At 35.7% G+C, this 57,671-nt stretch carries 60 protein-coding genes and 1 pseudogene (2 of these 61 cut by a window edge); 44 read left to right on the top strand and 17 right to left on the bottom strand.

Annotation, left to right across the window (positions count from 1 at the left end; translation table 11 throughout):
* From QOL71_RS01955 to QOL71_RS01800, 32 genes are all read left to right on the top strand, one after another.
* On the top strand, positions 1-610 hold the 3' portion of the coding sequence (locus QOL71_RS01955) for a Crp/Fnr family transcriptional regulator (protein WP_283415304.1). It extends 32 nt beyond the left edge of the window; 610 of the gene's 642 nt are visible here — the last part of the coding sequence; its start codon lies off the left edge, out of view; it ends in the stop codon at positions 608-610.
* 278 nt (positions 611-888) lie between these two features.
* Complete coding sequence (locus tag QOL71_RS01950; protein ID WP_283415303.1) at positions 889-1,944, top strand: MFS transporter; 1,056 nt, start codon at positions 889-891, stop codon at positions 1,942-1,944.
* A gap of 13 nt (positions 1,945-1,957) precedes the next feature.
* Positions 1,958-4,189: a molybdopterin oxidoreductase family protein gene (locus tag QOL71_RS01945; RefSeq protein ID WP_283415302.1), complete on the top strand. Its 2,232-nt coding sequence runs from the start codon at positions 1,958-1,960 to the stop codon at positions 4,187-4,189.
* A gap of 13 nt (positions 4,190-4,202) precedes the next feature.
* Positions 4,203-4,778: a 4Fe-4S dicluster domain-containing protein gene (locus QOL71_RS01940; RefSeq protein WP_002978625.1), complete on the top strand. Its 576-nt coding sequence runs from the start codon at positions 4,203-4,205 to the stop codon at positions 4,776-4,778.
* Positions 4,779-4,788: 10 nt separating this feature from the next.
* The gene (locus QOL71_RS01935) at positions 4,789-5,316 is read left to right on the top strand and encodes a QcrA and Rieske domain-containing protein (protein WP_002978627.1); all 528 of its coding nucleotides are present in this window, start codon (positions 4,789-4,791) and stop codon (positions 5,314-5,316) included.
* Between the two features lie 165 nt (positions 5,317-5,481).
* Entirely contained in the window at positions 5,482-5,766 is a 285-nt protein-coding gene (locus QOL71_RS01930) for a DUF6755 family protein (protein ID WP_029292694.1), read from the top strand.
* The gene (gene moaA, locus QOL71_RS01925) at positions 5,750-6,748 is read left to right on the top strand and encodes a GTP 3',8-cyclase MoaA (protein WP_273077452.1); all 999 of its coding nucleotides are present in this window, start codon (positions 5,750-5,752) and stop codon (positions 6,746-6,748) included. Before QOL71_RS01930 ends, moaA begins: the two co-directional genes overlap by 17 nt.
* Before the next feature lie 70 nt (positions 6,749-6,818).
* Positions 6,819-7,427: a molybdopterin-dependent oxidoreductase gene (locus QOL71_RS01920; RefSeq protein WP_273077450.1), complete on the top strand. Its 609-nt coding sequence runs from the start codon at positions 6,819-6,821 to the stop codon at positions 7,425-7,427.
* A gap of 71 nt (positions 7,428-7,498) precedes the next feature.
* On the top strand, positions 7,499-8,695 hold the full coding sequence (locus tag QOL71_RS01915) for a molybdopterin molybdotransferase MoeA (protein ID WP_076781659.1): 1,197 nt from the start codon (positions 7,499-7,501) through the stop codon (positions 8,693-8,695).
* A complete protein-coding gene (locus QOL71_RS01910) occupies positions 8,683-9,009 on the top strand; it encodes a winged helix-turn-helix domain-containing protein (protein WP_076781657.1) in 327 nt (108 codons plus the stop codon). Before QOL71_RS01915 ends, QOL71_RS01910 begins: the two co-directional genes overlap by 13 nt.
* 30 nt (positions 9,010-9,039) lie before the next feature.
* Entirely contained in the window at positions 9,040-9,606 is a 567-nt protein-coding gene (locus tag QOL71_RS01905) for a molybdenum cofactor guanylyltransferase (protein WP_076781655.1), read from the top strand.
* The gene (locus tag QOL71_RS01900) at positions 9,603-9,836 is read left to right on the top strand and encodes a MoaD/ThiS family protein (protein ID WP_273077446.1); all 234 of its coding nucleotides are present in this window, start codon (positions 9,603-9,605) and stop codon (positions 9,834-9,836) included. Before QOL71_RS01905 ends, QOL71_RS01900 begins: the two co-directional genes overlap by 4 nt.
* Before the next feature lie 11 nt (positions 9,837-9,847).
* Entirely contained in the window at positions 9,848-10,936 is a 1,089-nt protein-coding gene (locus QOL71_RS01895; protein ID WP_283415301.1) for a HesA/MoeB/ThiF family protein, read from the top strand.
* Positions 10,933-11,373: a molybdenum cofactor biosynthesis protein MoaE gene (locus tag QOL71_RS01890; protein WP_076781651.1), complete on the top strand. Its 441-nt coding sequence runs from the start codon at positions 10,933-10,935 to the stop codon at positions 11,371-11,373. Before QOL71_RS01895 ends, QOL71_RS01890 begins: the two co-directional genes overlap by 4 nt.
* A gap of 4 nt (positions 11,374-11,377) precedes the next feature.
* Positions 11,378-12,283: a bifunctional molybdenum cofactor biosynthesis protein MoaC/MoaB gene (gene moaCB / locus QOL71_RS01885; protein ID WP_002978652.1), complete on the top strand. Its 906-nt coding sequence runs from the start codon at positions 11,378-11,380 to the stop codon at positions 12,281-12,283.
* Positions 12,284-12,451: 168 nt separating this feature from the next.
* Entirely contained in the window at positions 12,452-13,408 is a 957-nt protein-coding gene (locus QOL71_RS01880; RefSeq protein ID WP_273077441.1) for a DUF438 domain-containing protein, read from the top strand.
* Positions 13,409-13,487: 79 nt separating this feature from the next.
* Positions 13,488-13,919 carry an RrF2 family transcriptional regulator gene (locus tag QOL71_RS01875; RefSeq protein WP_273077439.1) on the top strand — a complete coding sequence of 144 codons (432 nt, stop codon included), beginning with the start codon at positions 13,488-13,490 and terminating at the stop codon, positions 13,917-13,919.
* 83 nt (positions 13,920-14,002) lie between these two features.
* Complete coding sequence (gene nirK / locus QOL71_RS01870; protein WP_336717002.1) at positions 14,003-15,040, top strand: copper-containing nitrite reductase; 1,038 nt, start codon at positions 14,003-14,005, stop codon at positions 15,038-15,040.
* A gap of 40 nt (positions 15,041-15,080) precedes the next feature.
* The gene (locus QOL71_RS01865; protein ID WP_273077437.1) at positions 15,081-15,917 is read left to right on the top strand and encodes a formylglycine-generating enzyme family protein; all 837 of its coding nucleotides are present in this window, start codon (positions 15,081-15,083) and stop codon (positions 15,915-15,917) included.
* A 5-nt stretch (positions 15,918-15,922) separates the two neighbouring features.
* Positions 15,923-16,486: an SCO family protein gene (locus tag QOL71_RS01860; protein ID WP_273077435.1), complete on the top strand. Its 564-nt coding sequence runs from the start codon at positions 15,923-15,925 to the stop codon at positions 16,484-16,486.
* 11 nt (positions 16,487-16,497) lie between these two features.
* Positions 16,498-16,923, top strand: coding sequence for a c-type cytochrome (locus QOL71_RS01855; protein ID WP_273077434.1), 426 nt, complete (start codon positions 16,498-16,500; stop codon positions 16,921-16,923).
* Positions 16,924-17,137: 214 nt separating this feature from the next.
* Positions 17,138-17,863, top strand: coding sequence for an iron-sulfur cluster repair di-iron protein (gene ric, locus QOL71_RS01850; RefSeq protein WP_283415300.1), 726 nt, complete (start codon positions 17,138-17,140; stop codon positions 17,861-17,863).
* Between the two features lie 18 nt (positions 17,864-17,881).
* On the top strand, positions 17,882-20,131 hold the full coding sequence (locus QOL71_RS01845) for a nitric-oxide reductase large subunit (RefSeq protein ID WP_002978665.1): 2,250 nt from the start codon (positions 17,882-17,884) through the stop codon (positions 20,129-20,131).
* A gap of 89 nt (positions 20,132-20,220) precedes the next feature.
* Positions 20,221-20,673, top strand: a complete 453-nt coding sequence (locus tag QOL71_RS01840) for a hemerythrin domain-containing protein (protein WP_273076193.1) — start codon at positions 20,221-20,223, stop codon at positions 20,671-20,673.
* A 24-nt stretch (positions 20,674-20,697) separates the two neighbouring features.
* A complete protein-coding gene (locus QOL71_RS01835) occupies positions 20,698-21,066 on the top strand; it encodes a DUF488 domain-containing protein (protein ID WP_002978667.1) in 369 nt (122 codons plus the stop codon).
* A 51-nt stretch (positions 21,067-21,117) separates the two neighbouring features.
* Complete coding sequence (locus QOL71_RS01830; protein ID WP_002978668.1) at positions 21,118-21,330, top strand: hypothetical protein; 213 nt, start codon at positions 21,118-21,120, stop codon at positions 21,328-21,330.
* 156 nt (positions 21,331-21,486) lie between these two features.
* Complete coding sequence (modA, locus tag QOL71_RS01825; RefSeq protein WP_273076187.1) at positions 21,487-22,236, top strand: molybdate ABC transporter substrate-binding protein; 750 nt, start codon at positions 21,487-21,489, stop codon at positions 22,234-22,236.
* Positions 22,237-22,920, top strand: a complete 684-nt coding sequence (modB, locus tag QOL71_RS01820) for a molybdate ABC transporter permease subunit (RefSeq protein ID WP_273076185.1) — start codon at positions 22,237-22,239, stop codon at positions 22,918-22,920. It abuts the gene before it with no gap.
* Entirely contained in the window at positions 22,917-23,540 is a 624-nt protein-coding gene (locus QOL71_RS01815) for an ATP-binding cassette domain-containing protein (RefSeq protein ID WP_283415299.1), read from the top strand. Before modB ends, QOL71_RS01815 begins: the two co-directional genes overlap by 4 nt.
* A gap of 169 nt (positions 23,541-23,709) precedes the next feature.
* On the top strand, positions 23,710-23,976 hold the full coding sequence (locus tag QOL71_RS01810) for a hypothetical protein (protein ID WP_273076180.1): 267 nt from the start codon (positions 23,710-23,712) through the stop codon (positions 23,974-23,976).
* 3 nt (positions 23,977-23,979) lie between these two features.
* Positions 23,980-25,185, top strand: a complete 1,206-nt coding sequence (locus tag QOL71_RS01805; protein ID WP_273076178.1) for a hypothetical protein — start codon at positions 23,980-23,982, stop codon at positions 25,183-25,185.
* A gap of 260 nt (positions 25,186-25,445) precedes the next feature.
* The gene (locus QOL71_RS01800; RefSeq protein WP_273076176.1) at positions 25,446-27,248 is read left to right on the top strand and encodes a hypothetical protein; all 1,803 of its coding nucleotides are present in this window, start codon (positions 25,446-25,448) and stop codon (positions 27,246-27,248) included.
* Between the two features lie 9 nt (positions 27,249-27,257).
* Here QOL71_RS01800 and QOL71_RS01795 read toward each other — a convergent pair whose 3' ends face one another.
* From QOL71_RS01795 to QOL71_RS01775, 5 genes are all read right to left on the bottom strand, one after another.
* Entirely contained in the window at positions 27,258-27,695 is a 438-nt protein-coding gene (locus tag QOL71_RS01795) for an RrF2 family transcriptional regulator (RefSeq protein WP_002978675.1), read from the bottom strand.
* 298 nt (positions 27,696-27,993) lie between these two features.
* On the bottom strand, positions 27,994-29,280 hold the full coding sequence (locus QOL71_RS01790) for an alginate export family protein (protein ID WP_283415298.1): 1,287 nt from the start codon (positions 29,278-29,280) through the stop codon (positions 27,994-27,996).
* Between the two features lie 7 nt (positions 29,281-29,287).
* A complete protein-coding gene (locus tag QOL71_RS01785; RefSeq protein ID WP_273076170.1) occupies positions 29,288-29,752 on the bottom strand; it encodes a hypothetical protein in 465 nt (154 codons plus the stop codon).
* 39 nt (positions 29,753-29,791) lie between these two features.
* On the bottom strand, positions 29,792-31,123 hold the full coding sequence (locus tag QOL71_RS01780; protein WP_002978678.1) for an MFS transporter: 1,332 nt from the start codon (positions 31,121-31,123) through the stop codon (positions 29,792-29,794).
* 29 nt (positions 31,124-31,152) lie between these two features.
* Complete coding sequence (locus tag QOL71_RS01775; RefSeq protein ID WP_047096974.1) at positions 31,153-32,640, bottom strand: MFS transporter; 1,488 nt, start codon at positions 32,638-32,640, stop codon at positions 31,153-31,155.
* A 181-nt stretch (positions 32,641-32,821) separates the two neighbouring features.
* Here QOL71_RS01775 and QOL71_RS01770 point away from each other — a divergent pair, with 181 nt between their 5' ends.
* A complete protein-coding gene (locus QOL71_RS01770; RefSeq protein WP_283415297.1) occupies positions 32,822-33,505 on the top strand; it encodes an SMODS-associated NUDIX domain-containing protein in 684 nt (227 codons plus the stop codon).
* A 497-nt stretch (positions 33,506-34,002) separates the two neighbouring features.
* Here the strand turns inward: QOL71_RS01770 and QOL71_RS01765 are convergent, their stop codons facing one another.
* Both QOL71_RS01765 and QOL71_RS01760 read right to left on the bottom strand, forming a co-directional pair.
* Positions 34,003-34,284, bottom strand: a complete 282-nt coding sequence (locus QOL71_RS01765) for a MerR family transcriptional regulator (RefSeq protein WP_063969500.1) — start codon at positions 34,282-34,284, stop codon at positions 34,003-34,005.
* 199 nt (positions 34,285-34,483) lie between these two features.
* Positions 34,484-35,731, bottom strand: a complete 1,248-nt coding sequence (locus tag QOL71_RS01760) for a tyrosine-type recombinase/integrase (RefSeq protein ID WP_273076156.1) — start codon at positions 35,729-35,731, stop codon at positions 34,484-34,486.
* Positions 35,732-36,505: 774 nt separating this feature from the next.
* On the opposite strand from QOL71_RS01760, the gene QOL71_RS01755 reads away from it, so the two are divergent.
* From QOL71_RS01755 to QOL71_RS01725, 7 genes are all read left to right on the top strand, one after another.
* On the top strand, positions 36,506-37,102 hold the full coding sequence (locus tag QOL71_RS01755; RefSeq protein WP_283415296.1) for a Crp/Fnr family transcriptional regulator: 597 nt from the start codon (positions 36,506-36,508) through the stop codon (positions 37,100-37,102).
* Between the two features lie 225 nt (positions 37,103-37,327).
* Positions 37,328-38,794 carry a sensor histidine kinase gene (locus QOL71_RS01750; RefSeq protein WP_283415295.1) on the top strand — a complete coding sequence of 489 codons (1,467 nt, stop codon included), beginning with the start codon at positions 37,328-37,330 and terminating at the stop codon, positions 38,792-38,794.
* An 8-nt stretch (positions 38,795-38,802) separates the two neighbouring features.
* The gene (locus tag QOL71_RS01745; RefSeq protein WP_283415294.1) at positions 38,803-42,390 is read left to right on the top strand and encodes a response regulator; all 3,588 of its coding nucleotides are present in this window, start codon (positions 38,803-38,805) and stop codon (positions 42,388-42,390) included.
* Positions 42,391-42,395: 5 nt separating this feature from the next.
* Positions 42,396-42,761, top strand: a complete 366-nt coding sequence (locus QOL71_RS01740) for a response regulator (protein WP_283415293.1) — start codon at positions 42,396-42,398, stop codon at positions 42,759-42,761.
* Positions 42,762-43,592, top strand: coding sequence for a CheR family methyltransferase (locus QOL71_RS01735; RefSeq protein ID WP_283415292.1), 831 nt, complete (start codon positions 42,762-42,764; stop codon positions 43,590-43,592).
* A gap of 5 nt (positions 43,593-43,597) precedes the next feature.
* Positions 43,598-44,176 carry a chemotaxis protein CheB gene (locus tag QOL71_RS01730; RefSeq protein WP_283415291.1) on the top strand — a complete coding sequence of 193 codons (579 nt, stop codon included), beginning with the start codon at positions 43,598-43,600 and terminating at the stop codon, positions 44,174-44,176.
* Between the two features lie 22 nt (positions 44,177-44,198).
* Complete coding sequence (locus QOL71_RS01725) at positions 44,199-44,564, top strand: response regulator (protein ID WP_283415290.1); 366 nt, start codon at positions 44,199-44,201, stop codon at positions 44,562-44,564.
* Positions 44,565-44,624: 60 nt separating this feature from the next.
* On the opposite strand, the gene QOL71_RS01720 is transcribed toward QOL71_RS01725, so the two are convergent.
* The 7 genes and pseudogenes from QOL71_RS01720 to QOL71_RS01690 form a co-directional block, all read right to left on the bottom strand.
* Positions 44,625-45,014 (bottom strand): lycopene cyclase domain-containing protein, encoded by a 390-nt coding sequence (locus QOL71_RS01720; RefSeq protein ID WP_283415526.1) that lies wholly within the window; start codon positions 45,012-45,014, stop codon positions 44,625-44,627.
* Between the two features lie 27 nt (positions 45,015-45,041).
* A pseudogene (locus tag QOL71_RS01715) lies at positions 45,042-45,314 on the bottom strand (lycopene cyclase domain-containing protein); the annotation flags it as partial.
* Between the two features lie 2 nt (positions 45,315-45,316).
* Positions 45,317-45,739, bottom strand: a complete 423-nt coding sequence (locus QOL71_RS01710) for a sterol desaturase family protein (protein ID WP_346772087.1) — start codon at positions 45,737-45,739, stop codon at positions 45,317-45,319.
* A 32-nt stretch (positions 45,740-45,771) separates the two neighbouring features.
* Positions 45,772-46,245, bottom strand: coding sequence for an SRPBCC family protein (locus QOL71_RS01705; protein ID WP_283415288.1), 474 nt, complete (start codon positions 46,243-46,245; stop codon positions 45,772-45,774).
* A gap of 72 nt (positions 46,246-46,317) precedes the next feature.
* Complete coding sequence (locus QOL71_RS01700) at positions 46,318-47,151, bottom strand: phytoene/squalene synthase family protein (protein ID WP_283415287.1); 834 nt, start codon at positions 47,149-47,151, stop codon at positions 46,318-46,320.
* A gap of 1 nt (position 47,152) precedes the next feature.
* Positions 47,153-48,625 carry a phytoene desaturase family protein gene (locus QOL71_RS01695; protein ID WP_283415286.1) on the bottom strand — a complete coding sequence of 491 codons (1,473 nt, stop codon included), beginning with the start codon at positions 48,623-48,625 and terminating at the stop codon, positions 47,153-47,155.
* Positions 48,622-49,302, bottom strand: coding sequence for a MarR family winged helix-turn-helix transcriptional regulator (locus tag QOL71_RS01690; protein ID WP_283415285.1), 681 nt, complete (start codon positions 49,300-49,302; stop codon positions 48,622-48,624). The genes QOL71_RS01695 and QOL71_RS01690 overlap by 4 nt, the downstream gene beginning before the upstream one ends.
* Positions 49,303-49,523: 221 nt before the next feature.
* On the opposite strand from QOL71_RS01690, the gene QOL71_RS01685 reads away from it, so the two are divergent.
* Positions 49,524-50,087, top strand: coding sequence for a tetratricopeptide repeat protein (locus QOL71_RS01685; protein ID WP_283415284.1), 564 nt, complete (start codon positions 49,524-49,526; stop codon positions 50,085-50,087).
* Between the two features lie 75 nt (positions 50,088-50,162).
* Here the strand turns inward: QOL71_RS01685 and QOL71_RS01680 are convergent, their stop codons facing one another.
* From QOL71_RS01680 to QOL71_RS01670, 3 genes are all read right to left on the bottom strand, one after another.
* Complete coding sequence (locus QOL71_RS01680) at positions 50,163-51,062, bottom strand: DUF4349 domain-containing protein (protein ID WP_283415283.1); 900 nt, start codon at positions 51,060-51,062, stop codon at positions 50,163-50,165.
* A 187-nt stretch (positions 51,063-51,249) separates the two neighbouring features.
* A complete protein-coding gene (locus tag QOL71_RS01675) occupies positions 51,250-52,842 on the bottom strand; it encodes a peptide chain release factor 3 (RefSeq protein WP_283415282.1) in 1,593 nt (530 codons plus the stop codon).
* Between the two features lie 569 nt (positions 52,843-53,411).
* Entirely contained in the window at positions 53,412-54,596 is a 1,185-nt protein-coding gene (locus tag QOL71_RS01670; protein ID WP_283415281.1) for an MFS transporter, read from the bottom strand.
* 142 nt (positions 54,597-54,738) lie between these two features.
* Between QOL71_RS01670 and aspA the strand changes: the two genes are divergently transcribed.
* The 3 genes in view from aspA to QOL71_RS01655 are tightly spaced (each overlapping or abutting the next) and all read left to right on the top strand, a layout consistent with a single transcriptional unit that may run on beyond the window.
* Complete coding sequence (aspA, locus tag QOL71_RS01665; RefSeq protein WP_283415280.1) at positions 54,739-56,148, top strand: aspartate ammonia-lyase; 1,410 nt, start codon at positions 54,739-54,741, stop codon at positions 56,146-56,148.
* A complete protein-coding gene (locus QOL71_RS01660) occupies positions 56,148-56,948 on the top strand; it encodes a class I SAM-dependent methyltransferase (protein WP_283415279.1) in 801 nt (266 codons plus the stop codon). The genes aspA and QOL71_RS01660 overlap by 1 nt, the downstream gene beginning before the upstream one ends.
* Positions 56,949-57,671, top strand: partial view of a glycosyltransferase family 2 protein gene (locus tag QOL71_RS01655; protein ID WP_283415278.1) — the 5' portion only. Its footprint extends 189 nt past the window's final position; the window shows 723 of its 912 coding nt (coding positions 1-723); its start codon is at positions 56,949-56,951; the stop codon falls past the right edge of the window.

The following is a 57,671-nucleotide window of genomic DNA, read 5'->3' as shown; positions in this document are numbered from 1 at the left end:
GATGATTGACCTAAAAAGGTTTTTGATCAAGGTTAAAAAGGGGCAAAAATTCATAGAGGAAGGGAATGAGATGTCAGGAGTTTACTTTATACAGGATGGTTTTGTAAAAGTTCATAAGCATTGGGGAGAGCGTGAAATGATTGTGAGATTTGGTAAAAAAGGCGATATAGTCGGACACCGCGGAATTTCAAGGGCTAATTCACTTTCTCCAATTTCTGCCACGGCAATGATAGATTCTGTTCTCTGCTTTGTAGAACTGGATTTTTTTAAAACCTTGTTGAAAACCAATAATACTTTTGCTTATGAATTGATGATGTTTTACGCAGAGGAACTGCACTGGTCTGAACAAAAGATGGGAAGTTTATTTCAGTTGTCTGTAAAGGAACGTTTTATCGTTAACCTTTTATATTTTATCGATCATTTAGGGCTTGATAAAGACAATGTTTTAAAAGCTGAACTAACCAAGACAGATTTGGCGGCATATATAGGAACAACCTATGAAACTATGCATCGGGTAATTTCAGAAATGGAAAACGAAAATATCCTCATATTTTCAGGAAAACGAATAAAGATTGCAGATTTAGAGAAATTGAAGTTAGATTTTGTTTAACTTTTATATTATCATCATTTAACACCTTTTTTGAGGTGTTTTTTTTATAGGTACTAGATTAAAAGGGAAATTTCAACTTATTTTTATAATATGATGTAAATCATATTAAATACAAGTTATTGTTAATCAATTAGGTATTTTATATTATTTGCATCATTTATTTTGAATGATTTTAAATAAGACATTTGTATCTTATTTAAAAATTGGTTATTGTATCTTTGTTTAAGAAAAAAAAGTGGTTCTTGATTGTAAATGAGTTATCATTTAAAACTTTGCACATGTTCAGTATTTTTACAAATATAAATAAGAAAGCATTTTTCAATGCTATTATTGCAACGTTCGTTGTAATTGCTATCACAGTGATAGGCTCTCTGAATTTACAGAATTTTGACGCAGCCTTGATCATATACTTTTTCGGAACAATAAGTATGACCTTTGGCGTAGTTTACCATCATTCTGTTTGGAAGCAGCGTCCTGCTACACAAAAGTATTGGAAACGCACCTGGGAATTTATCCTCAGTAAAGATTATCCAATCTATATGAAAGAGGTGATTCGTCTTTCTGTACGCAACATTCTCTTTCAAAGGTTTATTATGCCAAGAGGAAGAATGCGATGGCTAGGTCACTTTCTTTTAGCAACGGGATGTTTAATTTCTTTCGGAGTTACTTTCGGGCTCACCTTTGGCTGGATGCACTTTACGTTAAAAGCTGGAACAACGGATATGTATGAAACCCATATGATGGGGATTACAGTAATGACTTTTCCACTTAATACTGTGATGGCACTTATCCTTTTCCATATTTTGGTTTGGACTGCTATTATGGTGATAATAGGTTGCTTAATTATGATGCACAGAAGATTTGTAGACGAGGGATTAATCGCAACACAATGGTTCGAAAGAGATTGGCTTCCATTGATTTTACTCGTTGCAGTTTCCGTCACTGGTTTGGGAATTTGGTTTGATTACTCTTATCTCGAAGGAAAAATGAGCCAGTTTATGGCAATCACACACGCAATTACGGTTGCAATGTTTCTGATGTGGATTCCGTTCGGGAAGTTTTTTCACATTTTTCAAAGACCGGCACAAGTTGGTGCAAATATCTATAAAATAGAAGGAAAGCGCCGTGGAATGCAAACTTGTCCACACACAGGCGACGAATACACAACTTCAATGCACATCGAAGATTTAAAAGAAATAACCCAGGAAATGGGATTCGATTTAGAAAATGAAGAGGGGAAAAGTTATTTAGATTTCAGCCCGGAAGGAAAACGGGCAATGCTTGCAAAAGCACATCTAAAAGCACGACAAGAATCTGGAACTTATTTTGGTTAAAATTTAAAATAAAATGGCAAAATTACCTGTAACAGCCGACGAAATCATCAATGTTTTCGGACCGCACAAACATTATCCAAACAAAGGCACAGTGAGATCTAATCCTCAAAATCCTGATGCTTTGGTAAAAACGCATTGCTGTTTTTGTGGTTTGCAATGTGGCATTCAATTAAAAGTAAAAGACAAAAAAGTCGTAGGTTTTGAACCTTGGAACGATTTCCCTTTTAATGAGGGTAGACTTTGTCCAAAAGGTGTTCAGCGCTATATGCAGGATAATCATCCGGACCGTTTGCTTTCGCCATACAAAAGAGTAGAAGGTAAAGGTTTTGTGCCGATAGAATGGGATGAAGCGTACGATGTTGTGATTAATGAAATTAAAAGAATACAGGAAAAATACGGAAAAAATTCTTTCGCAATGTTGTCCGGCGTTTCTCTTACCAATGAGAAAAGTTATATGGTCGGGAAATTTGCCCGAGTTGCTTTGAAAACCGCAAACCTCGATTACAACGGTCGTCTTTGTATGGTGAGTGCAGGTGCAGGAAACAAAAAAGCCTTTGGAATGGACAGGTCTTCCAACAGTTGGGCAGATTTGGCGCACGCAGAAGTCATCATCATTACCGGAGCAAATGTGAGCGAATGTTTCCCAGTTTTAACCCATAAAATCTGGGAAGCTCGTGATAACGGAGCCAAATTGATTGTCATCGACCCACGTCAGATTCCGATTGCCAGAACTGCCGATATTCATCTGCCATTGAGACCCGGAACCGATTCTGCATTGACGAATACAATGTTGAAAGTTTTAATTGATAACAATTGGCTGGATAACGATTTTATTTATAATTATACTTCAGGATTTGAAGAAACTGCCGAAGCTGTAAAAGATTGCACTTTGGAATGGGGAGAAGAAGTTACAGGAATTCCAAAAGAATTGATTTTCAAAGCCGCAGAAATGTGGGGTAAAGCCAAAACAAGTTTTCTGATGCACGCTCGTGGAATCGAACATCATTCTAAAGGCGTTCAAAATGTTTCAAGCTGTATCAATTTAGTTTTAGCAACCGGTAGAATCGGGAAACCTTATTGCGGTTACGGGACGATTACAGGGCAAGGGAACGGACAAGGCGGTCGTGAACACGGTCACAAATGCGACCAACTTCCAGGAAACAGAGACATCGAAAATCCCGAACATCGAAAATTTGTTGCCAATGTCTGGGGAATCAAAGAAGAAGATATGCCCGGAAAAGGTTTAAGTGCTTATGAAATTATTGAAGCTATCAACAGAGGCGAGATTAAAGGTTTACTTTCAATTTGTTTTAATCCTTTGGTTTCTTTGCCAAATAACAGTAACGTTCGTGCAGCATTAGAAAAATTAGAGTTTTACGCCGGAATTGATTTCTTTTTATCAGAAACTTTGCGCCACGCCAACATTATTCTCGCTGGTTCATTGCAGGAAGAGGAAGAAGGAACAACAACTTCTGCAGAAGGTCGCGTTATCAGAATCCGTGCAGTAGTTGACCCACCCGGAAAAGCAAAACGGGACAGCGAAATTTTAATGGAACTCGCCAGAAGATTAGGCGAAGGAGATAAATTTAATTATAAAAACAGCGAAGAAACTTTTAATGAATTAAGAGTTGCATCCAGGGGAAGCGCTGCAGATTATTACGGAATTACTTACGAAAGAGTAGAAAAAAATCTCGGAATTTTCTGGCCTTGTCCTACCGAAGATCATCCCGGAACACCGAGACTTTGGGAAGACAAAGTTTTCAATACCAATGATAAAAAAGCGCATTTCAATCCAACGCCTTATAAAAAACCAACTGAGGAACCTGACGAAGATTATCCGATTGTGTTGACAACGGGTAGAGTTGTAAGCCAGTATTTAAGCGGTTCTCAGACAAGAAGAATTGGGAAATTAGTTGATTTGTATCCAGAACCGTTATTGGAAATTCATCCAAAACTGGCAGCGAAATATGGCATCGAAGAAAATGATTTAATTAAAGTTTCTACAAGACGAGCAAGCGCATTATTTCCTGCAAATGTGGTGGAGACCATCAGACAAGACACTGTTTTCATCCCTTATCATTGGGGCGGAGTCAATTCTGCAAACCAATTAACGATCGATGCTTTGGACCCGGTTTCAAAAATTCCAGAGTTTAAAGTTTGTGCCTGCAAAGTGGAAAAAACAGGACGAAAAAAAGGTGAAAATTCAAAAGAATTTGCCAACCAAAGTAGAGATATTCAATATTAAATTTTAAAAAATTATGGCGGAGCAATTTGAAAAATTTAATGATATGGAATTTTTCGTGGATATGCAGCGTTGCATCGGCTGTCACTCGTGCGAAATGGCTTGTGCGGAGTGTGAAACCAACGGAGAAACCTCGATGATTCATATTCATTATGTTGACAGAGCAGAGACGATTCAGACCACAGTTCAGGTTTGTATGCACTGCGAAGACCCGATTTGCGCAAACGTTTGTCCGGCAGACGCAATCACAAAAGACGAATATGGAATCGTACACACGGCAGATACTTCCAAATGCATCGGTTGTGCCAATTGTGTCATCGGTTGTCCGTTCGGAGTTCCACAGATTCCGGACCAAAGCGCAATGCTGATGATGAAATGCAACATGTGCTACGACAGAACAAGTACTGGACTCAAGCCAATGTGTGCAACAGTTTGTCCGAGTGGCGCATTAACCTTTGATACCAGAGAAAATGTTGCGAAGAAAAGACCAAACAGTTCCCCAGTCAACCGCTTTATTTTCGGGAAAGAAGTCGTGAATACCAAAGTGAATATAATGATGCCGAAAGGCAGCGAAGAATTAAAAGTTTTTTAATCATAGTACTATGTCAGAAGATAATAAAAAAATCCCCGCCTGGAAAGCCGATTTCCCCATCAAAAAACGAGAGGCAGCTTACGTTTCCCGCAAAGAATTCATCAAACTCATTACCTTTTTTTCTGGGACTTTAGCATTAGCAAATGTGGCGATTCCGGTGTTTAATTATTTCAAAAAAGAAGAAAAACTCGGCGAATATTTCGTGGGATTGACCACCGACCTTAATATTGGAGGAATGCGGACTTTCTACATCAACGAAGATCACAGAAATCCTTACATGCTTATCAGATTAGCCGAAGACAAATGGAAGGTTTTCGAGCAAAAATGCACGCATCTTTCGTGTTCCGTTCTATACAATCACGATGAAAAAGTAATAGAATGTCCTTGTCATCACGGTTTTTTCAATCCCGACGATGGTTCTGTCATTCAAGGCCCGCCACCAAGACCTCTTCCACAATTAACGGTTGTCATCAAAGATGATAAAATTTTCGTGACAGATTTCATCAAAGAAGCCAAGGAAACGCACGGTCACGGATAGAACGATGATTATTTAGGCAACAATTTCCGTATTTCACTCTCAGACCTACGAAAGTGGTTCGAGGAAGTCAATCTTTTTTGCATAGGCTTTTCTCAACGAAAAAAGGATTACCGTTAAGCCGGGTTGCAACAATTCGACGGTTCAAAATATTTTAAAAAATAAAAAATGTCAATACGAAAGAAACCCATCAAAAAAGTAACCTTCCGCGTCAACGAGATGTTGGTTGCCATCATCAGCATTTACATATTGTTGGTCAGTATGCAGATGTGGCTTTTGTTCGGAACAATTAACAAAGCTTTAGACAAAGAACATATCGATTTTGCTTGGTATTCCGCAATCGGTTCTGTTGTTATATTTCTGTGTACTATTTTCTTTTTGAGATATGTACCCGATATTCCGACTGGACAAATCAAAAATTCAGAAGCTGAAAAAGATGATAAAGCCTACTGATTTACTCGATTCCTTCGGACGAAAACATGATTATCTCCGACTCTCGATTACCGATAGTTGCAATTTCCGATGTCTGTATTGTATGCCCGATGAACCGTTCAAAAGCACACCATCCATCGAGTTGATGAACAGTCAGGAAATTTTTGAAATTTCAAAAATTTTCGTTCAACAATTTAATATCAATAAGATCAGAATTACAGGTGGTGAACCTTTGGTAAGAAACGATTTTGAGACCATTATTAAACAACTTTCTACATTGGGAGCGAATATTGGGATTACAACCAATGGTGTGCTGCTTCATAAATATTTTGATTTACTTGCTGAATGTGACATCAAAAATCTCAATATCAGTATCGATTCGCTCGACCGGGAAAAGTTTAAATATATTACAAAAAGAGATCTTTTTCAAACGGTTTGGGACAATATTAAAGAAAGCATAAAACGTGGGTTCAATGTAAAACTAAATGTCGTTGTAATGCGAGGTTTTAATGAAGACGAAATCCCAGAATTTATCGCGCTTTCTCATCATTATCCGATTGAGTTGAGGTTTATAGAATTTATGCCTTTCACAGGGAATTCTTGGGAGAAAAATAAAGTCATTCCGATTTCCGAAATGCTCACTTTGGTTTCAGAACATTTCACTTTCGAAAAGGTGGAAGACCATAAAAATGATACGTCAAGAAAATACAGAATTGATGCAGAAAGTAAGGGCGTTTTTGGTTTGATTTCAACAATGAGCAACTCATTTTGTGCTGGTTGTAACCGAATCCGCATCACATCCGACGGAAAAATGAAAAATTGTCTTTTCGGCGCAGATGAATTTGATTTGTTAAAATCTTTCAGAAATAATGAAAGTTTAACTGAACTGATCAAATTGGGAATCATCAAAAAACATAAAGAAAAAGGCGGACAATTCTCCGAAATGGAAAATGTAAACAACCAAAAAATCATCAACAGAAGTATGATAAAAATTGGCGGATAAAAATTTTGCCAACCGATAGGATGAAAAAAACATAACGATAAGATTTCAGACAATTCATAAATAATTACCAATGAAAATATTATCCAATTTGATTACGATTGTGATGATTGCAGTCACAATGTTACAATGCAAAAAATCTGAAGCAACCAATCCAGCGACGGATAATTCTGCAAAAACTTCTCAAAAACATTCTGAAGAAAAAGAAAACCACAAACACGACGAGAAAGATGATTTAAAATATGTGAGTAAAGAAATAAAAGTAACAGGGGATGTCGTAACACCATTGACTTTAACGGTCGATTCTTTGAAAAAAATGAAAGTCGTAGAACTCAACGATTTCAAAATTGTTTGCCAGACAGGATTGACCAAAGATAGCGTAGAATCTACAAAAGGAGTTTTGCTAACCGACATTTTGGAAAAAGCAAAAATCGCACAACAAGAGCATAAAGACCGCAATTTCTACATCGTTGCAAGAGCTTCAGACGATTACAAAGCCACCTTTTCCTGGGCAGAATTATTCAACAATCCGACTGGTGAAAAAGCGTATGTATTATTTGAGCAAAACGGAAAACCTTTGAAAGAAAAAGGAGAAATGATTGTTGTAAGTCTGAACGATACGAAAACCGGTCCGCGCCACGTAAAATGGCTTAAAAGCATCGAAGTAACCCGAGTGAAATAAGTCGAAATTGTGTAAGAAATTACCTTAAAGACTTCCATCTTCCATCATCAAACATTCAACATTCATCAAAAATGAACCATTTCATCTCCGTTTCCGAAGCTAAAAAAATAATCGAAACACAAATTTTTCGTACAGAAAAAGTGACGCTCTCAATTTTAGAAGCACAAGGTTCTTACACCTCAGAACCGATTTTTGCAACATTAGATGTTCCGTCTTTCGACAATTCTGCGATGGATGGTTATGGATTTAGATTTGATGATTTGGCAGATTTTTCAGAATTAAATGTCACTGAAATTATTCCAGCTGGGATTTCAAAAATCGATTTTGTTTTGAATAGAGGAGAAGCCGTGCGCATTTTTACGGGAGCAAAAATTCCTGATGGTGTCGATACCGTGATTATGCAGGAAAAAACGACCAGAATTGTCGACCGAATTCAATTTAATGATGATGAAATTTCAAAAGGTGAAAATATTCGTTTGAAAGGTTCTCAAACCAAAGTCGGAACAAAAATAATTGAAGAAAATACGTTGGTCAATCACGCAGTCATCGGGTTTTTGGCAGGATTTGGAATTGAGAAAATAGGAGTTTACAAAAAATTAAATATAGGACTTTTGTATACCGGAAATGAGTTAGTAGAAATAGGAAAACCACTTCTGGATGGCGAAATTTACAATTCTAATACGTACACGCTTCAATCAGCTTTATCTGAAATCAATCATCAGTTTTCGTTCGTCTATCACGTAGAAGATACTGAAGAAGCAACTTTTTCTGCTATAAAAAATGGCTTAGAAACGGTGGATATTTTATTAATTACTGGTGGGATTTCTGTCGGAGATTATGATTATGTGAAACCGGCTTTGGAAAAAATAGGTGTTTCAGAATTATTTTATAAAATAAGACAGAAACCCGGAAAACCTTTGTACTTCGGAAAACTTGAAGAGAAATTTGTTTTTGCGTTGCCCGGAAATCCCGCTTCTGTTTTTTCCTGCTATCATCAATATGTGAAGCCGTTTTTGCTCGGTTGTTTTGGACGAAAAGAGTTTGATGAAGAACAAGATTTTGCCATTTCGGAATCTTTTGCAAAGAAGAAAAACAAGGATCAAACCCAGTTTCTGAAAGCATTTTACACAAAAGGAAAAGTGCTCATTCTCAACGCACAGGAATCTTATAAAATGGATTCTGTAGCACAAGCCAACTGTTTGGTGGAGTTTCCCGAAGGCGCAACTGAAATCAACATCGGAGAAAAAGTCAAAATATGGAAAGTCTGAAAATCAAAGGCAGAATCTGGATTGAAACCGAATCCGGACTGAAAATCGGCATCGGAAGAGCCCGACTTTTAGAACAAATTGACGAGTTGGGTTCTATCACAGAAGCCTCAAAAATTTTGGAAATTCCGTATCGAAAGGCGTGGGGAATTGTGCGGGACATCAACGCCAATTCGTCCAAAGAAATCGTCATCAAAGAAGCAGGTGGGAAATCCGGTGGAAAAAGTTCACTCACAGATTACGGAAAAAAAATTGTGGAAAAATTCAAAACAGCCGAGGAATGTTTTATGAAATTTTCTGAAGATGAGATTTTTTGATGTTTAAAAATTTTAAATAAAATCAAAAAAATGAAAGCCATCATTTTAGCAGGAGGCAAAAGCTCCAGAATGGGACAAGATAAAGCCTCGATGATTTTGGGCGGAAAAACCTTGATACAGCACATTATCGATAATTTGTCTTTTGTTTTTGATGAGATTTTTATTTCAGGAAATCATTCAAATTATCCAATTTCGAAGGGCATTATTAAAGATGTTACAACACAAAAAGGTCCGATGGGTGGAATTCGCTCCGCCTTAGAATTTTGCCAGGAAGATATTTTTGTTTGCAGTTGCGATATGCCCTTCGTTTCTTCGGATTTGATTGAAAATATTCTTCAAAAAAAAGTAGAATACAGAATTAATGTCGTGCGTTTTGGCGAAAAAATATATCCGGTTGTGGGCATTTATCCTTTTTCGATTCTGAATGATTTAAAGAAAACCATCGAAAACGGAAACCTCAGAATGACGAGCTTTCTGGAACAACAAAACGCTCATTACATAGATTTTGAAGACAGTTTTGAGCATCAACTTTTAAATATAAATACGCCCGAAAATTTTAAAACTGCGGAAAAAATTATTAAATCTAAATTAAAATGAAACTAAAAATATTTGGAAAACTGGCCGATATTTTCCACGGAAACGAATACGATTTGGATTCTGAAAACGTAACGTCTGTTTTAGAATTAAAAGTAAAACTCTTCGAAAAATTCCCGGAATTGAAAGAATCAACTTTTTTAATTATCGTAAACGGCGTGAAAGCAAACGATAGCAAAATCATTTCCATACCATCAGAAATTGCCTTGTTACCGCCATATTCGGGAGGATAAAATTTAAAATTATGATGAATTTAGAAAGATACAACAGACAAATCATCCTTCCGGATTTTGGAATTTCTTCGCAAGAAAAATTGTTGAATTCTTCTGTGTTGGTGGTTGGTTCGGGAGGTTTAGGTTGTCCTGCGCTTCAGATTTTGGTTTCTTCGGGAATCGGGAAAATCGGGATTGTAGATTTTGATGTGGTTGAAATTCAAAATCTACATCGCCAGTTTTTGTTTGATGAAAAAGATATTGGTTTCCCCAAAGTTATCGTTGCCGAAAAACATCTGAAAAACAGAAATTCCGAAACCGAAATTGAAATTTTTAATGAAAAAATAACGACCAAAAATGTCATTCATTTAATTGAAAATTATGACGTTATCGCAGATTGTACCGATAATTTTGCAACCCGATATTTGCTGAACGACGCCTGCTATCTGATGAAAAAACCTTTGGTCTATGCATCTCTTTTTCGAGATGAAGGTCAGGTTTCGGTCTTCAATGTGGAGAAGGAAGATCAAATGACCAATTATAGAGATTTATTTCCGGTTCCGCCCAATCAGAGTGAAGTTCCAAATTGTAATGAAGCGGGAGTTTTGCCTACGCATTCGGCTGTTATCGGAACTTTTCAGGCGAATGAAGTCATCAAGTTATTAAGCGGTTCAGCCGAGACTTTGATTCATCAGTTACTGATTTTTAATACCAAAAATTATCAATCAATGAAAATTAAATTTAATGAAAATCAAGAAAAAGCGGGACCAAAAACCATCGAAGAATTTCAAAATTTTGATTATGAAGAATTCTGTAGTCTTAATAAAAATGATGAAATAAATTCATTTTCAGAACTTCAATCGTTTTTAAATCATGACAAAAGCATTTTGATCGATGTAAGAGAAGAGGACGAACAGCCTAAAATTATAGCAATGAAGATTTTAGAACTTCCATTTGGCACACTTGAAGAAAATTTGGAAAGATTGAATGGCTATACATCGATCTGTTTTGTATGTGTTTCAGGAATCAGGAGTCAGAAAGCGGTAAAACTTTTAAAAAATCATTTTCCGGATAAAGAAATAAAACATTTTAAATCAGGCATAAAATCAATTTTACAATGAAAAAAATCAAAGATATTTTTATCGAAGGTCCTATCAATCCAATATTCGTTGCTGAAAGCATTACCAAGCATACGGTCAAAACCACGATTGGCGGACACAGTATTTTTCTTGGTCAGATCCGCGAAGATATGATTGACAAGAAAAAAGTTCAAGCAATACATTTTACAGCTTACAAAGAAATGGCTCTTGAAAAGGCACATGAGATCCGTGAAGAGATTATTGCAAAATATGGGTTAACCTGTGCACATATTTACCATTCGTTGGGGGAAATCAAGGTGGGTGAAATCTGCCTCTTCGTTTTCACTTCAGCTGCGCATCGTAAGGAAGCCATCAACGCCTGTAATGAAATGGTTGATAGGATTAAGAAAGAAGTTCCTTTATGGGGCAAAGAAATACTGGAAGATAACTCTCACACTTGGAAAGAAAATAAACAATAAGTATATGGTTAATATTACTCATAAAAATAATACCCTCAGAAAAGCTATGGCTGAGGCTGTCCTGAGCGTTAGTTCACAAGAAACGATTGATGCGATTGTCAACAATTCTGTTCCGAAGGGCAATGTTTTTGAGATGTCAAAAACGGCGGGATTATTTGCTGCCAAAAAAACCAGTGATGTTATTCCTGATTGTCATCCTATTCCGATAGAATATACTTCCATACAATTTGAGATCAGAGATTTGGAAATTTATATCACATCTGAAATTCATACAATTTATAAAACCGGGGTAGAAGTCGAGGCGATGCATTCAGCTTCTGTTGTGGCACTCACAATGTATGATATGCTGAAACCGATTGATAAAAATATAGAAATCAGAAATATCAGACTGATCGAGAAAAAAGGTGGTAAATCAGACCTCAAGGATTCTGGAGTGGGAATTAACGCTTCCGTAATAGTTTGTTCAGACAGTATTTTTGCAGGGAAAAAAGAAGATAAAGCAGGAAAGGCGATTATTTCAGCATTGGAGAAAAACCTCGTGAGTATTGATGATTATATCATTATTCCTGACGAGATTGTGGAAATTCAAAGCAAAATAAACTTTTACGTCCAAAACGGAATTTCCCTTGTAATGATCACTGGAGGAACAGGTCTTTCGAAAAGAGATGTAACACCGGAAGCAGTTCGTCCGCTTTTAGAAAGAGAAATTCCCGGAGTTGCAGAAGCCATTAGAAATTACGGACAATTACGAACTCCTTATTCAATGCTTTCCAGAAGTATTGCCGGAATGATTGGTGAGACATTGGTCATTGCACTTCCTGGTTCTACAAAAGGAGCGGAGGAGTCAATGGATGCGATATTTCCTGGAATTTTACATATCTATAAAATAATAAATGGAGGCAAGCATTAAATCAAATGACATAAATCAGAATAATAAAAGACAAAACACTCTTTTATTTGAAATTCTAATCTTAAATTTGTCGTAATTCTATTATTAAAGAACAAAACGCCTAGTTAGAAAAGTTTTTTTATTTTTAAATAGAAGATAAAAAGATATTAATATTTTATTAAAAAATAAATGGATAAAAATCAATTTAAATCAGGACATCCTGTTCAAACTTATTTGATCGAAGAAGAAATAATTATTTCTTTGTTAGAAGAACTGAACAATACAAATGCAAACGAAGAATTTCAGAAGTTTTACAATCTTTTCAATCAACTGGCAACCGTTGAAAGACGATTTGAAAGAAAAGAAAATCAGCTGTTTCCGTTTTTAGAACAAAAAGGCTGGACAGGACCTTCCCGAAATATGTGGTCTTTCCACGACACGATTCGGGATATTTTTAGAATTATTAGAAAGAATATTGATGAAAAAGATTTAGATTCCGCCAAACAAAATGTAGAATACGCTGGTCAGAATTTGAAAAACCTGATGGATGTTGAAAAACGGGTTTTGTTCCCAAATGCAATGGATATTCTTACAGACGAAGAATGGATAAAAATGCGTGAGGGCGAAGACGAAATCGGCTGGATGCTGAGCGAATCGCCTGCAAAATATCCCGAAGAAAGCCAGTATGTACATCCTTCGGAAGACACCACTGTGAGAACTGACGTGGTTTATGATGAAAATGCATCACATTTTGACGAAGGTTATATGACGATTGAGCAAGTCAATCTTTTGTTTAGAACTTTGCCACTCGATTTGACCTATGTTGATGAAAATGACCGGGTTATTTTCTATAACCGAGGCGAAGAGCGCGTTTTCCCGAGAAGTGCAGGAATCATCGGTATAGAAGTGCGTTTTTGCCATCCACCGAAAAGTGTAGATACCGTTTTGAAAATTTTGGAAGAATTTCGAAAAGGCACACAGAATGAAGCTTCGTTTTGGTTCAATTATCGGGATAAACTGATTTATGTGAGATATTTTGCAGTTAGGGATTCCGAAAAAAATTATCGAGGGGTGATTGAGATGTCTCAGGATATTTCCGAGACCAAAAAAATTGAAGGCGAAAGAAGACTTTTGGAGTGGGAATGATAATTGTCATTTAAAATAAAATACTAATTTGTCTTTTATTTCAAATTAGATTTATATCTTTGCTATATAAAAATAACAAATGTTTTCTAAAACCTGCGAGTACGCCATCAGAGCTTTGATTTTCATCGCACAGAAGTCTAAAGACGGAAGTCGGGTAGGGATTAAAGATATATCAGCAGGAATAGATTCTCCGGAATATTTCATTGCAAAAATACTTCAGGATCTCAGTAGAAAAGATTTTGTGCAATCGGCAAAAGGACCCAACGGTGGTTTCTATATGGATGATGCCAATCTTGAACAGTCTGTAGCTGATATTGTGAGAGAAATAGATGGTGACAAACTATTTTCGGGTTGCGGTCTTGGTCTTAAAGAATGTTCGGAAGATCACCCTTGTCCTATCCATAAAGATTTTAAACACATACGACAGGAAATAAAAACAATGTTGGAAGAATCTAGAATTCAACTTTTTGTAGAAAATCTGGATTTAAAACTGACATTCCTAAAACAATAAAAAAAATTATTACAATAAAATACTAAAAGGTGTTTTTATCTTTTTAATTTATTGGTACTAAATGTTACTCAAATATTTCAGTTATGAAAAAGACATTCATCATCGCAACAGTTTTATCAGCTTTCATCAGTCTGAATTCCTGTAAACAAAACAATTCTACAAGCTCTGAAAATAATTCAGATACAGAAAAAATTAAAACAGACGGTTCCGTAGAACAGCAAAAATCTGTAGCACCGCCCAACGTGCCGGCTCCCGTTGGAGATCGTGCAGCAAAGAAAGTTATCGTTCGTCTTGAAACTATCGAGAAGACCGGCGAATTGGCAGACGGTACGCAATATAATTTCTGGACTTTCAACGGAACGGTTCCGGGAAGTTTTATCCGTGCAAGGGTAGGCGATGAAATCGAACTTCACTTAAAAAATAATGAAAACAATACATTCCCTCACAACATCGACCTCCACGCTGTTAATGGTCCCGGTGGCGGTGCAGAAGCCACTTTCGTAGCGCCGGGAACGGAAAAAGTTTTCAATTTTAAAGCACTGAATCCCGGACTTTACGTTTACCATTGTGCCACAGCTCCTGTAGGAATGCACATTGCCAACGGAATGTACGGTCTCATCCTTATCGAACCGGAAGGCGGACTGCCAAAAGTGGACAAAGAATACTACATTATGCAAGGCGATTTCTACACCAAAGGGAAATTTGGTGACAAAGGTCTTCAGGAATTCGATATGGATAAAGCCATTTCAGAACATCCGGAATATGTTGTATTTAACGGAAAAACCGGAGCTCTTTTGGGCGATGGCGAATTGCAGGCAAAAGTAGGTGAAACTGTACGTTTTTTCGTAGGAAACGGTGGCCCGAACCTTACGTCTTCTTTCCACGTGATCGGCGAAATCTTCGACAGAGTGTATATGGAAGGCGGCAGCAAAATCAATGAAAATGTACAGACCACGGTTATTCCTCCTGGTGGAGCGTCTATCGTAGAGTTCAAAGCAACCGTTCCCGGTGAATATGTAATTGTTGACCACGCAATTTTCAGAGCTTTCAACAAAGGAGCTTTAGGCAAAATTAAAGTTACAGGACCGGATAATCCTGCAGTTTATAAAAAGAATCCATAATTTTTTTCTTGTTTCATTGAGGTTTAGCAAATACAAAGCAATGAGAGTTTTTGTCTTCATTTGTGCAGTCATCCTGAATTTGGGTTTAGCTTCCTGTTCAGAGTCTCCCAAAAGTCATCCGAGTACGTCTGTTGCAGATCATCAGTTAGAATTCATTTCCAGTTCAAAAAAAATGATGAAAATAGACAGCGGATCGTACAGAGCTTTTATCGGAAAAGATTCTAACAATATAATTAAAGTAAAATCTTTTTATATTGATGACAGCCCGGTGACCAATGCAGAATATCTCACATTTCTGAAAGCTAATCCTCAATGGACCAGAAGCAAAGTGCTTCGGTTATACGCAGACAGCACTTACCTCAAACATTGGAAAGGCGATTATCAGCTTCCGGAAAAAATAAATCCCGACGCTCCCGTAACCAATGTTTCCTGGTTTTCAGCAGAAGCGTATGCCAAAAGTGTGGGCAAAAGGCTTCCAACAATAGAAGAATGGGAATATGTTGGACTTGCAGACCGCAGTTCTAAAAATGCTTCTGATAAACCTCATTTTACAGATTTTATACTTAGAGAATACCAACAGCGGAAAAGCAATATGAATAAAGTTGTAAGACAAGGTGAACCCAATTTTTACGGCGTTTACGATATGTACGGAATGGTTTGGGAATGGACGTACGATTTCAACTCGGTGATGATGAGCGGAGAATCCAGAAAAGACAATACCACCAACGAGTCTTTGTTTTGTGCCGGTGGCGCCATTACCGCTTCGGATCTTAGAAATTATGCTGCCTTTGTGCGTTATGCACTTCGCGGAAGTATCAAAGCTAACAACTGTCTCAACAATCTCGGTTTCCGATGTGCGAGAGATTTTAAAAATTAATCATAATGAAAAACTTACTTTATATTTTGTTGGCAATGGCAACTTTGTCCTGCAGCAAAAAAAACGAAGAAATAAGTCCCGATTCCATTTATAATGTCAGTTCCAAATGGGAGAAACAGGACGGTAAAACCATTACGTTTTCTGATATGAAAGGGAAAGTTCTGGTTACTGCAATGATTTTTACATCGTGTAAAACCGCTTGCCCGAGACTCACTGCCGAGATGAGAACCATCTCCCAAAAAGTAGGAAAAACCAATCCGGAAGACATCCAGTATGTTTTGATTTCCATTGATCCTAAAACCGATACGCCCCAAGTAATGAAAGCTTATCTGGATACCAATAAATTCGATGAAAAACAATGGACATTTATCCGAAGCAACGAGGATGATACGCGCGAACTCGCCAACGTAATGGCTGTTAAATACAAAGAAATTTCGCCGATAGAGTTTTCGCACTCCAATATCATTAGTGTCTATTCCAAAAAAGGAACTTTAGCTTACCAAAAAGAAGGTTTGGACTCCGGCGATGATGACCTTGTAAAAGAAATTAAAAAACAAATAGAATTATAAAATCAGAAATTATGAAACGATTATTTTTAGCAACATTAATGTTGTCCTTAGCCCAAATTTCCTGTTCCAAAAAAGAGGAAGCTCCAAAAGAAAAACCTCCAGTTGCAGATAATACATCTTATGAGCCGGATGCTTTTCCCACAGTGAAACCTGCCAATCCGGATAAACCGGTTGCAACAGACGATATTTCTGAAGGCAAGTCTTTAGTGGAAGGCTCTGACTGTCTCTCTTGTCACAAGATCGATGCAAAACTAGTAGGTCCTGCTTATCAAGATGTTGCTGCAAAATATACCGATGCAGATATTGATCATCTTGCTACAAAAATAATAGATGGTGGAAAAGGTGTTTGGGGCGAGATTCCGATGACGCCACACGCAGGATTGAGCAAAGAAAATGCACAGAAAATGGTAAAATATATTCTGTCTCTGAAAAAGTAGGGTAGAAGATGATAACCAAATGGGAACGAAAATTTTTTATGTCTTCAGTTCCCGCTTTTTTACGGCATTGCGAGTTTTAATTGTAGTTAGTTTTTAGTAGTTTATCCTTTCGCAATGCTGTAAAAGAGTATTAATTGTAATCCATTTCATTTAGAATTTGACATTAAAAAAACAAAAATTTTTAAAATAATAAAAGATAAAAAAGTATTAAATTATGAATATACAAACAGATTTTATAGGAGACATCGTAGCAGCAGATTTCAGAACCGCAGCAATCTTTAAAAAGTACGGCATTGATTTTTGCTGTAAAGGCGGAAGAACAATAGAGGAAGCTTGTAGTCCGAAGAGTTTGGATAAAGATCAAATCTACTCAGACATAGAAAATCTTCCGAAAACGGATGGAAATTCTATCGATTTCAACAGTTGGCCCTTGGATCTTTTGGCAGATTATGTGGAGAAAACACATCACCGTTATGTGGAAGAAAAAACGCCAGTTCTACAACAGTTTTTAGATAAATTATGCAAAGTTCACGGTGGCGCACATCCGGAGTTATTCGAAATTAGAGATTTGTTTTTTGCGTCTGCACAGGATCTGGGCGCACATCTGAAAAAAGAGGAACTGATGCTTTTCCCATTCATCAAAAATATGGTGAAAGCCAAGATTGATGGCAGTGCTATTCCGCAGCCGCCTTTCGGAACAGTAGAAAATCCGGTAAATATGATGAAGCACGAACATACCGTGGAAGGGGAACGCCTACGACAAATTGCAGAACTCACAAACGAATATACGCCGCCAGCCGATGCCTGCAACACCTACAAAGTGACATTTGCAATGCTTCAGGATTTCGAGAACGATTTACACCAACATATCCATCTGGAAAATAATATCCTTTTCCCAAAATCTATCGAGTTGGAGAAAGAGTTTTCAGTGGAACATTAAGCATCAAAACAAAAATATATGACACCTAAAAAGTTATGGACGTGGCTTGCAGCCGTTATTATTGGTTCCTTTGCTGTCCTCATTTTCTTCGGCGTGGAGATTTACAGGAAAATTCCGCCCGTTCCCGATAATGTGGTGACCACCGATGGTAAAGTGATAGCTACCGGACAAGACATCAAAGACGGTCAGAATGTTTGGCAATCTATCGGCGGGCAGACTGTCGGTAGTATTTGGGGACACGGAGCCTATATTGCACCTGATTGGAGTGCCGATTATCTCCATCGTGAATCTTTGCTTCTTCTGGAAGAACTGGCTAAAAAAGAGGGGAAAGTCTATAAAGATTTACCGGATGACGAGCAGGCAAAATATCAGGTATTACTGAAAAAAGAACTTCGTAAAAATACCTTAGACGAAGCCACCAATACAATTGTGATTTCTCCTGAAAGAGCAAAAGTACAGGCAGAACTGGCAGATTATTACGCTAAAATATTTATGAATGCTCCGGAAATGGCAAAACTGAGAGATCAGTACGCCATCCCGAAAAATACGGTAAAAACTCCGGAAAGAATGGCAAAAATGAATGCCTTTTTCTCTTGGGCAGCCTGGGTTTGCATCACGGATCGTCCTGGTGATGATGTAACGTACACCAACAACTGGCCACACGATGAACTGATTGGCAATGTACCACCGCCATCGTTACACCTTTGGTCCGGTTTCAGTGTGCTGATGTTGCTGGGTTGTGTAGGTCTGCTGGTATTTTACCACGCCCGAAACAAGGAGGAAGAAATCAATTCAAGCGAGATGCTGCCTTTGGAAGATCCGCTCAGAAATATGAAACCAACACCTTCTATGAGAGCAACGCTGAAATATATATGGGTAGTGGCATTACTGATTTTGGTTCAGATGCTTGCAGGCGTTATTACTGCCCATTACGGAGTAGAAGGCAGTGCTTTTTACGGTATTCCGTTGGATGAGGTTCTTCCGCAATCCATTTCCAGAAGCTGGCACGTTCAGTTGGCGATTTTCTGGATTGCAACTTCCTGGCTCGCTACTGGTTTATATATTGCTCCTGCCGTTTCGGGTTACGAACCGAAATATCAGGTTTTAGGTGTCAATGTATTGTTCGGAGCGTTGCTGATTGTGGTTTTCGGTTCTTTGGCGGGACAATGGCTTGGCGTGATGCAGAAATTAGGTTATGTAGATAATTTCCTTTGGGGACATTCCGGTTACGAATATGTAGAACTGGGTAGAATTTGGCAGATCTTATTGTTAGTAGGGTTAATTCTTTGGTTAATTCTTATGGTAAGAGCACTTTTACCCGCATTGAAAAAGAAAGATGGTGACAGACATTTACTATTATTGTTCACACTTTCCGCAGTAGCAATTGCCCTATTCTATGGAGCCGGATTGATGTACGGAAGACAAACCCATATGGCCATTGCAGAATACTGGAGATGGTGGGTGGTTCACCTTTGGGTAGAAGGATTCTTCGAAGTTTTTGCAACCGTTGTAGCAGCCTTTTTATTTACAAGATTGGGATTATTAAGATTAAAGGCAGCAACTCATGCTGTATTATTTTCAACCATTATTTTCCTAGCGGGAGGTATTTTGGGAACGTTCCACCACTTGTATTTCAGTGCGACGCCAACAGCAGTTTTGGCTTTGGGAGCTACATTCAGCGCACTTGAAATTGTTCCTTTGGTTTTAATTGGGTTTGAAGCTTATCAAAATTATCAGATCAGTAAATCTACCAAATGGATCAAAGCATACAAATGGCCAATCTACTGTTTCATCGCCATGTGTTTTTGGAATTTCCTTGGTGCAGGTATTTTCGGGTTTGCCATCAATCCACCGATTGCATTGTACTATATTCAAGGACTCAATACAACCGCAGTTCACGGCCACGCCGCACTGTTCGGAGTGTATGGAATCTTGGGAATTGGTTTGATGATGTTTATGTTGAGAGGATTATATCCTGACAGAGAATGGAATGATAAACTCATCGGCTGGGCATTTTGGCTAACAAATATCGGATTGTTAGTAATGGTAACCATCAGTTTGTTGCCGATAGGAATTATGCAATCCGTAGCCTCTATTAAAGAAGGATATTGGTACGCTCGTTCCGCAGAATTTATGCAGACCGATATGATGCATACTTTACGTTGGCTACGTGTTCCCGGTGACATTTTACTGGCGCTAGGAGAGATGCTGTTGGTAATTTTCATTATCGGACTGAAAACCGGCTGGTCGCTTAAAGAGAAAAGATAAAATATGATTAAAAGCAGGAACCGTCATCTTATTTTGGCGGTTCTTTTTCATTAATTTTAAAGATTAAATATCAATAAAAATTCAATCCTATGAAAAGAAACGAAAATCTCGTACCCTTATCCCGAGACCATCATTTTGGTTTGCTTTGTTGCTGGAAAATCCGCCAGGGCATCAAAAAAGAGGTTTCTTACGAACGCATCAAGAATTACATTAATTATTATTGGGAAAAGAATCTTCATAACCATTTCAAGACTGAAGATGATGTGCTTCCAGAATTGTCGAACGAGGGTTTACAGAACCAAATGGAGAAAGAACATCGCGAAATTAGCTGTTTAATTGGAAGTATCAATCAATCAAATAACCAACAGTTGCTATCAGATTTTGCTGATGCTTTATACAAACATATCCGTTTTGAGGAAAGAAGTGTTTTTCCTTATCTTGAAGAACATCTTTCCGATGAACAGATGGATACAATAGGTTTAGAATTAAACCAACATCATCACAAAGAAGATGATGATTATGAGGATGAATTTTGGAAATGATTATCAATTTTAAAAAATAAATCAATGGAAATCGTATTAAAAAGAGTGTACGAAGATGCTTCTCCCGAAGATGGTTACCGTGTTTTGGTAGATCGGATTTGGCCAAGAGGAATCTCAAAAGAAAAAGCCGCTTTGGATGAATGGGACAAAGATCTTGCACCATCAACAGCGCTTCGGGAGTGGTTTCATCACGATCCTTTGCTTTGGGAAGAGTTTTCCCGGAAATATAAAGAAGAACTTTTGGAGCAAAATCCCGGAAAACCTTTCCTGGAAAAAAATGGGCAACAGGAAAAAATAACGCTGGTTTATGCAGCAAGGGATGAAAAACATTGTCATCCTTTGGTTTTGAAAGACTATCTGGAACAATTGCTCAACAACAAATCAAAAAAATAACTTTGATATTAAATTAAAAACTTTGATATTAAATTAAAAACTTTAACTGAAATGAATCATACTTTAGGAGAATATCTTTATCTGGCAATGGGAGAGTGCAACGGGCACAAAGTGGTAATGGGAATTGGATACACCTACGAATATGCCGACAAAAAAGCAAAACAGTTCGAAGAAGCAAGCCAAGGAAAAGTAAAATATATTGATGTTTCAGTCGTAAAATCTGGTGACAAAGAAAAATGCAAGACTTTAGAAAGACAAGTTTAAATCTTCATTTTTCGATCATTTGTTTTTGGATTTTCAATCGATAATCATACCTTTGAAAAGGATAAGAAAGTCTTATTTTGAATCTTTCTTTTCGCATAATTTATGAGCAATTGGATATATTTGAAACTGTTAGTCTGTACAATTTTAATGTCAGTTATGATGTTGAATTGTAAAAAAAAAGAACCAAATTCATCTGAAAAATCCACTCAAAATTCTTTCATTTCCGTTGCGGCGGCAGCTAATCTTAGGGACGTTTTAGAAGATTTAAAACAAATTTACATCAAAGAAAATCCTGATAAAAAAGTAGAAATTACTTTTGGTTCTTCTGGTTTGCTGGTTCAGCAGATCTTAAATGGTGCACCTTTCGATTTGTTTTTATCTGCCGATACTCAATTTCCGGAAAAATTAAAAAGTGCTGGGAAAAATTATGGAAATCCTAAAATTTACGCTTATGGAAAGGTCGTTTTGTGGAGCTTGAAAAAGGACGTTTCTAAAGGTTTGGATTTGTTGCAAAATCCTGAAATAAATAAAATTGCCATCGCAAATCCTGAGCTCGCTCCATATGGAAAAAATACAGTCGAAGCTTTAAAAAAATCAGGATTATATTCCAAAATTGAAAACAAAATCGTTTGGGCAGAAAACATCAGTCAAGTCGCACAATTTGCGTCGACAGGAAACGCAGATGTAGGTTTCATCGCACTTTCCAATGCTAAAAATAAAGAAATGATGAGGCGAGGAAATTTCTATGAATTATCTGAAAAAGAATGCGCGCCGATTGCCCAAAGCGGAATCGTTTTGAAAGGCAAAAGCCAAACTGAATCTCAAGATTTTTTTGATTTCATCAATTCGGAAAAAGCAAATGAAATTTGGAAACGTTACGGTTATCAAACCAAAATTTCAAAATAAATGCTCGACCAAGACTTCATTTACACCTTGCTCCTCACTGGGAAATTAGCGCTAATTACCACGGTAATCCTCATTCTCATTGGAATTCCGGTTGCGTATTGGCTTTCCTATTCTCGGTTTAAACTGAAATTCATTGCAGAAACTTTAATTTCAATGCCGATGGTTTTGCCACCAACAGTGATGGGATATTATCTTTTGGTCGCCTTCAGTCCGGAAAATGCTTTCGGGAATTTTCTTCAAAAATATTGTGATGTTCGGCTCGCTTTTTCGTTCCAGGGAATTGTGATTGCAAGTATCATTGCCAATCTTCCGTTTATGATTCAGCCATTGCAGAACGGGTTTTCGGCTTTGAATGATGATTTGCGACAAGCTTCCTACACAATGGGAAAATCGAAAATAGTTACTTTATTCAAAGTCCTTATTCCAAATATAAAAAAATCTGTTATCACTGGAGTTGCGCTCACTTTTGCCCACTGTATCGGCGAATTTGGCATCGTGATTATGGTTGGCGGAAATATTCCCAAAGAAACCAGGATCGCTTCAGTTGCGATTTACGACCAGGTTCAGGCGCTCAATTTTGAGGCTGCTAACCGTTATGCATTCGTGCTTTTCATCCTTTCCTTTCTTATTTTATTGTTGATTTACAGCATTAACCGAAAAACTAATTTTACCACATTCCGATGATTGAAATTCAGATAAGACATCAAATTTTTACTTCGTCAGGAAATAAATTTCTTGAGGTGAATGAGCGGATTTCAGAAGGAAGTTTTGTGCACGTTTCAGGCGATTCCGGGATTGGAAAAACCACTTTTTTCAAAATACTTTCGGGATTGATTGATCCGGATTTTGGTTTCATTAAATTAAATGATAAAATCTTGCTGGATACTGCCAATAAAATATTTCTACCACCTCAAAAACGAAATATTTCACTGATGTTTCAGAATTACGCCTTGTTCCCAAATATGACTGTGAAACAAAATATCGCTTTCGCACAAACGGAAAAAGACGAAAATATCGTTGATGAATTATTAGAAAATTTTGCCCTCAAAACCTTCGAGAATACATCGCCTTCTAAACTTTCTGGCGGACAACAGCAAAGGGTTGCATTGGCAAGAACTTTAGCCCAAAATGCTGAAATTGTTTTGCTCGATGAACCATTTTCTGCAGTAGATATTGCGATGCGAAAAGTGATGTTAAATGAATTATTGGAGTTTAATAAAAACAATAATTCCACATTATTTGTCATCAGTCATAGTGAAGAGGAATTTGAAAGTTTTTCAACATACAGTTTGAATATCATTTAATTAAAATCATAATTTTCAGCTTTAGATTCCATTAAAAATCCAAGGATTTTAACAAAATTAATTGTTAAAAATTAAAATAATACAAAAATGTCTTATTTGTGATTTCTATCACATCTTTATTTTTATTCAGTATAATAAAAACTATTTCTTTGTAAAAAAATTTATACTTATGAAAGTAAAATCACTTGTAGCTCTTGTATTGGGCTTATTCATTTTTAGTTCTTGTAACAGTAGTGATGATAGAGAAGAAGACATTGCATCAGCAGGAGAAATCAAAACGCATCAGGTTTTAGATGCCAGATCTTATACCAATTCGGTTTATTTTTCATTTTCAAAAAATGAAATTGTAACCGTTACCGATGTTCAAGCTGACAAAAATTGGGACATTATCGCTTACGAATTGGAAAATGGAGAAATTATTTATATCCCTGAGTAATTAATGAAGAATTTTAGTATTTGGTTAAAACTTTGCGTTTTCAATTTCTTTGTTGTGTCGGTTGTCGGCGTGATGATGAGGTACAATATGGCTTTTTCTTTACCAGGATTAACGCACAAATTTACGCAGGAAGCGCATTCGCATTTTGCTTTTTATGGCTGGGTTTCAGCAAGTATTTATCTTTTTGTTACGAAATATTTGAGTGAAATTTCCGAAAAAATAAACTTCAAAAAATACCAATTTTTAATGATTGCTAACCAAATCGGTTCGTATGGAATGTTGTTCACTTTTCTTTATGGAGGCTATTTTTGGTTGTCAATCATATTTGCGTCAATTGCTTTGTTTACGGGATTTGCGTATTTTATATTTTTATTAATTGATACAAAATCAAATAGAAATCCTGAAATAATCTGGTTAAAATCAGGTGCTTTTTTTACCACAATTTCTGCAATTGGAATTTTTGGGTTGGCTTATTTTTCTTCCCGAAAAGATGAATTTGAAGTGCTTTTTAGAGCCTCAACTTATTTTTATCTGCATTATCAGTACAATGGATTTTTTCTGTTTTCGTGTGTCGGTTTGCTTATGATTTCATTAAAAAAGTACGGCATTCAAATCTCAGAAAACTTGAATAAAACTATATTTTTCCTTTTATTCATCGGTTGTTTTTTCGGTTACGGACTTTCAATTTTATGGACAGAAATTCCTGATTTGTTGTATGGATTTTTTACCATAGTTTCACTCATTCAACTTTTAGGAGCGTGGAAACTTTGGAGTTTTGTTTGGAAAAATCGATCGAAATTCTCAGAAAATCATTTCATTCAAAAATTATTATTGGCAGTTGTCGGATTTTCTTTTTTAATGAAGTTTATCTTGCAAATTGCTTCTGCTATCCCGTCTTTAGGCATTTATGCATTCAACAGCATCAATATTGTCATTGCGTATTTGCATTTGGTTTTACTATTGGGAATTAGTCTTTTTCTAATATGGAAAATAGTAGATTTGGACTATTTTAAATTTGATAAAACAGTGAATTGTGGTATTTTATTAATGGTTTTCGGTATTGTTTTAAATGAAATCATCTTGTCATTGGCAGCTATTTTTTCCATCTTTTATATTCCGTTTTTGAGTGCAAAATATTGGTTGCTATTTGCCTCAGTTATCATTATGATTTCAATCGGTTCTTTTATCAAATCTTTAAAAGTAGACTAACTTTTTGGTAATTTCATAATCTTTTGATTCTCATTGATGTTATCGTCAATTTTCTCATATTATTTTTATTGAATTATCGATGGTTTTGATGGTGAAATTAGTATGATATAAATCCTTTTTTTCGTGCTTAAAAAATGTTGTTATTCTTGACATAACAACCTCTGAAAATCTTAAATTTGTTAGGACTTTCAGCACGGTTATTTTCTCTTGTAACTACTATGAAATGTCGGAACTCAAACAATTAATTCAATTTATAAATAATGAACAAAAAACCTGCACACAACTTTTATATTCCTGTGATGGGACTCGCTTACACAATCGATAGTCCAATCCGTGTTGCTCAATTTGGGATTTCATCTGTAGTTTCAATTATAGATGACGAAATTGTTGAGAGAATGCGAGATTTTTACAGTAAAAAATTCAATTTCGATTTTAAAGAAATTTCAATTAAATCTGAAGACCACAGAGCGGAGAGAATCACGGCTTATCTGGATATGATGGACGATATTGTGACCAAAAAGTTTAAGGATTTCAAAGAGGAAATTTCGAAAAATACAGAAACTCTCAAACAGTTTATCGGAATGTTGCCAAGCACTTCCGGCTTGAAAGATGGTTTGCAAAATATCCTCAATAAAAAAGATAATCTGGCGGAAAGCATCAAAAATTTCGTTGATAATCATTTAAATCCAGGTGAAATAGATGTGAATATTATGACGAAAGTAGACAAGGATAATTTTGTGAAAAATGTTCAGCTTCCAACGATTTATAATGATGCACACGCTTCTTTGCGAGGTTTTGCCAATAGCAAATTGTCGTCATCCGTCATTTTTTCTGCCGGAATGAATCCAAGATTGTATAGTTATCTGGAAGAGTTTGAAGATTTTTTTCCTAATGAAAATGGTGAATTGAAAAAGAAAATCATTCTTAAAGTCAGCGATTTTCGCTCTGCGATGATTCAGGGGAATTTTCTTGCGAAAAAAGGACTTTGGGTTTCAGAATACAGAATTGAATCTGGACTAAACTGCGGTGGACACGCCTTCGCAACCGACGGACTTCTTATGGGGCCAATTATGGAAGAATTCAAACAAAAGAAAAACGAGCTTCAAGCTTCGGCTTTTGCTCTCTGGAAATCAGCCTTGGAGCAGAAAGGGAAAATGACAACTTCCGAACCTTTGGAAACCAGAATTTCTGTGCAAGGTGGTGTTGGAACTTCTGAAGAACACGAGTTTCTTTTGACCACATATAATGCAGACAGTGTGGGTTGGGGTTCGCCATTTTTGCTGGTTCCAGAGGCAACTTCTGTGGATCAGGAGACCAGGAACCTTTTGATAAATGCAAAAGAAGAAGATTATTACCTGAGCAATATGTCGCCATTGGGAGTTCCGTTTAACACAATCAGAGGCACGAGCAATGATGAAATCAAGGATATGAATATTTCAAATCAAAAATTTGGGAGTTCTTGTCCAAAGAAATTTTTGGCGCTCAGCAAAGAATTTACACCTAAAGGAACTTGTACGGCTTCCAAAAAATATCAGGATATAAAACTGAGTGAATTGAAAACTAACAGGTTAAAATTGACTGATAAACAATACGAGAAACAGAAGCAAAACATTACAGAAAAATCTTGTCTTTGTGTTGGACTTGCAAATTCTGCATATTTGGAGTTAGATATCCCGGTAAAAGGGGAGAAGCAAGGTGTTGTTATTTGTCCGGGACCGAATCTTAGTTTTTTTGATAAAGAGGTTTTACTTTCGAAAATGGTTCGTCATATTTATGGTTATGAGAATGTTTTATCAGATGATCGACGTCCTCATTTGTTCATCAATGAATTGAAACTGTATGTCGATTATTTTAAGAATGAAATTCTGGAATTCTCTGAAGAAATCACCAAATCTCAGGTGAAAAAGTGGGAGATTTTCAAAGGAAATTTGCTGAAAGGAATTGCTTATTACGAAGAACTTTTTGCCGAAACCAATTATTTCAAACCAAAATTAGATTCTATTTTTTCTGACTTAAAATCTTTCAAACTGAAATTGAATCAAATCAAAATTCCTCAATTATAATAACTGAATTCATAAATCACTTGGCACACCCATCATCTGCATCACGCTTCCAAGATCTTTTAAATCTTTGATTTTGTACTTGAACATAATCAGTACCTTTTCTTTTACAGCAACCGCAAGATGGTGGATAGGGCAAGGGTTATCTCCATTACACTGTTTAAGTCCTAAGAGGCAGGAAGTAAGAACTTCTTTTCCCTCGAAATTTTCATAAATATCTTTGATTGTCAGGTTTTCAAATTGTTCATCAGTCAGAAAAAAACCGCCCCCTTTTCCTTTTCCTGAAGAAATCAATTGTTTTTTGGTCAGCTGCTGCAAAATTTTTGAAGTAAAATAAGTGGGCGTTCCTATTTGTTCTGAAATATCAATAATTCCTATCTTTTTCCTCTCGGTTGCAAGAACTATACAGGCTTTAATTGCGTATTGACAAGTATTGGAAAATATCAACATTGATTTTAATTAATAATTTAATCTAGACCCTCAGATTTATTACTCTGAACAGAATAGAATGTAAAAATACAAAATCTTTATCTATGATTTTCCTGTTTGTTAGATGTGAGTAAAGTTTTAAATCAATTGAACGAATCTTCAGCATGTTTAACATTATTTTAATTCCGCATATAATTTCGATGTTAAGAATGTGATGGTAAATTTATATACGGATCTTAAATCGATACACTAGATAACAAAAAAATCCACCAAAACTTTTGGTCGATTTTTTTGTTGAAAGAAAGGAATGTAATAAAGGTTATTTCAGCCTGAAATTCGGTGCAATCTTCAAACCGATCCAAGTCCAGGTTTGTAAGTTTTTTGGTTCCGGAACATTTTTAAGAAACTTCATACTTTCTCCTGAAAACATAAACGAATGTCCTAGATTAGCTGTGATGACTTTCCCAACTTTTTGCGTGAAAACCAAATCTAATTCGGTTCCTAAATAATTGGAATATTTTTCTCCCAAATTATTTAAGCCCAATTTTCCATTGGATGTAAATGCGTGAAAATTGGCTTGAAGATTAGAATTTGAGTTAAATTTATAAGTAGATTTCAGATAATAATCGTTCAAGCCAAAACTGTTGAAATGATTTGTCCCGAAATAAAAATAATCCATAAAACCATTATAAAGATGATTAGTTCCGTACAGAGGACTGAAAGATCTATTCTTGCCGGCTTCCGTATCAAAACTTCTTCCGGAAAGCCATTCTGTTCCCAAAACCACGTTAAATTTCGGTATGATGATGAAGTCTGAATTTACAGAAAATTGATAAGCAGATTTACTTTGAGCGGCTGTATTTTTTCCGGTTTGATAATAAGCAGAACCAAAAAAACCGAAATTTTCAAAATATTTTTTTGAGTTAATTCCTACGGTCAACATATCGTAATGTGTACCAGACGGGTTTTGTAAAACCTGGTTCAAAGCGATTGCGGAGAACTGTAACTTGTTTTTTCCTGTGTATTGGTAATGGATGATTTGTAGATATTTTGTGATTTCTCCGGCTTCTGTAATATTATAAACTTCTTTGTCGGGAAGGTCATTCGCGTCATTGTCGTCATTATTGTAAGTAATAACGGTTTCTAATTTTGAACTCGGAGTTAATTTGAAAATACCTTTTAAAGCATCAAAACTTCGTCCCTGCATTGCCCAATCCAATGCCCCAATTAATCGTTCGTTGTCGTAAGAAAGAATTTGCCGTCCCAATTTTAAGGCAAATCGTTCTGAAAATTGATAATTGGCCCAAGCCTCATTCAGAATAAAATTCTGATTTTTACTTGCAGTAGAAGAGGTTTCACCCCAAGTTCTTACGTCTTGTGCAGAAATGTAAACTTCCAGATTTTTATAGTAATAATCAATTCCGAAACGAGCTCTTGATACAACCGTCGTTTCTGCTGATTTTCCTTTTGGGATTAGCGTTCTTGCTCCGTTATCCAGTTCGGCTCTTGTTCTGAGGTCAATGTTCATTTTCAGGCTGTCGACTTGTGCATTTGTGATTCCAAAAGCAAAGACCAGAAAGCTGATGGCGATTTTAGTTTTATACATCTTCTTATTATTCGGTGGTTATTTTATAGGTTTTATGACAAGCAACACAGTTGTTGAGCAATTGATTGAGCTTTTCCTGAGTTAGTTGGCGGTCGTATTTCTTTTTTGCCATTTTTGCCATCACATCAAAAAGTTCGTGAGTTTGAAAGCCCATTTGTTTAAATTCAAACGGTAAAGATTTTACAAGACCTTGTGGCACCGCATCCACTTTGCAGGTTCCGGATTGTTGTCCGACTTTTGCAATGATTTCAGGATCATTTTTAGCAATTCCTTCGTTGATCTTTTGGACGCTTTCCAGAAAACCTCTCATTTCTGCCATAACAAACTCCCGGTTTTCTTTTGCCATTTTGATTTCATATCTTCCCTCTTTTTCAGCAATTACCTTTTCACCCTTGAAAAAAAATTGATAGATCAATCCCGCATTCAGAGCGATAGATATCAACAGTAAAACTGAAGTTATTTTCTTTTGCATTACAATTTTTTAAATTAATAAACGAGCTTAAAGGAAATACTAGCAAGGTCTTTCACATCCTTTTTTTGTATAGAAATGCCAGTTGACGGCGGTTGCACAAACACATCCTACCACCAAAAACCAAAAGAATAATCTGGAATCTCCAGTCAATGCTCTGGATTGTGTGATCAAAATATTAAATACGAAAGGACCAAATGCAGCCACTGCTGCTGTCCAGCCGATAACACCTGCTGCTTTTCTCGGTGATTCTGAAAAAATAACTGGAAACTGTTTGAAAGTCGCTGCATTACCTATACCTGTGAAGAAAAATATGGCTAATACTATGAGAAGAAATCCCTGAAATTGATCCGGTGAAGTTGGGGTCAGGTAACCGCCAAGAATCAATCTGGAAATTAAAATTATCAATGATATTCCTGTAAAATGGGTCAGATATGCTCCACCGATCTTGTCCGCAACTTTTCCAAAAATAACTCTGGATGCTGAACCGATAAGGGGACCGTAGAAAGCGAACTGCAAAGGGTCAATGCTTTTATCCAAAGGCGTGTAAAGATTTTTTATCATCAGGGGGAAGGCCGCAGAAAATCCTGCAAAAATTCCGAAGGTCATTATGTAGGTCATCGTACAATACAAGGTGTGACGGTCTTTGAAAATATCCAGCTGCTCTTTGAAAGAAGCTTTTACGGGAATACTTTTTAATGAAAACCAAGCCCAAATTCCAACGATCAATAAAGGAATCACATAGATAAATGCAGTATTTTCCAGGTAGATCGTTTTTCCGGTTTCCACGATGATTTCACCGCCGCCTAAAAATGAGAACAGTGTAAGACTCATAATCAAAGGAGAGAGTAGCTGTACCAGACTTACCCCAAAATTACCGACACCTGCCTGGATTCCGAGTGCTGTTCCTACCTCCTTTTTAGGGAAAAATAATGAAGTAGACGGCATGAAGGATGAAAAATCTCCACCTCCAATCCCTAATAAGAATCCTATCAGCATAAAATAAGTGAATGATGTTTGGGGATTCATCACAGCAAATCCTAACATTAAAAGAGGAATTATTTTGATCAGTGAACTGATTGAAATAACTTTTCTTGTTCCGTATATGGGAATTAGAAATGTATTGACGATTCTTAGAATACCACCCGCCAGTCCGGGCATAGCGGCCATCCAGAAGAGCTGGTCATCTGTGAATTGAAAACCGATGTGCGGAAGTTTGATAACGATAACACTGTAAAGAAACCAGGTTGCGAAAGAGAAAGTAAGTGCAGCTGTGGTGATGGCCAAAGTTTTCCAAGCTATCTTTTTCCCACTGCGTTTCCAAAATTCTTCATTTGACGGATCGTAGTCCGTTAACCAATTTGACTCGTTCATATTGTAGTAATTTATTCTTTTAGTTTATTTTAATCTTTGTTGTTGTTGACGTGCTCAATTCTGTCTTTAAGATGCGGTGCAGCATTGTTTGTCATTTTTTTAATAACCTGATTCATCCAGAACAATGAGATAGCGGAAATAAGAAATACGAAAATCCATGAACTGGTCCATAACCCTGAAAAATCTAATAAATATCCAAAAAGGATAGGACCAATAAATCCGCCTAGACCACCAATTAATCCAACCATTCCGCCGACAACACCGACTTCATTCGGAAAATATTCAGGGATATGTTTATAAACTGCTGCTTTACCGATTCCCCACATAATGCCGATGAGAATCACCAAGATTGAGAAAACCCAGATGTGTGCTTCAAATTTGATCAATGTGACACCTTGTGCCAAAAGCTGCTTTTTCTGTACGCGCTCGTTTTGTTTTACTAAAATTTCCTGCCATGAAAAGGATTCGGGTAATACTGAAGTTTGTTGGGGAATCTCAGGTTTTGCACTGATAGCAAATTCGGCATTATCAAGAATGATCTTTTCATTTCCAAAACTTTTTACGATTCCTGTTTTTTTTGCTGTGATGCCTTTTCCGGGAGTTAGAATCTCCATTTTCGGAAGCATTAGAAGTCCGCTTAAAATCAGTGAAGAGTATAAGACCCAGTACATCACTTTTCTAGCACCGAATTTATCTGAAAGATAACCGCCAAAAGCGCGGATAACGCCACTGGGTAAGCTGAAGGCTGATGCCAAAAGTCCTCCTAAAACCAATGAGGTTTTGTAGACACTCACATAGTAAGGCATCAACCACTGAGAGAAAGCGACAAATAAGCCGAATACTAAAAAATAATAAAGACCAAATCGCCAGACTCTCATGTTCGAGAGAGGTTCGAGAAGTTGTTTTGTAGACTTGTTTTGTGCGGTAACTTTCTTATTTTTCACAAAGAGTAGAAAGATGCATCCTATGATGACCAATGTAATTCCATAGAGTATGGGAAGCATTCTCCATCCATTCTCTGGGTCTTCGGCAGATAGATAATTAAGTAGAGTGGGGGCAAAAAATGTGGTTAAGGCAGCGCCTGAATTTCCCATCCCAAATATTCCCAAGGCACGTCCCTGCCATTCTTTTGGATACCAAGCTGATGTAAAGGCAATTCCTACGGCAAAACCTGTCCCAATCATTCCGAATAAGGCACTTAGCAGAAAGTAGATCCAATAGGAATCTGCAAAATAGAGTAGGAACAATGGAACACTGCAAAGAAGTAGTAGGGTTGAAAATACAGGTTTTCCACCGTATTTATCAGTTAAAATTCCCAAGGGTAATCTCATAATGGAGCCCGTAAGAATGGGAATTCCGAGCAGCCAGCCAGTTTCGACGACTGACCAGTTGAAAATATTATTATCTACGAGATAAGTTACGAGAACTCCGTTCAATGTCCAGCAAGCAAAACAAATGGTAAAAGCCAGTGTATTTAATACTAGAATTTTGTGAGCGGAAGATAAATTTGCATCCATTGATTGTCTTTTTTTAGATGTTTATTATTTCTTCAGCAAAGATATTATAAATAAGACATTTTTGTCTTATTTTGATTTTTTTTTCTATTTTTGTGTCATAAATCATACTGCTCGTTATCCTACAGGAAGCTGATACAGGATTTTGTTTATTGTGTGTAATGTCTCCATTAAAACTTTAAAGATGAAGCAAATCGTCGGAATCAAAATCATACTATATGTACATGATCAAAAAAGAAGCACAGAATTCTATACTGTCTTATTTCGAAGGAAGCCTCATATTAATGTTCCGGGGATGACAGAATTTATCCTATCTGATCACTGCAAATTAGGATTGATGCCCAATGATGGTATTGTAAAAATTCTGAAGGATTTTATGCCTCATCCTGATAGGGGAAATGGTATTCCACGCTGTGAGCTATACCTGCGAACAAATGGTGTAACTGCCGAGTATGATAACGCTTTACAGATTGGAGCAAAGCTCATCTGTGTTGTTAAAAGTCAGAACTGGGGAGATGATGTCTGTTCGCCTTGGAGAGAATTTTGTGAAGAATTAATTGCAACAGAAATTTTAAACTGGCGGCCTTTTAGATACATCGACTATAGATTTAAGAAAAAAAGTCAATCACCTATAATTGATTTGGATATGGGAGGTAAAGGTCTTTTTATTTATGAAGTTTTTGATTTAGTAATTAATGATGACCAAATGCCATTACTTAAAGATTTAAAGAATAAAACATCTGAAAATTACATCTGGGTTACGGATGAAGTTATTCAAACACTAGGTGATGAGAGGGGTTCGAAATCTTTTCCACATGAAATTGGACCACATACAAAGTATGCACAAAACTTAAAATGGAGTAAATAAAACATCAACTACCATTTACATAGAAAAACCTTTAAATACTTTTATTTAAAGATTTTTCTATGTAACTCTTTTTTTTAACAATTATTGCCGATTTTTATTGAGTATTAAATCGGAACTTTTTATCTATTATTTTTTTAAGTTGGTATCTTCTTTTAGGTAATTATAAATTTATAAAATTGCTAATTAATGTATTTGCAAACAAGTATTATAATGAACTAAAACTTTCATCTAATAATTCTTTATATTTCAATCTGATATGTAATAACCAGAAATGGAATTGTATTTCGTAGATAATATTTTAAGAGATGATTAATGATGAGAGTTTAGCAAGTTTATTCAAATCTTCTACAAAAGTGTTCGGAAAATCAACCGCTGAGGTCAATCACAGGTACACGTTTTTAGTTGAGGCTGTATGTAATTTCTACGAATATTATTTATTAGTAAAATTCTTTCTAAAAACGTTTCAGAGGTTGGAATATCAGTGAATAACCAATCTTTTACGATTTTAAAAGATTACGATTGTTTCTGGCAATATAAATAAGAAGTTTACGGGAGTAAATTGGAACTTTACCAATCCTGAATGTAGGAATTTTGCCAGAAGAAGACCAGTTAATGATTGTTTGAACTGTCGTGCTAAACATTTCTGCAACTTCCCGTTGACGCATTTGATCTTCTGGCGGTGGGTAATAGTAGGGGGATAGGATATCATCATTTGATACCTCAATTTGCAGTTCTTTTTCAGACTTTGACTGTAAACCGTCTTTGATGAATTTAGCCATTTTTTTATTTTTATTAGATTCAAAATTCACATTAAGAAATAGAATAATTTAATGATGACTTTTATTTACTTGGTTTGTCTGACTTTGGCCATTATGGAATAAACTGAACATATCTCTGACACATATCTCTCCAGATATTTATGCTATCATTTTTTCACTTGTTTTTGTTCTATGGTACCCATTTAATTTTGAAAATGTTTTAATTTTTATTGTCATCTATAGCTAATACATTCCATTTATCAAGCTCCCGCTTATGATGTTGCTCAGAAATTTTAACATATCTTCTAAAACTTTTCTCGTCCTTGGAGTTGGTCTGTGCTTTAACAATCCTTTCGGGAATATCTAGAAACAAACTATTAGTAATAAACGTTTTCCTGCCAGTATGACTTGTAATTATATCACATTTTCTAAATGTTTCGTCAAATCTTTTTGAGCCACAATAACGTGTTAATTGAACTTCCTCGGTAAGTCCAATTTCTTCACAACATTTTTGAATCGCTTCATTTAATTTCTGTGAAGATATCCTTGGGATTGGGTAATAAATTGTACCCTCATATTTTGCAATTAGTCTTTTAGCTAATTCCGTTAAAAATACCTGATGTTGTACTGTCTTAGTTTTTTTTACCGCAAAAAGTAAATAGTCGCCAGATACCGAAACATCATTTAGATCGTAAATGTCAGAATGTCTCTGTCCAGTTAAAGCAAGCAGGCAATACATATCCTTTGCTCTTTCCATAGAAGCATTGTCAAACTTATGGTTATAAAGTAGCATCAGCTCTTCTGCAGTAAGATAAACAACTTCAATTTCGTCTTCTTTAGCCATTAATTTCTTAAACTTTAAGGAACTGTGATATCCTCTTTCGAAAGCCCAATTTAAAAATGCCTTTAATGTTTTGACAATTTTAGCATAGTAGTTATTCAATGTTTGTCTTTCATTATAGCAATAGTCCATAAAAATTTCTTCAAATTGATAATCAATATTATCAAGTCTCAATTCGAATTTTTTGCTCTTTTCAAATGAGATTAGGAAATTTTTCACAGAACCATATTTTGTGATTGTTCCTTTTGTTTTTGTCAGTCTGGAAACTCGGATATATTCATCAAACGCATCGAAAAATCCTATAGCCACTTTAACATCATCACCTTCATACTTTTCATTGAATAATGTTTCAGTAAATGACAATTCATTATATTTGAAAAAAGAAAATATTTTTTCAACCTTCTTCTTTTCGCTAGCTATAATTTCGTTGAAAATTTCATAATCTTCATAAAATGGATTTCCCTTGTGATTTATAATAATTTGCAACTCATTATTCCAATCATCAAGTAACGTTTTAGTGGCTAAGTTTTTTCTTATTCTATGATTGCCATTTTTAACTATTAAACGCATTGGAATCAATCCGTTTAGATTGATTTTATCTTTTCTCAATTCAAAATAATATCTCATTTTAACTACTTTTTAATAGGGGGCTGAAAGGGGGGCTAACCTTTAATAGAATTCAATTAATACATATTAAAACCTATTAAAGAGCGTTCATAACTACCTGATAATCAGTAGTAAAAATAAATAAAAAATAGTTAAAAACCAAATTTACTCCAGGTGGGACCACTTTTACAATCAACCACTTACAAATCGTAGGTGGTTTTTTATTTTTGCCATCTGCAAAGCAATCTCAAGTTTTATTCTTATTTTTTACACCAACAATTAGTAAACAAAAGACAGTTCTAAATTTATAAATACCTGACAAAATATTAATAAACTATAAAATTAATTTTTACAACATTTTAAAATATTTTCGTTTATTATTATTAATTTTATTCTATTTACAGGTCTCGTTATAAAATTAACATCATTATCTTAACTTTAAATTATAATTATCATTTCAATATGACTCAGGTCATAAAGTGGTAAGCAAGTTCTGTATAATTTTGACGTCAATTAAAAATAGACTATGGAATTACAAATTCTTAATCAGAAGTTCTACTCAAATTTAGATGTCCGCTTATAAGCATCTATAAAATTACAATCCAATTTAACCAATCATCGAATGACATTAAGACTTTATAGACTGATGTTATAGATGATATATGAGTTTGTAGAGCTTTTTATTTAAGTATTTGTAAAAATAGCAAAGATTATATCTAACAAATTCAATTGATAACATTGATTGATTTAGTGTTTTATAAGGATAACTTTTGAAACATAAGAGAGTAGACAAATATGGTTATAGAAGAATTTATTATAAAATCGTTAGGCGCGAAAATCATAGATTACAATATCGGGGATGTTATTTTTTCAGAAGGGGGTACACCGCTTTATTATTATCAGATAATAGAAGGTGATATAAAGCTTAACAATTATAATGAAGATGGTAAAGAAATGATACAAAGTATATTGACAAAAGGACATAGTATCGGCGAATTTTTACTTTTCATGAATAAGCTATATCCAGTAAATGCAATTGCACTGACATCTTGTAAAGTTCTGAGATTACCAAAAGCCAAATTTTTATTACTACTTGAAAAATATCCCGAAACCCGTTTGCATATTATCCAAAGCCTTTCTGAGTCTATGTATTTCAAATTTGTGATGGGGCAAATTTTTTCGACACAAAATCCCGCGACAAAGCTAAAAGCATTAATGGACTATCTTAAAAGTTCGCAAAAAGACCCGAGTCCGTTTTCATTTCAAATCCCGCTCACAAGACAACAAATGGCAAGCCTTACTGGCCTTCGTGTCGAAACAACTATCAGGACGCTAAAGAGTATGGAGAAAGATAATATTGTTAAAATTCGCAACAGAAAAATATTGTACTGATAGAATCTTAATCTAATTATCCAAATATTTTATTCATTTTGTAGTTTAAGGAACAAGTTTTGCTAACGACATAGAGCATCAAATTACAGGCTTGATTTTACATAAAAATTTATAGATATAATTTGTTTATTATGAATTATATAAAAATAATACATTATTGAAATTTTGTAAGTATTTTTGATATTTTAGCACAATGTAATAATAATTAGTACATTTTAAAATTTTATGGTCTTAATTGTCGATGATAATCAAAACAATATATATTCATTAAAAAAACTATTAGAGTCCAACGATTTTGAAGTTGATACGGCTATCTCCGGAGAACAGGCTCTGGGAAAGGCATTAAAAAACAATTATTCATTAATCATTCTGGACGTTCAGATGCCGGATATGGATGGTTTTGAAGTAGCTGAAACATTAGCTGGCTATAGCAAGACAAAAGAGATCCCAATTGTCTTTTTATCTGCAGTTAGTACTGAGAAAAGATTTATTACCAAGGGTTATAAATCCGGTGGTATAGACTACGTGACCAAACCCATCGATCCGGAAATTTTATTACTAAAAGTTAAGACTTTCTATAATCTGCAAGAGAATAATCTTGCGATGAAAAGAACACAACAAAATCTGGAACTCGAAGTCAAAGGCAGACGAGAGTCCCAGGCGACAATGAAGTCCCAGATCGATCATTTTCATCTCATGTTGCAGGCTTTGCCACAAATTGCTTTTACACTCAATCAAAATGGGGAAGTTGATTTTGTAAATTGCAAATGGTACCTGTATTCCGAATCGGAACAGGATTTTCCGGAAACTCATCCTGATGATCACGATATCAAAAAAGAATTTGAAGAATGTAGAAAAAGAGGAAAAGCTATGGAGCTTGAGGTTCGGATCAAAAATATTAAAACCCAGCTTTACCGTTATCATTTGCTCAGGATGTCTCCCGTTTTTGAAGGGGATCTCATTAAAAACTGGGTAGGAACTTTTACGGATATTGATGATCAAAAAAAGGTGGAGAAAGAAAAAGACGAATTTCTGAGTATTGCCAGTCATGAGCTCAAAACGCCTCTTACAAGCATCAAGGCGTACACACAGCTATTGGAACGGAAACTAAAACTTAATAATGAAAATTCGGAATTGCTTTATGTTGAAAAGACCTTGGACCAGATCGAAAAGCTGAACAGTCTGATCACAGATCTTCTTGATGTTTCAAAAATTGAAAACGGAAAACTTAAGATTAACAAAAAGCCCGAGAATCTGGAATCTGTTCTGCAAAGTGCAATCGAAACTATTTTACATACCAGTGGTAATAATGTAAAAATTGAACGTCACGGCGTCAAACCCGACTTCTTGATTCCTTTTGACAAAATACGGATAGAGCAGGTTTTAATCAATTTCCTTAGCAATGCTATCAAATATTCTCCGGATAATAATCAGATTTTTGTAACCACTTTTGCTGATGAAAAAGAAGTGAGAATCAACGTTACAGATTTCGGAATTGGTATACCGGATTTTAAGCAGGAATATGTTTTTCAAAAATTTTATCGTGTAGAAGAATCTTCATTGCAGTTCCAGGGAATGGGAATCGGATTATACATCTGTTCAGAAATTATCAAACAACATCACGGAACTATTGGAGTTTCCAGTGAACCGGGAGAAGGATCAACATTTTATTTCACTTTACCACTAAATTAATTCTTTATATGCCAAAGAAAATTATACGAAATCTGCAGATTGGAGTCGGTTTATCACTTTTGATTCTTATTGCCAGTTCTATTGCTTCTTACTGGAGTATTCAAAATCAAATGAACAACAGAGAAAAGCTATCTACAAGCAGAAAATCTATCACGGCTGTTAAAGATGTTTTAATTGCTCTGCTGGATGCTGAAACAGGAAACAGAGGTTACCAGCTCACAGGTAGAGAAAATTATCTGGACCCGTACAAACGCAGTCTGGTAGAGCTTCCAAAAGCAATGCAACGGGCAAAAGATCTGGATATTGATGATCAATTCCAAATAGAACGTCTCAATAATCTGGAACAAAATGTCAAGGTTAATATCAATAATCTGAAACATTTTGTAGAAGACAGACGCAAAGGCATTCAGATGACACAGGAGCAGATTACGATGAGCAAAGCTTATATGGACAAATGCCGAAGTATTGTAAATGATTTTGTAAAATATGAAGAACAAGTATTGGAAATCAAAAACAAGGATCTTACAAGATCTTCCAATACCACAGTTTTATTCATTATTTTTTCGGCAATTGCAGCGGTAATTGTTACGGCTTCTTTCTATGCAAAACTAAAGGCAGATCTGATCCGCAGAGACAAGCTGGAAAGAGAACTAAAGGAAAAAGATATCGAAATCACCAAACGTGTCAATGCAATAAAACAAATTGCAAATCGTGTTTCCAACGGAGATTACAGTCAAAAAGCTGTGGATAATGCTCAGGATGATTTGGGCGAATTGGTGGAATCCCTGAACCATATGACAGATTCTCTCAAAAAATCTTTTGATCAGATCAATAAGAGCGAATGGCGTCAAAAAGGCTTGGTTATTTTGAATGAATCCCTTGTTGGAAATAAATCTGTAAAGGAAGTTACGACTGAATCTCTTAATCATCTGATTGAATATGGCAATTGCATCAACGGCGCAATTTATCTTAACGAAGAAGGCCGATTGAAACTCAATGCAGCTTATGCACAGGAAGATCATATGAAAAATAGCTTTGAACCGGGTGAAGGAATGGTTGGGCAGGTTTTTACACAAAGATCAATCAAGGTCTACAATGATATTGATGAAAACCAATTTGCAGTAACTTTTGCCGGAAGTAAGGTCAAAGTTAATAGCATTTTGTTAGTCCCTATTGTTTTTGGTAATTACGCTTTCGGAGTATTGGAACTGAACTCAAAATCTAATTTTGATGACGATAAGATCGAATATTTTATAGAAGGCTGCCGCAATGTTGCTATTGCTCTCAATGCCGCAAAAGGAAGAGAGCAGGAACAAAGATTACTGGAAGAAACCCAAACTCAGGCAGAAGAACTGCAGGTACAACATTCTGAACTTGAGAATCTTAACACGGAACTAGAAGCACAGACACAAAAATTGCAGGCTTCTGAAGAAGAACTGAAAGTTCAGCAAGAAGAACTTTTACAAACCAATGCAGAATTAGAAGAACGTTCCAAATTACTGGAAGAAAAAAATCATCTCATTGGTGAACGTAATGCTGAGATACAGAGAAAAGTAGAGGAATTAGCATTAAGTACAAAATATAAGTCCGAGTTCCTTGCGAATATGTCACACGAGCTTAGAACACCGCTTAATTCAATTCTTTTGTTGTCTCGTCTAATGGCTGAAAATCCGGAAGAAAACCTGAATGAAGATCAGATAGAATCAGCAAAAGTAATTCAGAGTTCAGGAACGAGCCTATTGACTTTGATTGACGAAATTCTTGATCTTGCGAAGATTGAATCAGGAAAAATGACTTTGGATTATCAGGATGTTTCCCTAGACGATGTTGTGAAAGACTTACGAAATCTTTTCAATCCTGTTATTCATCAGAAAGCGCTCCAGTTCAATATCGAAATTGATGAAAACATTGAAAAAGAAATTGAAACGGATAGGCTAAGACTGGATCAGGTATTGAGAAATCTTTTATCCAATGCAATCAAATTTACTTCAGAAGGTAGTATTACTTTGAACATCAGAAAAGATCCAAAAAACAAGGAATCGATTATTTTCTCAGTTAAAGATACCGGAATCGGAATCCCTGAAGATAAACAGAACATCATCTTCGAAGCATTCCAACAGGCAGACGGTTCTACCAGGAGGAAATTCGGCGGAACAGGTTTGGGACTGTCCATCAGCAGGGAAATTGCAAGATTATTAGGCGGAGAATTAACCTTGAAAAGTAAGGTTGATGAAGGCAGCGAATTTATTTTAAAAATTCCTGTAAGCAAGCAATCAGAACCAAGCCAGCTGGAAACCGAACAGAATATTGTAAAAGTCATCAAAGAAGATGTAGAACAAATCCATAACATTTTGGTGGAAGAGAATCCTGTTTTGGAAATTCCGGAAGATGTTGATGATGATCGTGGTACAATTACAGATGAGGATAAAGTTATCCTTATTATAGAAGATGACACCAATTTTGCAAAAGCGTTGCTCAAATATGCAAGAATGCAGGATTATAAAGGTGTTGTCGTAGTAAGAGGCGATCACGCTTTATCTGCTGCAATCCAATATCATCCGTCGGCAATTCTGTTGGATATTCAGTTGCCTGTAAAAGACGGCTGGCAGGTAATGGATGAGTTAAAATCCAATTCCGCAACCAGACATATTCCTGTACATATGATGTCGGCAATGCGCGCAAAACAGGAGAGCCTGATGAAAGGAGCCGTTGATTTTATCAACAAGCCTGTAGCATTGGATCAGATGACAGAAGTATTCAGAAGAATAGAGGAAGCGCTTCGGAAATCCCCACAAAAAGTTCTGATCGTTGAAGAAAATGCTAAACATGCAAGTGCTTTGTCTTACTACTTAAGTAATTTTAACATTTCATTATCTGTAGAAAATAACGTTGAAGACAGTGTTAGTGCTTTGATGTCTGATAAAGCAGATTGTGTGATTCTGGATATTGGTGAAGCCAGAGGAAACCAATACAAAGTTGTTGAAGAAATCAAAAGTTACGAAGGTTTGGAAAACCTGCCGATTATTATTTTTACAGAAAGAAGTTTATCCAGATCTGAAGAGCTTAAAATCAAGCAATATGCAGATTCAATAGTTGTTAAAACGGCACATTCTTATCAAAGAATACTTGATGAGGTCGGTTTATTTTTACATCTGGTTGAGGAGAAAAATAATGGCGAAGAATTTAAGAGCAAAACATTGGGATCCTTAACAGAAGTTTTGAGTGGCAAAAAAATCCTGATTACTGATGATGATGCCCGCAATATTTTTTCATTAACAAAAGCTCTTGAAAAATATAAAGTTGATGTAGTTCTTGCAATGGATGGCAAACAAGCGCTGGATCAGATCAATGAAAACCCGGGTATTGATGTTGTATTAATGGACATGATGATGCCGGAAATGGACGGTTACGAAACAATCAGGAATATAAGGAAAATGCCGAAATATGCGCGGCTTCCCATCATAGCTGTTACCGCCAAATCTATGTTAGGTGATCGGGACAAGTGTATTGCTGCGGGTGCTTCGGATTATATTTCGAAACCCGTGGATATAGACCAGCTATTATCATTATTACGTGTTTGGTTGTACGAAAATTAAATCTGATGAAAAAGAAAATTTTAATCGTTGACGACGATCCGCGTAATATTTTTGCGCTTAAGCTGACACTAAAGGCTAGAGGCTATCAGATAGAAACATCAACATCTGGACAGGAAGCAATTAATATTTTAAAAAATCAAGACAATATAAATGCCGTATTAATGGATATGATGATGCCGGACATGGATGGTTATGAAGCCATGAAAATCATACGCCGCACAGAAGCTATAAAAGATACAGCTATTATTGCAGTTACAGCACAGGCAATGCCGGAAGATCGTGAAAAATGCCTGGAAGCTGGTGCTGATGATTATGTGACGAAACCAATCGATGTTGATCAATTACTGAATGTTATTGAAAATTTATCCTAAATGTTTGAGCCAGGAATTTTAAGAGATGAAGAAATAGAATACTTGATAAAAGATGTGTACGAGTTGTACGGATACGATTTTTCTATGTACAGCAGGGCATCTTTCAAACGCAGGGTGAACCGCATCTGTGTGATTGATAAATTCACAAGCTTTGCAGAACTCAGATATACCCTGATCAATGATCCGGAATACCTCAAACGCTTCATAGAAGAGATTACTGTCAATGTGACAGAGATGTTTCGCGATCCTTATTTTTTTAAAGTATTAAGGGAAAAAATTCTTCCTCAACTCGGAACCTATCCTTTGATAAGAATTTGGGTTGCCGGATGTTCAACAGGTGAAGAAGCTTATTCCGTTGCTATTTTGTTAAAAGAAGCGGGACTTTACCACAAATGCCTGATCTATGCAACAGATATCAATCCCTCCGTTTTGGAAACGGCAAGTTCCGGAGTTTTCCCGTTGCAGCAGATGAAAGTTTACTCAGAGAATTATATTTTGTCCGGAGGAAAAAGGGATTTCTCAGATTATTATACAGCTAATTACGACAGTGCCAGATTTGACAAAAGCCTGAAAGAGAAAATGATTTTATCAACGCACAATTTGGTGTCAGACAGCTCATTCAACAGTTTTCAACTGATTGTTTGTAGAAACGTTCTGATCTATTTTGATAAGATGCTCCAGGAAAGGGTGTTTAATCTTTTCGATAACAGTCTTGAGAATTTGGGCTATCTGGCTTTAGGCTCCAAGGAAACACTACAGTTTTCTAATCTGGGGAAATTTTATCATCAGATTGAGGACCAAAAAATATGGAAAAAAGTAGATCATAATTAATAAAAGTGAAATACAGCGAAAATATTGAATTAGTAATGATCGGAGGATCCGCAGGCAGTTTACAGGTTATTTTGGACCTTGTAAAAAGGCTTGACGGGGAATTTGATTTTTCTATTGTTTTGGTTGTGCATCGTAAAGCCCAATCAACCAGTATTTTGCCTACACTGTTACAGCAGTTTTCCATTCTTGATGTTATAGAAGCTGAAGACAAAACCGAGATAATGAACAATAGGATTTATATTGCTCCGGCAGATTATCACCTGTTATTTGATGATAAAAAAAACATTTCGTTGGATAGATCAGAAAAGCTCCATTTTTCGCGTCCGTCGATAGACATAAGCTTCGGCTCTGCGTCGGATGTTTACGGAGACCGGCTTTTGGCTGTATTATTATCAGGCGCTAATTCTGATGGTGTTGACGGCCTCACTTATGTTAAGAAAAATGGAGGAAGAGTATGGATCCAAAACCCCGAAACTGCAGAGGTAGATTACATGCCGAGACAAGCTGCGGACAAAGTAAAATATGATCTCCTTATAACACCTCAAAATTTACCCGAATTTATAAATCAACTTAATAAAAATTAGACTATAGACTTAAATTTTACTTATGGGCAAGAAAAGAATACTAATATTTGATGATGACACCACACTTTTGGAACTGATTTCGATCATCTTTGAAGATGGTGGTTACGAAGTCGATATCTCACAAACCTCACACAACATTTTAGAAAAAGTTTCGGAGTTTCACCCCGATATTATTCTGATGGACAACTGGATCCCTAATATCGGTGGGATAGAAGCCACCAGATTACTGAAAAGCAGGGAAGAGTTTAAGGATATTCCTGTGATCTATGTTACGGCCAATAACGACATCGAAGCTTTGGCGGAAAGTGCACAAGCCAATGATTATGTCGCAAAACCTTTTAATCTGGAAGATCTTGAACAGAAAGTGGCAAAATATCTTAATGACTAATTGCATAAAAACCTAAGAATATCTTAGGTTTTTTTATTTTAATTATTTTATTCAATAGGATTATTCCAAATCATTCCTTTTAAATCTTTTGAAGAAATACAGATTCCAAAGTATCAACTCAAATCCGTAGAAAAAATCTTCTATAGGTATTGTGATCAGCCGTATACCAATAAAGTTTTGAGGATTGTAATTTACAATTGGATTTTCTAATCCTGTGCCTGTCAAAATCCCATTAACCAATACAAATCCGGGCAGAAGAATAAGATAGATAACCGCAGCTGTTCCTATCCATCGGGATCCGAGTAAAAAGTATAAGACAAATAAACTCAACCCAAGAGAAAAGAATGTAACAACTGTATAGATTTTATTATGAAAATAGATTGTCATTAGTAATGCAAGGGTTATTGATATTATAACAAATATCTTTTCGGATTTGGGTTTCCAATCCATGGAAAAAAATTTTGTCAGACAATAATAAGTGAAAATACATGAGAAAGGAATGCAAATGAAGAAAAGTAGTTCCTCTAAAGGCAATCCTATGAATCTTAATCCTAATAAGTACCGATCATTAAACCACCAGACGCCTAATTTGGTGAACCATGCGTCCCAAATGACAAATACGCTTCCAACCAAAAGTGATGATAAGAAAAAAGCACCAAAGTGCCTGTAAAATTTAATTTTGGGATGAAATGAAAATATAAAGCAGATAACTATCGTAAAAAAGTCAATAAGTAAATATGTTATTTGCATCCTTACATTTTTTGTTTGTTAAAATACATTTTGAAATATTTAACCGGTACCCAGAGAAACCCGAAACATTCTCCCATTTCTTTACTAACATGTTTGTGATGCTGTTTATGAGCCCTTCTGATGGCTAAGAGATAAGGATTTTTTGTATTTTTTAAAACTTTTATACGTTGATGAATAAAAATATCATGAACAAAAAAATAAGCCATACCATAAAACGTAACCCCTAAACCAATATAAAAATAGGCATTGAAATTATTTACAGTTCCATAATACATAAGTGCAATTGCCGGAATTGCAAAAATTACAAAGAAATAATCATTTTTTTCCAAAGGCGGATCATTACTATGATCATGATGATCTTTGTGCAGTGACCAAAGAAATCCATGCATAACATATTTGTGAATAAGCCAGGTAAAGCCTTCCATCAGGAAAAAAGTAATTAATATTATGAGAAAATTCACGAAACCTCTCTTTTTTGATTGAACAATACTTCTAAAACATCTTTCCTGTAATCAAAGATATATTCTAGTTTCTTTTTTACAAAAAGCCGATGCGCAATTTTTCCGACGAATCCTAAAGGCAGTTCATAATCAACAATATCTCTTACAAGAACACCTTTTTCATTTTCTATGAACTCATGGTAATGGTGCCATAATTTGTAAGGACCTTTCACCTGAAAGTCGACAAAGCTTTTCTTATAATCGATGTGAATAATTTCTGTCTGCCAATGCATCTGAATGTTGAATATCGGAGTTATAGAGTAGTCAATAATCATTCCTTCAAAAATGTCGTCATTGTCAAGTTGTGTAAGAACCGTGAACTTCATGTCCTCTGGAGTAATTACGGATAAATTGTTTGCTGAGGAAAAAAACTCCCAAGCTTTGTCAATACTGCAATTTAACTGTTGTTCTCGGATAATCTGGTAAGTCATTTGTTGTTAAAATTTTCTTTCATTTGTTATTAATCCACTTAATGTTTGGAATAAGCAATTTTAATTCCATTGCTAAATTGATAATTTATATTCCACATAACATCCCATCATTATAGAAATTTTTCTACTGTTAGAAATTCTGATTCTTTGATTAATAATATTATTAGCTGACGTTTTTTTAATCTTATTGAATAACGAAACATAATATCTGTAAGCCAGATAAACTCCAAACCGGGAAGAACGGGGTAATTTTTTTATCCCTTCCAAAGCTTCCCGAAATTCGGATTCAATTTCTTTTTCAATGTTGGATTTCACCTCATTATCAAAATCACTGATATCAACATTCGGAAAATAAGTTCTGCCTAAAACAAAGTAATCATCTTTCATATCTCTTAAGAAATTAACTTTCTGGAAAGCAGAACCCAATGTCATTGCAAAAGGTTTTAGTCTCTCGAAAGCTTCCTTGTCGCCTTCCACAAAAATCTGCAGGCACATCAGGCCAACAACTTCGGCAGAGCCGAGAATATATTCTTTATAAAGATCAGAATCATAATCAATTTTATGAAGATCCATTTCCATACTCCTGAGAAATTGATCAATCAACTGAAAATCGATCTGATATTTGTGAACAGTTTCCTGAAATGATTGCAGAATAGGATTGAGAGAGATTTTTTCCTCCAGAGCCAAGGTTGTTTCCTGACGGAAACGGGAAAGCAGTTTTTGCTTATCAAACCCGTGGAAACTATCTACAATTTCGTCTGCCAAACGGACGTAGCCATAAATTGCATAGATTGGATTCCTTATTTTTGGTGATAAAGCTAAAATCCCTAGTGAGAAGCTTGTGCTGTATTGTTTCGTTGTCGTTTTACTTACTTTATAAGAAAGTTCATCAAATAATTTTTTCATATCAAATTGTTTTATTAGCTTCTGTTGCTGCAATTTTTCCAGATATTATAGATGGTGGGACACCCGGGCCGGGAACTGTTAACTGCCCTGTATAGAATAGATTTTTTATTTTTCTGTTTCTCAGAGACGGCTTCAATACAGCTGTCTGAGATAATGTATTCGCCAAGCCATAGGCATTACCTTCAAAAGCATTATAATCATTAACAAAATCATTGATGCAATAGCTTCTTTTGTAATCGATTTTTGAAACGAGATTGGACGTTTTTGTATGTTTTTCAATCCTTTTTATCATTTCGGAAAAATACTTTTCGCGCATTTCTTCAGAATCATTAATCCCGGTTGCAATAGGCATCAGTAAGAAAACATTTTCACAATTCTCCGGTGCTGTACTTTTATCTGTTTTGGAAGGACAGCAGACATAGAATAAAGGCTTGGAAGGCCATTTTTTGTCATTATAGATTTCCTTGGTGTGGAGATCAAGATCATTTTCAAAGAATAAAGTATGATGTTTCAGATTAGGAATTTTTCTATTAAATCCCAAATAAAAAATCAAACACGAAGGAGCGAAGGTTTTCTTTTTCCAATACTTTTCATCATAATTTCTTTGATCTTCTGATAACAATTTTTGCTCTGTATGGTGATAATCCGATGAAGCAATAACAGAATCAAACTCTAGTTTTTTGCCATCAACAATGATTCCCACAGCTTTCTTATTCTCTGTTATAATCTTTTCAACATTTGAATTAAGATGAATATTAGCACCTTGTTCAGCAGCAATTTTTGCCATAGCTTCTATAACTTTAATAAAGCCGCCCATTGGATACCAGGTTCCCAATTTGTAGCCACCATAATTCATCAGACTGTATAGGGCTGGAATATCTTTCGGAGCTGCCCCAAGAAATATCACAGGAAACTCCATTAAAGTAATCAGTTTTGGATTGGAAAAATATTTTCTGACAAATTGATGAAAATTCGTTAACAAATCCAGTTTTAATGCACTTTTTGCAATAGTAGGAGAGACAAACTCAAACCAGGAATGACAAGGTTTGCTGACAAAATCCTTCATACCTACTTCATATTTATATTGGGCATCTTTCATAAAATCATCCAGCTTTTTTCCTGCACCTTTCTCTGTATGGTCAAAAAGATTTCTCATTTCTTCATAATCCTGGGGAATTTCCATGGTGCCGTCAGAAAAAACCATTTCAAATTGTGGATTTAGCGGTATTAGATTATAAAAATCTTCTGTAGTTTTTCCAAAGTCTTTGAAAAAATCTTCAATAATATCCGGCATCCAATACCAACTTGGGCCCATATCAAAGCTATAGCCATGATGTGTTTGGAAATTTCTTGCGCGTCCTCCCAAACTGCTGTTTTTTTCAAAAATGTGCACCTCATTGCCTGTTTTGGCACAATAAGCCGCAGCAGACAATCCGGAAAAACCAGAACCTATAATTGCTACTTTCTTTTTCATATCAGGTTATTTCCCAAAGGATAATCTTTTAAAACTGTTTCCAGTAGTTGTTGGTGGTGTATATTTCTACTGAATATAGAATTATGAAACTGATCTAGTTTATCAAGAATTTTAATCAATTCCATTTTTTCGGTGTAATTCAAATTACCGGTAACAATACTGGAAGCTGTCCGGATTTTATCCATTTGTTTTTCTAAGGCTTCCAGTCCGGATTTTGTTATGTTTAGGACTTTTGTTCTCTTATCTGTTTTAGAATCAGTTTGTTCTACCCAACCTTGCTTGATCAGCCTGTTGATAATAAGAATACCGGCAGACTTGTCGTGAATATTTTTTTTTATCAGTTCCATTTTGGTCATGGATCCAAAAGCTTTCAGATTAATCAGGTAGATAAATTCTTCCTGAGTATTAAAACCAGATCCTGCAATTGCTGACTTAGAATATGTTTTGGCATAACGGTTCATATGAACCAGTAAAGTGCTAATAACACTTTCAGGTGATCTTCCGTTTTCTTTTCCTTCCCAATCCGGTTCATCATTAACTGATTTTCTTCTTAGAACTTCCTTATCATAGATCCAGCTTTTGAATCCAGTGAGGTCATCAGAATAAATTTTTTTTGTGTTTTCAGAATCAAACTCCTCCAAAAGTTTTATTGTCTCTTTTATAGTTTTGAAATTCATTAAATCAATTTTAGTATACAAATATACTTATTTATATAAATTTAGTATAATAATATACATCAATAATGAGACCAAATATCAAAATCAAACAATTGTTTTAAAATTTCTTAAATGATAATTCTATATTCTTAAAAAACTATTAAAAATTCTAAAGTTTTAAAACTTTTATAATTTGTGGAACTGTAGTTGTGATAATTATAAAAATTTAAAATAAAAAGGTTATGAAAACGGAATTAAAAATTAAAAGCTTAATGTTTGGATTATCGTTAATTGCAGCAAACTATTTAACTGCGCAGACTAATCCAACAACCAATGATACAATCAATAATAATCAGACAACCCAAACGCAAACAGCCGGAACAACTAACCCAGAAATTGAAGCATTAAAACAAAAAATTGCTGCAAAGCCAGACGATACGCAAGCTCTAGTAGGTTTGGCAACGGCTTATCAAAATGCCAATGACTGGACATCAGCCATCGCAACGTGGAATAAAATTACAACAGTAATTCCGGATTGGGCGCCAGCTTATTATAGTATTGGATATGCCAACCAATCTGCGAAAAACAATGAAGCTGCTAAAGCCGCTTATGAGCAATACATTAGCAAGGTAAAGCCTGAAGAAGTTGAAGCGAATAAACAGAATCTGGCTTACGCATATTTTTTCATAGCATTCTTGGATAAGGATACTGATAAAGAAAAAGCCAAACAATATATTGCTAAATCTTTACAATATGACAGCACCAATCAGGATGCGCTTAATCTAAGCAAAAGCTTGATGAACTAGAATCAAATTTTTCAATAAATAAAAAGACGCTTATAATTTAAGCGTCTTTTGCGTTTTATATATTTTCACTAGAATCTATACATTTTTTTCAGGATCTTTATCTTTTGATTTCTTTTTGTAAAAATAATAAGCAATTCCTCCGATTAAAAACACCGGCCAAAAGGGCAGAAGAAACAACAAAATATCTCCAATCACTTTCCAGCCGGAAGAAATCGCATCTGCAGATTTTGCACCAAAGCTTTTGGTTTGTTGCGATTCATTTGGTTTCAGGTAATTATCATATAAAGTAATATCAAGATTACAAAGCTTGTTCGCATTATAAGAATCGCCTTTAACTTCCAGGTTTTTGTTATGAAGTTTTCCCAACACCGAAAGATCTTCTACAAGATAATCAAACTTGTCATAAGGAACTTTTGTAGTTAAATATAAAGTCTGAAGCTCATCATTACTGACTAAATTTTCCGTATTGATAACACCATCATATTTTCTGATGATATCTCTTACCGATTGTTTTGCTATAGAAATGTCATCCACATTCAGCTCAACAGAACCATTTTTCACCATTGCATTAGCAACAGGTTCTTTTTTCACAGGCTCTTTATAAATAACTTTGGTAATGGTTTTCGGTTTCGGAATTTCTTTTTTAATTTGATTTTTGATTGAATCAATTGTTGTAGCTACTTTTTTGTCTTCGATATCTTTTTTGAATTTCTCGACATTGTCCGCAATAGAATCTATTTTCTCTTTGCTCTTATCAAAAACTTTCTCGATTTCTTCTTTATTTTTAATCAGATCTTTAGCTTTCAGATTTACCGAATCCAAAACGGAATTTGTATCAAGATTATTTACAGTTTCAGAAGCTTTATCAATTAAAGAATCTACGTTGGCAATTGTATTATTAGCTTCTTGTAAATCTGCTTTTTTACACATCGTGAGTGTGCTCAAAATAACGGCGGTCAATATTAATTTTTTCATTGGGATAATTTTATGATGTAAAGCTATCCCGAAACGAAAAGAATGATTTGTAAATGAATCCGAAACTTTTTGTAATATTATAACTAAATGAAAACCAAACATTTAAATTTATTTTACAAGTGATTTACAAAACAAAAAGCATCCGAATATTGGATGCTTTGTAATTATGTTAATTGAGTTTTATTAATTAAAAATGCTTAAACTCACTGATAAAATGCAGTTTTACATTCGGAAACTTTTCCTGCGTCATATGGATTGTAAAAGACGAGTCAGCTAAAAAAACCAATTGGTCATATTTGTCTCTTGCTAAGAAACGCTGCTTCAATCTCGCAAATTCTTTGAATTCTTCAGACTTTTCATCCGCTTCCACCCAACACGCTTTGTGGATGCTGATAGGTTCGTAAGAACATTTTGCGCCATATTCGTGTTCCAGACGGTATTGGATAACCTCATACTGAAGCGCACCAACTGTTCCGATGATTTTTCTGTTGTTCATTTCCAGCGTAAAGAGCTGCGCAACACCTTCATCCATCAACTGGTCAACACCTTTTGCTAGTTGCTTAGCTTTCAACGGATCATTGTTATTGATATAACGGAAATGTTCCGGAGAGAAACTCGGAATACCTTTGAAATTCAGTTTTTCACCGGCTGTCAGCGTATCACCAATCCGGAAACTTCCCGTATCGTGAAGACCGACAATATCGCCAGGAAAACTCTCGTCCACCACTTCTTTTTTGTCTGCAAAGAATGCGTTAGGAGAAGAGAACTTCATTTTTTTTCCTTCTCTCACCAACAGATAATTTTCATTTCTTTTAAACGTTCCCGACACGATTTTCACAAACGCCAGACGGTCTCTGTGTTTCGGGTCCATATTCGCGTGGATTTTGAACACAAACCCTGTAAAATTCTGTTCTTCCGGCTTTACCAATCTCGTTTCACTTTCTTTCGGCTGTGGCATTGGTGCAATATCAATGAAAGCATTCAATAGCTCACGAACTCCGAAATTATTAAGCGCAGAACCAAAGAAAACCGGCTGCAAATCACCATTCATATAATCCTCACGATTAAACCCAGGATAAACAGACTGGATCAGATCCAATTCTTCACGCAGCGTTGTCGCCGCTTTTACACCAACCAGTTCATCAATCTGAGAATCGTTGATATCATCAATTTTCAGAGATTCTCCAACTTTCTGTTTCTTCTCTTCCAAGAACAACTGAATATTATTTTCCCAAATATTATAAATCCCCTGGAAGTCGCTTCCCATACCGATCGGCAGAGAAAGTGGACAAACCGTCAATCCTAATTTCTGTTCTACTTCATCCAGCAAATCAAAAGCATCTTTACCTTCACGGTCAAGCTTGTTAATGAAAACAATCATCGGAATGTTTCTCATTCTGCAAACCTGAACCAGTTTTTCCGTCTGTTCCTCAACTCCTTTTGCAACGTCAATTACCACAATTACAGAGTCAACCGCAGTCAATGTTCGGTACGTATCTTCCGCAAAATCCTTGTGTCCGGGCGTATCCAGAATATTGATTTTGTGGTCTCTGTATTCAAAAGCCAATACCGATGTCGCCACCGAAATCCCTCTCTGACGCTCGATTTCCATAAAGTCGGATGTTGCACCTTTCTTGATTTTATTGGATTTTACAGCACCGGCTTCCTGAATTGCTCCTCCAAAAAGCAGGAGTTTTTCCGTCAACGTGGTTTTTCCCGCATCGGGGTGGGAGATGATTCCGAAAGTTTTTCGTTTGCTGATTTCTTGTTCTAAAGACATAATAAAATTTGAGACTGCAAAAATCGTGATTTTTATCGGATTTTGAAAATCGAGTTTTACTCAAAGAAAATCTTTGAATATTAATTTAAGAGTCTCACAGATTATTCAGATTTAGCAGATTGAAAAACCATTAAAATAAATCAGTTCAATTTGCTAAATCTGCGAGAAGAGTTTTTATGTATTATTAAGGAGCTTAATCCCGCTTGTAGTTTATACTGAGCCTGTCGAAGTGCTGTATGTTTTTTGTTTCAGAAGTTTTGTCATCGAAAACAAATTTCAAATTAAGACAAAAAAGGATGCCGCTGCAAAACGAAGTTTCGACGATTCAAATTATAAATAAAATACTCAGAGTCAATCGGGGCTAGGGATTTTGTTTTCAAATCAACAGTGATGAATAAATAGAATTTAGTCTAAACAGATTGCAGAAACCAAAACTCAACTGTGTTTTATTTTAAACAGATTGTGCGAATCAAAAAACCAAATGTGTTTTGTTCTAAACAGACTGCAGGAATCAGATGGTTGTCAGTCCGAGGCTCTCGAAGACATTCAATAAAAAATTCCTTATAAAATTATTTAGATTGATTCATTTTCAGATAATAAGCCAAAGCTAAACCAATTAATACAATCCCGATACTGAAAGGAAAAATATAAGGCAATCCAAATACATCAGCGACACCGCCAATCAATGGACCTGTAACTCCCAGAGAAATATCAATGAACAAACCGTAACCTGCCAAAGCTGAACCCTGATTGGACGAAGGAACGGTTTTCATTGCCATTACGCCCAAAGCCGGGAATATCAATGAAAACCCCAAACCCGTAATTCCGGCACCAATCAATGCAAAATTCGGATGATAAGACAATGTAATAATGGTTAAACCTAAGGCTTCCACAGCCAGACTTACAATCGCAACGTTGATTCCGCCAAATCGGTTAATCGCATTACTGAAAACCAATCTGCCGGTAACAAACAAAACCCCAAAAACCGACAAACACATCGCACCATTTTGCCAATGGTAATAATCGTAATAAAGTGTAATAAAAGTCGAAATGGTTGCAAATCCTAGTCCGCCAAAAGCCAGGCAAAGCCCAAAAGGCGCTACTTTTCCCAGAACATTCCAGAAAGATTTTTGTTCTTCTTCAGAATGTTTTCCCGTCCGGTTTTCTTTCGATTTTGCTATGAAAAATCCGATTAATCCTAACACTATAATTAGGATTCCTAAACCGTAAAAATTGAAATGTTTTACAATCGTAACACCCAAGGATGCGCCAATTGCCAAAGCGCCGTAACACGCCACACCATTATAAGAAATAATCTTTGGTGTATGTTTTTCACCTAAAGTCATAATTGCCCAGTTAATCGGACTTGCCCCAATCATTCCTTCTGCACAGCCCGTAAAAAATCGGGTAATAATCAGAAATAATAGGCTGACAATAGGTGATAATCTGAAATAATACGCCATTACCAATACCAAACCTGTAAAGGAAAAGCTGATCATACTTGCCAAAACGGCAGGCTTTGGGCCTTTGCTGTCAATGATTTTTCCTGAGTAAGCTCTCATCAGAAAGGTCATCACATATTGTAAACTAATCACAATCCCTGCAACCAACATACTGAAACCAAGACCTTTGTTGATAAAAATCGGTAAAACGGATAATGATAATCCAATGATAAAATAGCCTATAAAAGTGAAAAATACATAGGAAATAACGGAATATGAGAAATTCTTGCTTTGTCCGATCGTTGCATCCATAACATTAAAATCAAAGATGCAAAGTTACTTCGGAAAAATGAGTTAAAATAATTTTGGGTTATGAATTAAAAGATAATTTTAAAGCCTTAGCACGTTATAAATTCTTCCAAAATCAGTAACTTTCCGCTTTCAAATGAGAAAAATGGAACAATACAGAATAGAAAGCGATTTGCTTGGGGAATTGGAAGTTCCCGCAAATGCCTATTATGGAGTGCAAACGCAGCGTGCTATTAATAATTTCAATATTTCAGGTCAGAGATTATTCTCTTATCCGGAGTTCATTAACGCTTTGGCTTATATCAAAAAAGGAGCGGCAAAAACCAATTATGAATTAGGTCTTCTTGAAGAAAATCTTTATCAAAATATTATCAAAGCATGCGACAAAGTTATTTCAGGAAAATATAACCAGGAATTCCCGATTGATATGATACAAGGCGGCGCCGGGACTTCCGTGAATATGAATGCCAACGAAGTTATTGCTAATATTACTCTGGAACTTTTGGGCCATCAAAAAGGAGAATATCAGTATTGTTCACCCAATGATCACATTAATCTCTCCCAATCCACCAATGATGTCTATCCAAGTGCGATAAAGATTGCGCTTTATAATATGAACAAAGTTTTAGTTGAAAAACTGAAATTAATTATTGAAGCTTTTCGCCAAAAAGGAATTGCGTTTCAGGATGTTATCAAAATGGGAAGAACTCAGCTTCAGGATGCAGTTCCAATGACAATGGGGCAGGAATTCGAAGCCTTTGCCGCAACTTTGGAAGAAGATATCGAAAAATTAAATAATAATGCGCTTCTCTTTGTAGAAGTCAATATGGGCGCAACAGCCATTGGAACTGGCTTAAATGCTCCAAAAGGTTATGCTAAAAGATGCGCAGAGAATCTGGCAGAAATCACCGGAATCCCTATTGTTTCCGCACCGGATCTTGTAGAAGCTACACCAGATACTGGCGCTTACGTCATCTATTCGTCGGCGATGAAAAGAATGGCTGTAAAACTATCAAAAATTTGTAATGACCTGAGATTACTTTCATCCGGTCCGCGAGCAGGATTGTACGAAATCAATCTTCCACCAATGCAGCCTGGTTCTTCGATTATGCCTGGAAAAGTCAATCCTGTGATTCCGGAAGTTGTCAATCAGGTTTGTTATAAAGTGATCGGAAACGATTTGACAGTGACATTTGCAGCAGAAGCAGGACAATTGCAGCTTAATGTGATGGAACCTGTACTTTGTCACGCTATTATGGAGAACATCCATTTTCTATGTAATGCGTTGGATACGCTTCGGGAAAAATGTGTTTCAGGAATTACGGCTAACAAAGAAGTTTGCCTTAATATGGTGAAGCACAGCATAGGAATTGTAACAGCCCTGAATCCGTATATCGGTTATAAAAATTCAACAAAAATCGCCAAGGAAGCTTTGGAAACCGGGAAAAGTGTTTATAATCTTGTGATAGAACACCAATTGCTATCACAGGAGAAGTTAGACGAAATTCTTGATCCGAAAAACATGCTGAATCCACACAATAAATTTACAGTTTAATGAACAAGTTTCAAAAGTTAATAAAGTCCATTCAATATATTATAAAGCAACCAAGTCTTGTTAATCTGATTCTTGATCAAAATGATGTCAGAAAACTGGAATTTCAAAAAAAACATCCTCAATTATTAAGTTTGCCGGAAGTTTCTCTGGACGAAATTACTAATGGTAATTTTGAATCCAATGTTGATTTATTTATTCTTGACGGTGGTTCGCTTCCTACAGATTTAGCTTTATTGAAGACTCTTGCGAAAGGGAAGAGTTCATATTTCGAAATCGGGACCTGGCGAGGAGAAAGCATTTGGAACATCGCTAAAGAAATAGATGACTGCACAACCCTGAATCTTTCCAAAGCTGACATGCTAGCAATGGGTTGGAACAAAAAATATGCGGAATTACATGGTGTTTTATCAAAGAAAAATTCAAAAATCCTGCATTTGGAAGGTAATACAAAAACCTTTGATTTTGCCGGACTTGGTAAAAAATATGATCTGATCTTCATTGACGGAGATCATTCTTACGAGATGGTAAAGCATGATACGGAGCAGGTTTTCAAACATCTCGTTCACGATAATTCGGTTGTGGTCTGGCACGACTACGCTTACAACCCGGAGAAAATTCGTTACGAAGTTTTCAAAGCTATTTTGGACGGGACACCAAAAGAATTTCATAAAAATCTTTACCATCCACAAAATACAATGTGTGCCGTTTTCACAAAAGAAAATTTTAATACGTCCACTTTTGAAAACCCTAAAACTCCAGAATTTTTGTTTGAAGTTAATCTAAAATCCAATAAATTTTAAGTGAAATTCCTAATCATCATTCCTGCCCACAACGAAGAGAATAATATTTCCCAATGCTTGGAATCCATTAAAAATCAGATTTTTAAAGATTTCGTTTGTGTTATTGTGAATGATGGTTCCATCGATAGAACTTCTGAAATCACTAATAATTTCAAAGTTCAAGATTCAAGATTCAAGGTTTTGGATTTAGAAAAATCTGAGCATTCTCCTGGTGCAAAAATTGTGAGAACTTTTAATAAAGGTTTAGAATCTCTTGATTGGAAAGGCCTTGATGTGATTTGTAAATATGATGCAGACATTGTTTTTCCTCGTAATTATTTAGAGAGAATCAACCAGGTTTTCGAAACCAATCCAAAAGCCGGAATTGTTTCCGGTTTGGTTTACATTAAGAAGCATAAGCAAAATCCTGAAATCAAAAATCTAAGAAATCCAAACGAAAATTGGTTGGATTTCAGCAACAAAAATCACGAGTGGATTTTTGAAGATTTATCTTCCAGAAACCATGTTCGCGGACCTGTAAAAGCTTACAGAAAAGAATGTTTTGAAGATATGAACGGTTTGCGAACAGTTCTCGGCTGGGATAATCTGGATATTTTATTAGCAAAAAAACACGGTTGGGACATTGTCACTATTAAAGACATTTGGGTAAAACATTTGCGCCCGACAGCTTACAAATACAAATCGCAAAAAGCCGAAAAATTGGGTCAATATTTTTATAACATT

This window comes from Epilithonimonas pallida (genome assembly GCF_900182975.1).
GTDB classification, from domain to species: domain Bacteria; phylum Bacteroidota; class Bacteroidia; order Flavobacteriales; family Weeksellaceae; genus Epilithonimonas; species Epilithonimonas pallida.
This window is presented reverse-complemented; position numbering and strand designations above follow the sequence as displayed.

What these genes read in the sequence shown, in the direction of transcription:
- QOL71_RS01950 (WP_283415303.1), top strand. Translation starts at nt 889, where the DNA reads ATGTTCAGTATTTTTACAAATATAAATAAGAAAGCATTTTTCAATGCT.
- QOL71_RS01945 (WP_283415302.1), top strand. Translation starts at nt 1,958, where the DNA reads ATGGCAAAATTACCTGTAACAGCCGACGAAATCATCAATGTTTTCGGA.
- QOL71_RS01940 (WP_002978625.1), top strand. Translation starts at nt 4,203, where the DNA reads ATGGCGGAGCAATTTGAAAAATTTAATGATATGGAATTTTTCGTGGAT.
- QOL71_RS01935 (WP_002978627.1), top strand. Translation starts at nt 4,789, where the DNA reads ATGTCAGAAGATAATAAAAAAATCCCCGCCTGGAAAGCCGATTTCCCC.
- QOL71_RS01930 (WP_029292694.1), top strand. Translation starts at nt 5,482, where the DNA reads ATGTCAATACGAAAGAAACCCATCAAAAAAGTAACCTTCCGCGTCAAC.
- moaA (WP_273077452.1), top strand. Translation starts at nt 5,750, where the DNA reads ATGATAAAGCCTACTGATTTACTCGATTCCTTCGGACGAAAACATGAT.
- QOL71_RS01920 (WP_273077450.1), top strand. Translation starts at nt 6,819, where the DNA reads ATGAAAATATTATCCAATTTGATTACGATTGTGATGATTGCAGTCACA.
- QOL71_RS01915 (WP_076781659.1), top strand. Translation starts at nt 7,499, where the DNA reads ATGAACCATTTCATCTCCGTTTCCGAAGCTAAAAAAATAATCGAAACA.
- QOL71_RS01910 (WP_076781657.1), top strand. Translation starts at nt 8,683, where the DNA reads ATGGAAAGTCTGAAAATCAAAGGCAGAATCTGGATTGAAACCGAATCC.
- QOL71_RS01905 (WP_076781655.1), top strand. Translation starts at nt 9,040, where the DNA reads ATGAAAGCCATCATTTTAGCAGGAGGCAAAAGCTCCAGAATGGGACAA.
- QOL71_RS01900 (WP_273077446.1), top strand. Translation starts at nt 9,603, where the DNA reads ATGAAACTAAAAATATTTGGAAAACTGGCCGATATTTTCCACGGAAAC.
- QOL71_RS01895 (WP_283415301.1), top strand. Translation starts at nt 9,848, where the DNA reads ATGATGAATTTAGAAAGATACAACAGACAAATCATCCTTCCGGATTTT.
- QOL71_RS01890 (WP_076781651.1), top strand. Translation starts at nt 10,933, where the DNA reads ATGAAAAAAATCAAAGATATTTTTATCGAAGGTCCTATCAATCCAATA.
- moaCB (WP_002978652.1), top strand. Translation starts at nt 11,378, where the DNA reads ATGGTTAATATTACTCATAAAAATAATACCCTCAGAAAAGCTATGGCT.
- QOL71_RS01880 (WP_273077441.1), top strand. Translation starts at nt 12,452, where the DNA reads ATGGATAAAAATCAATTTAAATCAGGACATCCTGTTCAAACTTATTTG.
- QOL71_RS01875 (WP_273077439.1), top strand. Translation starts at nt 13,488, where the DNA reads ATGTTTTCTAAAACCTGCGAGTACGCCATCAGAGCTTTGATTTTCATC.
- nirK (WP_336717002.1), top strand. Translation starts at nt 14,003, where the DNA reads ATGAAAAAGACATTCATCATCGCAACAGTTTTATCAGCTTTCATCAGT.
- QOL71_RS01865 (WP_273077437.1), top strand. Translation starts at nt 15,081, where the DNA reads ATGAGAGTTTTTGTCTTCATTTGTGCAGTCATCCTGAATTTGGGTTTA.
- QOL71_RS01860 (WP_273077435.1), top strand. Translation starts at nt 15,923, where the DNA reads ATGAAAAACTTACTTTATATTTTGTTGGCAATGGCAACTTTGTCCTGC.
- QOL71_RS01855 (WP_273077434.1), top strand. Translation starts at nt 16,498, where the DNA reads ATGAAACGATTATTTTTAGCAACATTAATGTTGTCCTTAGCCCAAATT.
- ric (WP_283415300.1), top strand. Translation starts at nt 17,138, where the DNA reads ATGAATATACAAACAGATTTTATAGGAGACATCGTAGCAGCAGATTTC.
- QOL71_RS01845 (WP_002978665.1), top strand. Translation starts at nt 17,882, where the DNA reads ATGACACCTAAAAAGTTATGGACGTGGCTTGCAGCCGTTATTATTGGT.
- QOL71_RS01840 (WP_273076193.1), top strand. Translation starts at nt 20,221, where the DNA reads ATGAAAAGAAACGAAAATCTCGTACCCTTATCCCGAGACCATCATTTT.
- QOL71_RS01835 (WP_002978667.1), top strand. Translation starts at nt 20,698, where the DNA reads ATGGAAATCGTATTAAAAAGAGTGTACGAAGATGCTTCTCCCGAAGAT.
- QOL71_RS01830 (WP_002978668.1), top strand. Translation starts at nt 21,118, where the DNA reads ATGAATCATACTTTAGGAGAATATCTTTATCTGGCAATGGGAGAGTGC.
- modA (WP_273076187.1), top strand. Translation starts at nt 21,487, where the DNA reads ATGATGTTGAATTGTAAAAAAAAAGAACCAAATTCATCTGAAAAATCC.
- modB (WP_273076185.1), top strand. Translation starts at nt 22,237, where the DNA reads ATGCTCGACCAAGACTTCATTTACACCTTGCTCCTCACTGGGAAATTA.
- QOL71_RS01815 (WP_283415299.1), top strand. Translation starts at nt 22,917, where the DNA reads ATGATTGAAATTCAGATAAGACATCAAATTTTTACTTCGTCAGGAAAT.
- QOL71_RS01810 (WP_273076180.1), top strand. Translation starts at nt 23,710, where the DNA reads ATGAAAGTAAAATCACTTGTAGCTCTTGTATTGGGCTTATTCATTTTT.
- QOL71_RS01805 (WP_273076178.1), top strand. Translation starts at nt 23,980, where the DNA reads ATGAAGAATTTTAGTATTTGGTTAAAACTTTGCGTTTTCAATTTCTTT.
- QOL71_RS01800 (WP_273076176.1), top strand. Translation starts at nt 25,446, where the DNA reads ATGAACAAAAAACCTGCACACAACTTTTATATTCCTGTGATGGGACTC.
- QOL71_RS01795 (WP_002978675.1), bottom strand. Translation starts at nt 27,695, where the DNA reads ATGTTGATATTTTCCAATACTTGTCAATACGCAATTAAAGCCTGTATA.
- QOL71_RS01790 (WP_283415298.1), bottom strand. Translation starts at nt 29,280, where the DNA reads ATGTATAAAACTAAAATCGCCATCAGCTTTCTGGTCTTTGCTTTTGGA.
- QOL71_RS01785 (WP_273076170.1), bottom strand. Translation starts at nt 29,752, where the DNA reads ATGCAAAAGAAAATAACTTCAGTTTTACTGTTGATATCTATCGCTCTG.
- QOL71_RS01780 (WP_002978678.1), bottom strand. Translation starts at nt 31,123, where the DNA reads ATGAACGAGTCAAATTGGTTAACGGACTACGATCCGTCAAATGAAGAA.
- QOL71_RS01775 (WP_047096974.1), bottom strand. Translation starts at nt 32,640, where the DNA reads ATGGATGCAAATTTATCTTCCGCTCACAAAATTCTAGTATTAAATACA.
- QOL71_RS01770 (WP_283415297.1), top strand. Translation starts at nt 32,822, where the DNA reads ATGAAGCAAATCGTCGGAATCAAAATCATACTATATGTACATGATCAA.
- QOL71_RS01765 (WP_063969500.1), bottom strand. Translation starts at nt 34,284, where the DNA reads ATGGCTAAATTCATCAAAGACGGTTTACAGTCAAAGTCTGAAAAAGAA.
- QOL71_RS01760 (WP_273076156.1), bottom strand. Translation starts at nt 35,731, where the DNA reads ATGAGATATTATTTTGAATTGAGAAAAGATAAAATCAATCTAAACGGA.
- QOL71_RS01755 (WP_283415296.1), top strand. Translation starts at nt 36,506, where the DNA reads ATGGTTATAGAAGAATTTATTATAAAATCGTTAGGCGCGAAAATCATA.
- QOL71_RS01750 (WP_283415295.1), top strand. Translation starts at nt 37,328, where the DNA reads ATGGTCTTAATTGTCGATGATAATCAAAACAATATATATTCATTAAAA.
- QOL71_RS01745 (WP_283415294.1), top strand. Translation starts at nt 38,803, where the DNA reads ATGCCAAAGAAAATTATACGAAATCTGCAGATTGGAGTCGGTTTATCA.
- QOL71_RS01740 (WP_283415293.1), top strand. Translation starts at nt 42,396, where the DNA reads ATGAAAAAGAAAATTTTAATCGTTGACGACGATCCGCGTAATATTTTT.
- QOL71_RS01735 (WP_283415292.1), top strand. Translation starts at nt 42,762, where the DNA reads ATGTTTGAGCCAGGAATTTTAAGAGATGAAGAAATAGAATACTTGATA.
- QOL71_RS01725 (WP_283415290.1), top strand. Translation starts at nt 44,199, where the DNA reads ATGGGCAAGAAAAGAATACTAATATTTGATGATGACACCACACTTTTG.
- QOL71_RS01720 (WP_283415526.1), bottom strand. Translation starts at nt 45,014, where the DNA reads ATGGATTGGAAACCCAAATCCGAAAAGATATTTGTTATAATATCAATA.
- QOL71_RS01710 (WP_346772087.1), bottom strand. Translation starts at nt 45,739, where the DNA reads ATGGAAGGCTTTACCTGGCTTATTCACAAATATGTTATGCATGGATTT.
- QOL71_RS01705 (WP_283415288.1), bottom strand. Translation starts at nt 46,245, where the DNA reads ATGACTTACCAGATTATCCGAGAACAACAGTTAAATTGCAGTATTGAC.
- QOL71_RS01700 (WP_283415287.1), bottom strand. Translation starts at nt 47,151, where the DNA reads ATGAAAAAATTATTTGATGAACTTTCTTATAAAGTAAGTAAAACGACA.
- QOL71_RS01695 (WP_283415286.1), bottom strand. Translation starts at nt 48,625, where the DNA reads ATGAAAAAGAAAGTAGCAATTATAGGTTCTGGTTTTTCCGGATTGTCT.
- QOL71_RS01690 (WP_283415285.1), bottom strand. Translation starts at nt 49,302, where the DNA reads ATGAATTTCAAAACTATAAAAGAGACAATAAAACTTTTGGAGGAGTTT.
- QOL71_RS01685 (WP_283415284.1), top strand. Translation starts at nt 49,524, where the DNA reads ATGAAAACGGAATTAAAAATTAAAAGCTTAATGTTTGGATTATCGTTA.
- QOL71_RS01680 (WP_283415283.1), bottom strand. Translation starts at nt 51,062, where the DNA reads ATGAAAAAATTAATATTGACCGCCGTTATTTTGAGCACACTCACGATG.
- QOL71_RS01675 (WP_283415282.1), bottom strand. Translation starts at nt 52,842, where the DNA reads ATGTCTTTAGAACAAGAAATCAGCAAACGAAAAACTTTCGGAATCATC.
- QOL71_RS01670 (WP_283415281.1), bottom strand. Translation starts at nt 54,596, where the DNA reads ATGGATGCAACGATCGGACAAAGCAAGAATTTCTCATATTCCGTTATT.
- aspA (WP_283415280.1), top strand. Translation starts at nt 54,739, where the DNA reads ATGGAACAATACAGAATAGAAAGCGATTTGCTTGGGGAATTGGAAGTT.
- QOL71_RS01660 (WP_283415279.1), top strand. Translation starts at nt 56,148, where the DNA reads ATGAACAAGTTTCAAAAGTTAATAAAGTCCATTCAATATATTATAAAG.